The sequence below is a fragment of the Stygiolobus azoricus genome (genome assembly GCF_009729035.1).
GTDB classification, from domain to species: domain Archaea; phylum Thermoproteota; class Thermoprotei_A; order Sulfolobales; family Sulfolobaceae; genus Stygiolobus; species Stygiolobus azoricus.
Genome location: NZ_CP045483.1, coordinates 910306 through 965522 on the forward strand (window position 1 = coordinate 910306; position 55217 = coordinate 965522).

The 55217-nt window shown below is 38.5% G+C and carries 68 protein-coding genes (1 of these 68 running past the window's edge); 37 read left to right on the forward strand and 31 right to left on the reverse strand.

From position 1 onward, the window contains the following. The 4 genes in view from hisH to serS are tightly spaced (at most 39 nt apart) and all read left to right on the forward strand, a layout consistent with a single transcriptional unit that may run on beyond the window. On the forward strand, positions 1-319 hold the 3' portion of the coding sequence (hisH, locus tag D1868_RS05250) for an imidazole glycerol phosphate synthase subunit HisH (protein ID WP_156006241.1). It extends 293 nt beyond the left edge of the window; the window shows 319 of its 612 coding nt (coding positions 294-612); its start codon lies beyond the left edge, outside the window; it ends in the stop codon at positions 317-319. Beyond that, a complete protein-coding gene (gene hisI, locus D1868_RS05255) occupies positions 319-714 on the forward strand; it encodes a phosphoribosyl-AMP cyclohydrolase (RefSeq protein WP_156007961.1) in 396 nt (131 codons plus the stop codon). Before hisH ends, hisI begins: the two co-directional genes overlap by 1 nt. A gap of 33 nt (positions 715-747) precedes the next feature. Further along, on the forward strand, positions 748-1134 hold the full coding sequence (locus D1868_RS05260) for a metal-sulfur cluster assembly factor (protein WP_156006243.1): 387 nt from the start codon (positions 748-750) through the stop codon (positions 1132-1134). Positions 1135-1173: 39 nt separating this feature from the next. Next, positions 1174-2538, forward strand: a complete 1365-nt coding sequence (serS, locus tag D1868_RS05265; protein WP_156006245.1) for a serine--tRNA ligase — start codon at positions 1174-1176, stop codon at positions 2536-2538. Here the strand turns inward: serS and D1868_RS05270 are convergent, their stop codons facing one another. Both D1868_RS05270 and D1868_RS05275 read right to left on the reverse strand, forming a co-directional pair. Further along, complete coding sequence (locus tag D1868_RS05270) at positions 2539-4062, reverse strand: B12-binding domain-containing radical SAM protein (protein ID WP_196770282.1); 1524 nt, start codon at positions 4060-4062, stop codon at positions 2539-2541. 46 nt (positions 4063-4108) lie between these two features. Next, the gene (locus D1868_RS05275; RefSeq protein ID WP_156006247.1) at positions 4109-4345 is read right to left on the reverse strand and encodes a hypothetical protein; all 237 of its coding nucleotides are present in this window, start codon (positions 4343-4345) and stop codon (positions 4109-4111) included. Between the two features lie 57 nt (positions 4346-4402). On the opposite strand from D1868_RS05275, the gene D1868_RS05280 reads away from it, so the two are divergent. Beyond that, positions 4403-4822, forward strand: a complete 420-nt coding sequence (locus D1868_RS05280; protein WP_156006249.1) for an HIT family protein — start codon at positions 4403-4405, stop codon at positions 4820-4822. 4 nt (positions 4823-4826) lie between these two features. Here the strand turns inward: D1868_RS05280 and D1868_RS05285 are convergent, their stop codons facing one another. The 10 genes from D1868_RS05285 to pyrB form a co-directional block, all read right to left on the reverse strand. Next, complete coding sequence (locus D1868_RS05285) at positions 4827-5132, reverse strand: DNA-directed RNA polymerase subunit M (protein WP_156006251.1); 306 nt, start codon at positions 5130-5132, stop codon at positions 4827-4829. Positions 5133-5265: 133 nt separating this feature from the next. Beyond that, positions 5266-5733, reverse strand: coding sequence for an Lrp/AsnC family transcriptional regulator (locus D1868_RS05290; RefSeq protein WP_156006253.1), 468 nt, complete (start codon positions 5731-5733; stop codon positions 5266-5268). Between the two features lie 59 nt (positions 5734-5792). Further along, a complete protein-coding gene (locus D1868_RS05295; protein WP_156006255.1) occupies positions 5793-6395 on the reverse strand; it encodes a MarC family protein in 603 nt (200 codons plus the stop codon). Then, complete coding sequence (locus D1868_RS05300; protein WP_156006257.1) at positions 6392-6694, reverse strand: hypothetical protein; 303 nt, start codon at positions 6692-6694, stop codon at positions 6392-6394. The genes D1868_RS05295 and D1868_RS05300 overlap by 4 nt, the downstream gene beginning before the upstream one ends. Further along, positions 6660-6980, reverse strand: a complete 321-nt coding sequence (locus tag D1868_RS05305; RefSeq protein WP_156006259.1) for a hypothetical protein — start codon at positions 6978-6980, stop codon at positions 6660-6662. The genes D1868_RS05300 and D1868_RS05305 overlap by 35 nt, the downstream gene beginning before the upstream one ends. Then, positions 6977-7885 carry a dihydroorotate dehydrogenase PyrD gene (pyrD, locus tag D1868_RS05310; protein ID WP_156006261.1) on the reverse strand — a complete coding sequence of 303 codons (909 nt, stop codon included), beginning with the start codon at positions 7883-7885 and terminating at the stop codon, positions 6977-6979. Before pyrD ends, D1868_RS05305 begins: the two co-directional genes overlap by 4 nt. Beyond that, positions 7863-9029, reverse strand: a complete 1167-nt coding sequence (gene pyrC / locus D1868_RS05315; RefSeq protein ID WP_156006263.1) for a dihydroorotase — start codon at positions 9027-9029, stop codon at positions 7863-7865. Before pyrC ends, pyrD begins: the two co-directional genes overlap by 23 nt. Then, positions 9013-9654 (reverse strand): ferredoxin reductase domain-containing protein, encoded by a 642-nt coding sequence (locus D1868_RS05320; protein ID WP_231112474.1) that lies wholly within the window; start codon positions 9652-9654, stop codon positions 9013-9015. Before D1868_RS05320 ends, pyrC begins: the two co-directional genes overlap by 17 nt. Before the next feature lie 3 nt (positions 9655-9657). Further along, complete coding sequence (gene pyrI, locus D1868_RS05325) at positions 9658-10158, reverse strand: aspartate carbamoyltransferase regulatory subunit (RefSeq protein ID WP_156006265.1); 501 nt, start codon at positions 10156-10158, stop codon at positions 9658-9660. 1 nt (position 10159) lies between these two features. Next, positions 10160-11053 (reverse strand): aspartate carbamoyltransferase, encoded by an 894-nt coding sequence (gene pyrB, locus D1868_RS05330; RefSeq protein ID WP_156006267.1) that lies wholly within the window; start codon positions 11051-11053, stop codon positions 10160-10162. Positions 11054-11124: 71 nt separating this feature from the next. On the opposite strand from pyrB, the gene pyrE reads away from it, so the two are divergent. The 3 genes from pyrE to D1868_RS05345 are packed head-to-tail and all read left to right on the forward strand — an operon-like array spanning position 11125 to position 12989. After that, on the forward strand, positions 11125-11715 hold the full coding sequence (pyrE, locus tag D1868_RS05335) for an orotate phosphoribosyltransferase (protein ID WP_156006269.1): 591 nt from the start codon (positions 11125-11127) through the stop codon (positions 11713-11715). Continuing rightward, entirely contained in the window at positions 11708-12370 is a 663-nt protein-coding gene (locus D1868_RS05340) for an orotidine 5'-phosphate decarboxylase (RefSeq protein ID WP_231112475.1), read from the forward strand. The genes pyrE and D1868_RS05340 overlap by 8 nt, the downstream gene beginning before the upstream one ends. Next, positions 12336-12989, forward strand: a complete 654-nt coding sequence (locus D1868_RS05345) for a hypothetical protein (protein WP_156006273.1) — start codon at positions 12336-12338, stop codon at positions 12987-12989. The genes D1868_RS05340 and D1868_RS05345 overlap by 35 nt, the downstream gene beginning before the upstream one ends. On the opposite strand, the gene D1868_RS05350 is transcribed toward D1868_RS05345, so the two are convergent. The 5 genes from D1868_RS05350 to D1868_RS05370 are packed head-to-tail and all read right to left on the reverse strand — an operon-like array spanning position 12952 to position 16609. Beyond that, on the reverse strand, positions 12952-13983 hold the full coding sequence (locus tag D1868_RS05350) for a phosphate signaling complex PhoU family protein (RefSeq protein ID WP_156006275.1): 1032 nt from the start codon (positions 13981-13983) through the stop codon (positions 12952-12954). The genes D1868_RS05345 and D1868_RS05350 overlap by 38 nt on opposite strands. Positions 13984-13995: 12 nt before the next feature. Then, positions 13996-14526, reverse strand: coding sequence for a cell division protein CdvB3 (gene cdvB3 / locus D1868_RS05355; protein ID WP_231112476.1), 531 nt, complete (start codon positions 14524-14526; stop codon positions 13996-13998). Between the two features lie 4 nt (positions 14527-14530). Next, positions 14531-14836, reverse strand: coding sequence for a winged helix-turn-helix domain-containing protein (locus tag D1868_RS05360; RefSeq protein WP_156006279.1), 306 nt, complete (start codon positions 14834-14836; stop codon positions 14531-14533). A 26-nt stretch (positions 14837-14862) separates the two neighbouring features. After that, a complete protein-coding gene (locus tag D1868_RS05365) occupies positions 14863-16221 on the reverse strand; it encodes a dihydrolipoyl dehydrogenase family protein (RefSeq protein WP_231112477.1) in 1359 nt (452 codons plus the stop codon). Further along, entirely contained in the window at positions 16211-16609 is a 399-nt protein-coding gene (locus tag D1868_RS05370; protein WP_156006283.1) for a hypothetical protein, read from the reverse strand. The genes D1868_RS05365 and D1868_RS05370 overlap by 11 nt, the downstream gene beginning before the upstream one ends. 35 nt (positions 16610-16644) lie before the next feature. On the opposite strand from D1868_RS05370, the gene D1868_RS05375 reads away from it, so the two are divergent. Then, the gene (locus D1868_RS05375; RefSeq protein WP_156006285.1) at positions 16645-17286 is read left to right on the forward strand and encodes a tRNA(Phe) 7-((3-amino-3-carboxypropyl)-4-demethylwyosine(37)-N(4))-methyltransferase; all 642 of its coding nucleotides are present in this window, start codon (positions 16645-16647) and stop codon (positions 17284-17286) included. Here D1868_RS05375 and D1868_RS05380 read toward each other — a convergent pair. Genes D1868_RS05380 through metG form a run of 3 tightly spaced genes read right to left on the reverse strand, consistent with a single transcriptional unit; the run spans position 17200 to position 19143 of the window. Further along, positions 17200-17838: a 7-carboxy-7-deazaguanine synthase QueE gene (locus D1868_RS05380; protein WP_156007964.1), complete on the reverse strand. Its 639-nt coding sequence runs from the start codon at positions 17836-17838 to the stop codon at positions 17200-17202. The two genes, D1868_RS05375 and D1868_RS05380, sit on opposite strands and share 87 nt — an antisense overlap. After that, positions 17819-18808 (reverse strand): NOG1 family protein, encoded by a 990-nt coding sequence (locus tag D1868_RS05385; RefSeq protein ID WP_156006287.1) that lies wholly within the window; start codon positions 18806-18808, stop codon positions 17819-17821. Before D1868_RS05385 ends, D1868_RS05380 begins: the two co-directional genes overlap by 20 nt. Continuing rightward, complete coding sequence (metG, locus tag D1868_RS05390; RefSeq protein WP_156006289.1) at positions 18802-19143, reverse strand: methionine--tRNA ligase subunit beta; 342 nt, start codon at positions 19141-19143, stop codon at positions 18802-18804. Before metG ends, D1868_RS05385 begins: the two co-directional genes overlap by 7 nt. A 111-nt stretch (positions 19144-19254) precedes the next feature. Between metG and purC the strand changes: the two genes are divergently transcribed. The 15 genes from purC to lysX all read left to right on the forward strand — a co-directional run bounded on the left by purC (position 19255) and on the right by lysX (position 36382). Further along, entirely contained in the window at positions 19255-19959 is a 705-nt protein-coding gene (purC, locus tag D1868_RS05395) for a phosphoribosylaminoimidazolesuccinocarboxamide synthase (protein ID WP_156006291.1), read from the forward strand. A 14-nt stretch (positions 19960-19973) separates the two neighbouring features. Beyond that, positions 19974-20243, forward strand: a complete 270-nt coding sequence (locus D1868_RS05400) for a phosphoribosylformylglycinamidine synthase subunit PurS (protein ID WP_156006293.1) — start codon at positions 19974-19976, stop codon at positions 20241-20243. Further along, entirely contained in the window at positions 20218-20898 is a 681-nt protein-coding gene (purQ, locus tag D1868_RS05405; RefSeq protein ID WP_156006295.1) for a phosphoribosylformylglycinamidine synthase I, read from the forward strand. Before D1868_RS05400 ends, purQ begins: the two co-directional genes overlap by 26 nt. Then, positions 20895-23018, forward strand: a complete 2124-nt coding sequence (gene purL / locus D1868_RS05410) for a phosphoribosylformylglycinamidine synthase subunit PurL (RefSeq protein WP_156007965.1) — start codon at positions 20895-20897, stop codon at positions 23016-23018. The genes purQ and purL overlap by 4 nt, the downstream gene beginning before the upstream one ends. Further along, entirely contained in the window at positions 23005-24339 is a 1335-nt protein-coding gene (purF, locus tag D1868_RS05415; protein WP_420824483.1) for an amidophosphoribosyltransferase, read from the forward strand. The genes purL and purF overlap by 14 nt, the downstream gene beginning before the upstream one ends. Positions 24340-24343: 4 nt before the next feature. Next, the gene (locus D1868_RS05420) at positions 24344-25555 is read left to right on the forward strand and encodes an amidophosphoribosyltransferase (RefSeq protein ID WP_156006299.1); all 1212 of its coding nucleotides are present in this window, start codon (positions 24344-24346) and stop codon (positions 25553-25555) included. Between the two features lie 5 nt (positions 25556-25560). Then, positions 25561-26994: a phosphoribosylamine--glycine ligase gene (purD, locus tag D1868_RS05425; RefSeq protein WP_156006301.1), complete on the forward strand. Its 1434-nt coding sequence runs from the start codon at positions 25561-25563 to the stop codon at positions 26992-26994. Further along, positions 26988-27950, forward strand: a complete 963-nt coding sequence (gene purM, locus D1868_RS05430) for a phosphoribosylformylglycinamidine cyclo-ligase (protein ID WP_156006303.1) — start codon at positions 26988-26990, stop codon at positions 27948-27950. The genes purD and purM overlap by 7 nt, the downstream gene beginning before the upstream one ends. Before the next feature lie 57 nt (positions 27951-28007). After that, positions 28008-28454, forward strand: coding sequence for a hypothetical protein (locus D1868_RS05435; RefSeq protein ID WP_156006305.1), 447 nt, complete (start codon positions 28008-28010; stop codon positions 28452-28454). An 88-nt stretch (positions 28455-28542) separates the two neighbouring features. Continuing rightward, positions 28543-28683: a ribbon-helix-helix domain-containing protein gene (locus tag D1868_RS05440; protein ID WP_156006307.1), complete on the forward strand. Its 141-nt coding sequence runs from the start codon at positions 28543-28545 to the stop codon at positions 28681-28683. An 89-nt stretch (positions 28684-28772) separates the two neighbouring features. Then, positions 28773-29948, forward strand: coding sequence for an argininosuccinate synthase (locus D1868_RS05445; RefSeq protein WP_156006309.1), 1176 nt, complete (start codon positions 28773-28775; stop codon positions 29946-29948). A 1-nt stretch (position 29949) separates the two neighbouring features. Next, positions 29950-31287 (forward strand): argininosuccinate lyase, encoded by a 1338-nt coding sequence (gene argH, locus D1868_RS05450; RefSeq protein ID WP_156006311.1) that lies wholly within the window; start codon positions 29950-29952, stop codon positions 31285-31287. Beyond that, positions 31271-32389 (forward strand): glutamine-hydrolyzing carbamoyl-phosphate synthase small subunit, encoded by a 1119-nt coding sequence (carA, locus tag D1868_RS05455; protein WP_156006313.1) that lies wholly within the window; start codon positions 31271-31273, stop codon positions 32387-32389. Before argH ends, carA begins: the two co-directional genes overlap by 17 nt. Further along, positions 32382-35537, forward strand: coding sequence for a carbamoyl-phosphate synthase (glutamine-hydrolyzing) large subunit (gene carB, locus D1868_RS05460; protein WP_156006315.1), 3156 nt, complete (start codon positions 32382-32384; stop codon positions 35535-35537). Before carA ends, carB begins: the two co-directional genes overlap by 8 nt. Continuing rightward, positions 35534-36382, forward strand: a complete 849-nt coding sequence (gene lysX / locus D1868_RS05465; protein WP_156006317.1) for a lysine biosynthesis protein LysX — start codon at positions 35534-35536, stop codon at positions 36380-36382. The genes carB and lysX overlap by 4 nt, the downstream gene beginning before the upstream one ends. Here the strand turns inward: lysX and D1868_RS05470 are convergent. Beyond that, a complete protein-coding gene (locus tag D1868_RS05470) occupies positions 36370-36960 on the reverse strand; it encodes a translin family protein (protein WP_156006319.1) in 591 nt (196 codons plus the stop codon). The two genes, lysX and D1868_RS05470, sit on opposite strands and share 13 nt — an antisense overlap. Before the next feature lie 98 nt (positions 36961-37058). On the opposite strand from D1868_RS05470, the gene D1868_RS05475 reads away from it, so the two are divergent. Next, positions 37059-38015 carry a 3-hydroxyacyl-CoA dehydrogenase family protein gene (locus D1868_RS05475; protein ID WP_196770283.1) on the forward strand — a complete coding sequence of 319 codons (957 nt, stop codon included), beginning with the start codon at positions 37059-37061 and terminating at the stop codon, positions 38013-38015. 27 nt (positions 38016-38042) lie between these two features. Here D1868_RS05475 and D1868_RS05480 read toward each other — a convergent pair whose 3' ends face one another. Beyond that, positions 38043-38606, reverse strand: coding sequence for a cupin domain-containing protein (locus tag D1868_RS05480; RefSeq protein WP_156006323.1), 564 nt, complete (start codon positions 38604-38606; stop codon positions 38043-38045). 34 nt (positions 38607-38640) lie between these two features. Between D1868_RS05480 and D1868_RS05485 the strand changes: the two genes are divergently transcribed. Further along, positions 38641-38835, forward strand: a complete 195-nt coding sequence (locus D1868_RS05485; protein ID WP_156006325.1) for a hypothetical protein — start codon at positions 38641-38643, stop codon at positions 38833-38835. Here the strand turns inward: D1868_RS05485 and D1868_RS05490 are convergent. After that, entirely contained in the window at positions 38816-39370 is a 555-nt protein-coding gene (locus tag D1868_RS05490) for a VIT1/CCC1 transporter family protein (protein ID WP_156006327.1), read from the reverse strand. The genes D1868_RS05485 and D1868_RS05490 overlap by 20 nt on opposite strands. Before the next feature lie 50 nt (positions 39371-39420). On the opposite strand from D1868_RS05490, the gene D1868_RS05495 reads away from it, so the two are divergent. Continuing rightward, on the forward strand, positions 39421-39816 hold the full coding sequence (locus D1868_RS05495; RefSeq protein ID WP_156006329.1) for a hypothetical protein: 396 nt from the start codon (positions 39421-39423) through the stop codon (positions 39814-39816). Between the two features lie 89 nt (positions 39817-39905). Continuing rightward, on the forward strand, positions 39906-40394 hold the full coding sequence (locus D1868_RS05500) for an adenosine-specific kinase (protein WP_156006331.1): 489 nt from the start codon (positions 39906-39908) through the stop codon (positions 40392-40394). Here the strand turns inward: D1868_RS05500 and D1868_RS05505 are convergent. Further along, the gene (locus D1868_RS05505; protein WP_231112478.1) at positions 40323-40787 is read right to left on the reverse strand and encodes a DUF309 domain-containing protein; all 465 of its coding nucleotides are present in this window, start codon (positions 40785-40787) and stop codon (positions 40323-40325) included. The genes D1868_RS05500 and D1868_RS05505 overlap by 72 nt on opposite strands. Before the next feature lie 55 nt (positions 40788-40842). On the opposite strand from D1868_RS05505, the gene amrS reads away from it, so the two are divergent. From amrS to cyoE, 4 genes are all read left to right on the forward strand, one after another. Next, positions 40843-41898 (forward strand): AmmeMemoRadiSam system radical SAM enzyme, encoded by a 1056-nt coding sequence (gene amrS / locus D1868_RS05510; protein ID WP_156006333.1) that lies wholly within the window; start codon positions 40843-40845, stop codon positions 41896-41898. Positions 41899-41929: 31 nt separating this feature from the next. Next, on the forward strand, positions 41930-42703 hold the full coding sequence (locus D1868_RS05515; protein ID WP_156006335.1) for an enoyl-CoA hydratase/isomerase family protein: 774 nt from the start codon (positions 41930-41932) through the stop codon (positions 42701-42703). Between the two features lie 147 nt (positions 42704-42850). Further along, on the forward strand, positions 42851-43414 hold the full coding sequence (locus D1868_RS05520) for a hypothetical protein (RefSeq protein ID WP_156006337.1): 564 nt from the start codon (positions 42851-42853) through the stop codon (positions 43412-43414). A 131-nt stretch (positions 43415-43545) separates the two neighbouring features. Then, entirely contained in the window at positions 43546-44418 is an 873-nt protein-coding gene (gene cyoE / locus D1868_RS05525; RefSeq protein WP_156006339.1) for a heme o synthase, read from the forward strand. A 28-nt stretch (positions 44419-44446) separates the two neighbouring features. Here the strand turns inward: cyoE and D1868_RS05530 are convergent, their stop codons facing one another. The 3 genes from D1868_RS05530 to D1868_RS05540 are packed head-to-tail and all read right to left on the reverse strand — an operon-like array spanning position 44447 to position 46435. Beyond that, complete coding sequence (locus D1868_RS05530) at positions 44447-45370, reverse strand: homoserine dehydrogenase (protein WP_156006341.1); 924 nt, start codon at positions 45368-45370, stop codon at positions 44447-44449. Beyond that, positions 45367-46041 (reverse strand): B3/B4 domain-containing protein, encoded by a 675-nt coding sequence (locus tag D1868_RS05535; protein ID WP_156006343.1) that lies wholly within the window; start codon positions 46039-46041, stop codon positions 45367-45369. Before D1868_RS05535 ends, D1868_RS05530 begins: the two co-directional genes overlap by 4 nt. After that, the gene (locus D1868_RS05540; protein ID WP_156006345.1) at positions 46022-46435 is read right to left on the reverse strand and encodes a CopG family ribbon-helix-helix protein; all 414 of its coding nucleotides are present in this window, start codon (positions 46433-46435) and stop codon (positions 46022-46024) included. The genes D1868_RS05535 and D1868_RS05540 overlap by 20 nt, the downstream gene beginning before the upstream one ends. A 31-nt stretch (positions 46436-46466) precedes the next feature. On the opposite strand from D1868_RS05540, the gene tldD reads away from it, so the two are divergent. Genes tldD through D1868_RS05555 form a run of 3 tightly spaced genes read left to right on the forward strand, consistent with a single transcriptional unit; the run spans position 46467 to position 49522 of the window. Continuing rightward, the gene (gene tldD / locus D1868_RS05545) at positions 46467-47819 is read left to right on the forward strand and encodes a zinc metalloprotease TldD (protein ID WP_156006347.1); all 1353 of its coding nucleotides are present in this window, start codon (positions 46467-46469) and stop codon (positions 47817-47819) included. Beyond that, positions 47803-49053: a TldD/PmbA family protein gene (locus tag D1868_RS05550; protein ID WP_231112479.1), complete on the forward strand. Its 1251-nt coding sequence runs from the start codon at positions 47803-47805 to the stop codon at positions 49051-49053. The genes tldD and D1868_RS05550 overlap by 17 nt, the downstream gene beginning before the upstream one ends. Before the next feature lie 40 nt (positions 49054-49093). Then, positions 49094-49522, forward strand: a complete 429-nt coding sequence (locus D1868_RS05555) for a universal stress protein (protein ID WP_156006351.1) — start codon at positions 49094-49096, stop codon at positions 49520-49522. 41 nt (positions 49523-49563) lie between these two features. Here D1868_RS05555 and D1868_RS05560 read toward each other — a convergent pair whose 3' ends face one another. Further along, positions 49564-50250, reverse strand: a complete 687-nt coding sequence (locus D1868_RS05560) for a biotin--[acetyl-CoA-carboxylase] ligase (protein ID WP_156006353.1) — start codon at positions 50248-50250, stop codon at positions 49564-49566. Next, positions 50237-51295 carry an L-threonylcarbamoyladenylate synthase gene (locus D1868_RS05565; protein WP_156006355.1) on the reverse strand — a complete coding sequence of 353 codons (1059 nt, stop codon included), beginning with the start codon at positions 51293-51295 and terminating at the stop codon, positions 50237-50239. The genes D1868_RS05560 and D1868_RS05565 overlap by 14 nt, the downstream gene beginning before the upstream one ends. Positions 51296-51553: 258 nt before the next feature. Here D1868_RS05565 and D1868_RS05570 point away from each other — a divergent pair, with 258 nt between their 5' ends. Beyond that, positions 51554-52147 carry an NADH-quinone oxidoreductase subunit B gene (locus D1868_RS05570; RefSeq protein WP_156006357.1) on the forward strand — a complete coding sequence of 198 codons (594 nt, stop codon included), beginning with the start codon at positions 51554-51556 and terminating at the stop codon, positions 52145-52147. Here the strand turns inward: D1868_RS05570 and D1868_RS05575 are convergent. Next, positions 52137-52676 (reverse strand): hypothetical protein, encoded by a 540-nt coding sequence (locus D1868_RS05575; protein ID WP_156006359.1) that lies wholly within the window; start codon positions 52674-52676, stop codon positions 52137-52139. The genes D1868_RS05570 and D1868_RS05575 overlap by 11 nt on opposite strands. A gap of 245 nt (positions 52677-52921) precedes the next feature. Between D1868_RS05575 and D1868_RS05580 the strand changes: the two genes are divergently transcribed. Next, positions 52922-54097, forward strand: coding sequence for a M20 family metallopeptidase (locus D1868_RS05580; protein ID WP_156006361.1), 1176 nt, complete (start codon positions 52922-52924; stop codon positions 54095-54097). On the opposite strand, the gene D1868_RS05585 is transcribed toward D1868_RS05580, so the two are convergent. Next, positions 54077-55114 (reverse strand): VIT1/CCC1 transporter family protein, encoded by a 1038-nt coding sequence (locus tag D1868_RS05585; protein ID WP_156006363.1) that lies wholly within the window; start codon positions 55112-55114, stop codon positions 54077-54079. The genes D1868_RS05580 and D1868_RS05585 overlap by 21 nt on opposite strands. Positions 55115-55217: the final 103 nt, after the last annotated feature.

Below are 55217 nucleotides of genomic sequence, written 5' to 3' on the forward strand. Positions count from 1 at the left end.
TAAGGGCAAAGTAGATAAGATCGAAAACAACGGAAAGGATAAGTTAAAATTACCGCATATAGGATGGGATAAGTTAATTGTAACTGACCTTACTTGTCCGCTCACTGAGGGGTTAAACAACCAGTACGTTTATTACGTCCACAGTTACGTAGCATACCCCGAAGACGAAAGTATCGTTAGAGCTACAACCATTTACGGAATTGCCTACCCCGCTATCATTTGTTCAGATAACATTGTAGGCACACAATTTCACCCAGAAAAAAGTAGTAAAATCGGAAAGATCTTTTTAGGTAACCTATATAGGTGGATGAAAAAGTGATTAGACTAAGCCTAGAGGAGGCTACTAAAATAGCTGAAAAGTTCTGGTTCAGACATACTGATTCTACGATAATAGCCGTCCTCCAAGATGTTGAAACGAAAGAGGTATTAATGGTAGGGCACATGAATAGAGAAGCTTTGATTAGGACTCTAACCGAAGGTTATGCTCATTTTTGGTCTCTGAGCAGAAAGAAGTTGTGGCTTAAAGGGGAGACAAGCGGTCATTATCAGATCGTAGAAGACTTTAAGATAGACTGTGACGGAGACGCAATAGTCTTGTTGGTACGGTCGATAGGGCCTGTCTGCCATACGGGGAATAAGACTTGTTTTTACAGATCCTATAACGATATAGTTATAGAAAAAGATAAAGAAAAAGAATTAAACGCAAAGAGTTAATACTTGTTTTAACATATTTTAACTGGGTTAAAGATGGTTGAAGTCAACAAAGAAGAGTGGAAAAAGAAAATCATGGAAGCATTAACTCAAGTTTATGATCCTGAAATCCCAGTAGACATAGTCAACTTAGGGCTAATATACGAGTTGAAAATTTCAGACGAAGGAGACGTTTACATAAAACTTGGTTTAACTGCACCCGGATGTCCTGTCGTAGATGACCTGATTTATACTGTAGAACAAGTGATAAAGGAGACTGTTCCTGTGAAATCTGTGGAGGTTGATATAGATTTAGAAACGGCGTGGACGCCTTTGAAGATGACACCTGAAGGCAGAGAAAAGTTCAAGAAATTATATGGTTATGACATAGTAGAAATGTGGGTACAAACTTACGGCTTACCTACTGAAGGTACGCAACAATAAGAACAGAAGGCATAAAATCTTTTCACCTATTTCTTACTTGTGTCTTGGAGTATATTGGAACTACTCAGAACGAATCCTGAAAAGTTGAAAGAGAGTATAAGCCGAAGATTCGTAGACGTTTCGTTAGTTGATAAAGCTGTTGAATTAGATAAACAGTGGAGAGCTACGCTACAAGAAGTGGAAAGGCTTAGGCATGAGCATAATGTAATAAGTTCTCAAATCCCTAGAGCGCCAAAAGAACAGAAGCAAGAACTTATAAAAAAGGCTAAAGAATTGTTGAAAATACTAGAGGACAAAGAGAAAGAATTACAGAAAATTGAAGAAGAAAGAGATCAGATTCTTTCCGAGCTACCCAACGTAGTAGATGATTCAGTGCCGATTGGTCCCGATGAAAATTACAGTTTACCGATAAAAGTTTGGGGGAAGTTCAAGGTTTATGAGAAAGACGTTGATGAATTTCTCAAACAAGTTAAGGGATTAAAGGCTGATTACGAGGTAATAAAGTGGAAACCTGTAGGACATGCAGATATGTTAGAAAACGTCCTTAAGTTAGGGGATACAAAAAAGGCTGGAGAGGTGGCAGGGTCGAGGTTTTACTATTTGTTTAACGATATAGTCTGGTTAGATATCGCTCTCTTGAACTATGCTATAGATATAATGACCTCTAAGGGATATACTCTAGTTTTACCACCTTATATGTTGAGGGGTGAAGTCATTAAGAGTGTTATAGACTTAGATACTTTTAGAGATGCTATCTACAAGATAGAGAATGAGGATCTATATCTTATTGCCACAGCAGAGCACCCAATAGCAGCTCTATTCTTTAAAGAAGATATTCCTAAGGAAAAGCTCCCCTTAAAGTTTGTAGGTATTAGCCCTGCTTTTAGGAAGGAAGCTGGAGCAGCTAATAAAGACTTGAAAGGAATATTCAGAGTTCATCAGTTTCATAAAGTGGAACAATTTGTATTTTCTCTTCCTGAAGAAAGTTGGAAATACCACGAGGAATTAATCTCAAATGCTGAACAAATATTCCAAGGGCTTGGGCTTCCTTATAGGGTTATAAATATTGCCTCTGGTGATTTGGGAGCATGCGCAGCAAAGAAGTATGATTTAGAGGTATGGATGCCTGCACAAGCGAAGTTTAGAGAGATGGTGAGTTGTAGCAATTGTTTGGATTGGCAAGCGTTTAGGATGAAAATAAGGTATGTAGATTATAAGACAAACAAGAAGGGATATGTCCACACTCTAAATAGTACAGCAATTGCTAGTACAAGGACTATTACTGCAATTCTGGAAAACAATCAAAGAGAGGATGGTGTGGTGGAGATACCAAAAGTGCTCAGAAAGTACCTAGAGGTATTTGCTGCAGCACCAAAAGACTATATATATCCTAAAAAGGAGTGATTATTTCCTTAAGTAACCTTCCAATTGGGCTTCAACTTTTTTCATTTGCTTCTTTGCAACTCTAAGGAATAGCTTTAATGTCCATTTTACCGGCATATACACGGGTGACTTGAGGTAGAACTTATCTAAAATATCCTCAGCCCAATATACATCGTGCCAGAACACTTTCTTATATAATTCAATATGTGCCTCATTTAGTTTAACCTTAGTGAACCAGTCCTTATTCTTGAAGTAACCCATAGGTACGAAGAACATCGGAACTAATATACTACGGTATGACCTCAGGTTATCAACTAGTTCTATAGTCTTATAGACGTCATCTTCAGTTTCTTCAGGCAATCCTACTATCATGGTACCCGCAGGTATTATGTTGTGATCATGCATTATCTTAAATGCTTCTTCTACAGTCTCTGGATATTCATCTACTTTATAGGGTGCGGATTTAGCGGGCATTATTTCTTTTGCAAGTCTTGAGGATCCGGTCTCAATCCCTACTTCGACACCGAGATAGTTCTGGTGACCGTCTTCATACACGATTTCTGTTATCTTTGAGATAAGACCGTACTTCTCTTCCGAGTAACGAATTGCTGCCAAGCTGGCGTGACTCCATGCTATGCTCTTATAGTATTTCTTAACTAGTTTATGCAGTTTTATAAGCGGTTCAGGCCTAGGATATATTCCTACTGCACCGTAAAACAAAACGTCATCACTGTGTATTACCCCATGTCTTACGCCATTCTTAACGTTTACTTGTAGTTCTCTTTCAATTTTCTCTAGTGGATAATACCTCGTTGGTCTTAACGTTACGGAGCAGAATCTGCAAGATCTCGCACATCCTCTCATTATTTCAATTAGTCCATTAACACTAGCGCCTTTTATTTCAGGAATTTCATCTACTGAAGGGGCTTCCTCCGCGCCAATATACACGTATTTCGGTAACGGTTCGTTATTCATTATCATTTCGGCAATTTTTACAATGTAAGTATCAGCTTCTCCGTCTACTAAGGTATCTAAGCCTACTTCTTCGATCATATCTGTTCTCCAAAGCCATTGCCATACTGATGGTCCTCCGGCTATAATCTTCATACCTCTTTGTTTTGCTTGCTTAATTTCCGGTTTATGAATTAGCTCTTGGAAACTCTTGTAATTGACGGGCTCCTTCTTTGTTATCCCCCACCATGTGGAAGATGGAGGGCCAAAAGCAAAATAATCGTGATGAGAGAACATTAAGGCCTTAGCATGTGGTAAGTATTTGCCAATATAGTCTGGGTCAATAATAGCTGCCTTATAACCTGCATCAATTAGTGCTGCTTCTATTTTCCTCATTCCGTAAGGTGCTTCTTTCGGTCTTCCTAATTCATCTGTCTTCATTTTAGGGCAAGCTAACCACTTCCACGCCTTCTCAGGAATTCCTATTGCAGGTCCAGTACCTAAGAAGCCCAAAAATTCTTTGCCATGATGGTTAGTCATTAGGCAGCGATCAGTTGTTATTATGAAGTCAAATTTCTCTTCCAAAAAACTCACCTTTTATGTCTTTCTAAGTTTATATTTATAAAGACGTTTTTAAAAGTCATTTAAGCACTTTTCTAAGGGTCCTTTTCAAATCATCAGGCAATTTGTCTCTTGAGTCTATAGTTTGTACATTATTTAAGTCTTCATTCCACTCTTCACTTTCTCCCAATTTTATGTTCTTTAAAGTCTGGAATATATATATCTTTTCTCCTCTTTCATTTCTGGCTTGATGTATAATCAATTCATTTCCACCAATCTTTACCAGATATTTTGCCTCGATGGATGATATCTTCATGATTCCTATTTAACACTTATAGGGATTAAAGCTTTAACTTTAATGTCGGGTGACTTAATGGATTCCTGCGTATTTTGTAAAATAATTAAAGGTGAACTTAAATCACAAAAAGTATATGAAGACGATTATGTGCTAGCTTTTCTAGATATTAATCCTATTCATAAAGGACATACACTCGTGGTAAGTAAAAAGCATTATGATAACATATATGATATTCCAGATGATGAATTAAAAAAAGTTATTGTAGTAGTAAAAAAGGTTGCTATAGCAATTAAAAAGATGGGTGCAGATGGTGTTAATGTTGTCCAAAATAATGATGAAGCAGCAGGACAAAGAGTGTTTCACATACACTTTCACGTGGTTCCGAGATATAAAGGCGACCGTATTAAAATAGACACAATAGAGGATAGGACTAGATATAAAGATGAAAATGAAATGAGAGAATATGCAGATAAGATTAGAAGGTTTTTAAGTTAGTACTTTACTCCTCTTCAGATTTTTCACTTTCTTCAAATTCTTCCCTGAGCAGTTCAAGTCCTATTTCCTTATAATATTCTTCCCTCTCCTGCTCTAGTTGTTCTTCCTCTAGTCTTCTTTCTCCTTTATCGCTTACTAAGGAGGTAGTAAGGACTTTGTTGCTTTTATCAGCTTTTTCTTTCACACTGTACTCTTTTTTCTCTTTTTCACTGAGTTCCTTCTCGTAACCACATTTATTGCACTTCAGTATTTCTTTGCCATCCTTCTTGGCAGGTACTAGCACTCCTCCACATTTAGGACAGAATTGCATTAATTGGTCACCATATATTGTAGTAAAGCCTAGAAAATGTATAAAAGGCTTTTGCTTATCTGGCTGATCCTAGGACAACCCCTTTATTAATAGAGATAGTTTATTTATAATAAATTAATCAAAAACGTAAGATTTAAACAATTTTAATCCTAGGATCTTCTTTAACTACGTTAAGAACTATACTCGTGTGAGTTCTCTCCACCTTAGGGTTCTTTAATAAGCTTTTCAGGAAGTTGTCGAGATCTTCTACACTGCGGAACTTTGCTATTACTGCAACATCGTATTCTCCTACAATATCGTAGACTCCAATAACATTATCTAGATTGGCTATTTCTCTTTCAAATTCAACTAAATGTTTTCCATCTACCTTAGCCATTATTATGCTTGTAAGTGTATAGCCTAATTTTGAGTAGTCAATTAATGCTGTAAATCCTTTTATTACTCCCTCTTGGACAAGCCTGAATAATCTATTATGGAGAGTCGCAGGTGATACATTCATTTCTTCCGCTAGTTTTCTTAAACTTACTCTTGAGTCTTTTAGTAGCTCAATTAATAATTTCCTATCGACTGTGTCGATCTCAACCCGTTTTCTATCAGACATGAAGTTCATGATTATTAAATAATTACTCGTTAAAAAATTTTCATTTTAATAAGGATTTGTCATACAAACTTGAGCTGAGATATGCCAGCTAGTATTAATTGTATTCCAAAGGCAGCTATGATTATAGCGGTGAATCTGCCCGCAGCAACTGTTCCAGTTTCACCTAATGCTTTTACCAGTAATGGTCCTACAAGGAGTGAGAAATACACTAAAAATGTAACTACAATACTACTTAAAATTAGTGTTAGAGGGTTATAAGATACAGATAACGTAATTAAAGCTGTCATAGTTCCAGGTCCTACTAGAAGTGGTGTTGCTATCGGAGTTATTAGAGCTTCCTCTAACTTTCTCACGAATCTGAGTTGTTGGAAACCACCCATAGTATCGATACCCAAGTAAACTAGAAGAATTCCACCGGCAATTTCCAGAGCTTGAGGTGATATTCCAAGAAAATCAAGTAAGGGTTTCCCTAATATTGAAAACAAAACTAAAAGTACTCCAATAGCAACTGTTATTTTATTCACAACAAATTTCCATGTTATCTTCTCCTCTTTAGCAGCCTCTTCATAAACTGCTAATAAGTACGGTAGTACAGAAAAAGGGTCTATAATTGCAAACAGTTTTACTGTAATTACTGGTATTGGTGAAAATATATCTGTCATTCTAGTAGGCTTAACACGTCTCTGAGAATTTTAATTCTTTCCTCTTTATTTTCGGTGAAAGAAGCTAAAACCAACTTACTGAGCACTTTGTAGATAGTAGAAATTTCCTTCTTACACTGCTCATTACCTAATTGGAGTTCATTTACTTTACTTTCTAAACTTTGTAAAGAATAAAGTAATTGTGTTATGATGTCTTCTTCTCCGTGTTCATGATGATGATGTTCTTCTCGCTCTACTTCTCTTTGTATTTCAGCTATATCATCCTCATTCTTTGGAATCTTGTCTATCCTGAACTTCATTTTCCTCTCCACCCTCAGTATCTACGTTTCTCACTTCTTTCATATCTATATCTTGAATTATTAATTTATCTACGCCCATCTTGAGATATTGTTTAATGACAATACTTATCTTACCTGCTGCCCTAACTGGGATGCACTCAGTCTCTACCTCCTCTCCCGTCACCAGCTTAGCTATTACCTTAGCCTCTTTTTTAGCCTCGTCACAATATTCAACGTTTACCGATTGTATCTTGCCCATATACAGTAGTGATTCTATGTCTCTTCCTTTCATAGGTATTCTGTTCACTTTCTCACACCTATACCGATCACTTTTTCAATCTTTAATCCTTTCTCCTTTAAATAAGTGTTAAAACCCTCACGTATCTCCAAAATTACTTCGTAACCTCTGTCAATAATCGCCGTTCCTAAACCTACTAATCTCGCTCCAACAGCGATTAGTTCTAACGCATCTTCCCATGTAAATACTCCTCCCATCCCGATTATTTCTGTATTGTATTCCTTATACACGTCATGGATGACCCTCACAGCTAACTGATGTATGCACTTCCCTGATATACCACCTGTACCGTAGCTTAGGATAGGCTTAAACTCCTCTCTATCTAAAGCTAACCCCTTAAGTGTATTTATCAGGGTAATTCCTTTAGCTCCCCCTTCAAGGGCTTTTCCTGCCAGTTCTACGGTATTATCCCAAGGACCTAATTTTACGAACACGGGGAGTGAAGTTACACTGCTCACTTCCTTAGTGATGTCCAATGTAAACTTTGAGGTGGATTCACCGTAACCTTTTCTGTTAGGGCTACTTAGGTTCAGTTCAATTATCTTCACTTTCTCTCTTAAAGCCTTGTTAGTAGTTCTCAACTCTTCGAATCTCTCTACCACTTTCTTTATTTCACCTACACTGTTTCCTCCTATACTTAGAATTAAATTACAGTCAGCTTTAACCTGAAAACCCTCCAGTGAGTCTATCCCCGGGTTACCCAAACCTATTGCGTTCATGTAACAGCCATCTCTTAATTTAATCACTGTAGGAGGTTTGTGGGGTTCTAATGCGTTTAATGTCAGCGTCTTCATCGTTATTGCTGAAGGCAAATATTTTTCGCAAATTTTATTCATAAATTTATCCACGAGAGGGACTATGCCAGAGCTTATTATAAAAGGGTCTTTAAATTCAATTCCTGCTACTTTCAGCAATTACGTTCACTCCCCTAATAGGATATGCAGTTTCTCCGTCATATGCTAGTTTACCTTCTACAATAACGTTAGTTACCTTAGCTTCTAAAGGAAACTGGTCTAGAGGGGTTTGTGTTACTTTACTGAATTTAGTAGAGTATCTCCAACTCTCCCTTTTGATTATTGTAAATGTAGCTGAGTAGCCCTCCTTTATCTCTCCAGCTTTAATACCCGTGATCTTAGCAGGGTTCTCGGCTAGTAATTTAACAGCCCTATCTAAGTCTAAGAGTCCCTTAAACACTAACGTATAAATAAACGGAGTTGTGAAAGATACAGCTGCTATTCCAGGTGGGCATAGGTCGAATGGCAGAGACTTCTCTCTTTCGGTATGTGGTGCGTGATCACTTGCCAATGCGTCCGTCTCATGTAATCCTAGAAGGAATAATTCCAGTCTAGTCTTATAATCCCTAATTGGGGGGTTTACCTTACTTAGACAATCCTTTTCTCCTTCTACTAACATGTGGTGTGGTGTTATATCAGTCGAATATCCTAAGCTTTTTGCGCGCCTCAACGTCTCTAAATTTGTTATATGTGTTATGTGTATCTTTCCCTTTACCATGTAAAGTGACGCAAGTTCCATCCACTTGTCTCTGAGTCTTCTGTCAACCGTTAGAGCAAAGGGCATTTCAGGATGAAGTACTTTAAGCTTTTTACTCTTTTCAAGGATTAATTTAGTTTCCTCTTTTTCTAGATCCTCCGGGAATATTTTATACCCCGCTATAGGTAGTTTATCTATCTCCTCAAATTCCTTTGTAACACCGCTATATATTCCGTAGTTTGTTCTAGCATATAGATCGAATTCCCTTAATCTCTCTATAACACTTTCTTTTGTATTTACTGGTGGTATTGTATTTGGCATGTCAAATATAGTACCGACTCCACCGTAAACAGCTTCACTAGTCGCAGATGTTACCGTCTCCTTATATGACAACTTGGCCCCCCTAACGTGGACGTGAATATCGACAGAGCTGGGTAAAATAAGCTCGTCGGGTCTGAATTCAATATCTGGTTTACAATTCTTTCTAATCTCCCTTATGTTTCTATCTATGTTTATACACAGCTCGGTAATTTCCCCATAATAGTAAGTTTTACCTCTGATCCACAAGTTCTCTCACTTCCACAAAGGGTCCTTCAACACAAGGTAGTATTCCGTTATAATTACACTCACCACAGACTCCTAAATTACAGTTCATTTTTACCCATCTCACGTACACCAGAGCATTTAAAGGGAGATTTTTTACATCAGATTCAGGAACGGATGCTAGAATTAAATCATATTCTTTACTATCATTTACGTTCTCTACTGTTTTGAATTCTCCAACATCACATTTTTCTAAGCAATATATATTGACTTTAGACCCTCTTTCACTAAGTACTTTTAACGCGTACCTTAAATCAAGATAATTTTTTCTATTTCTGATAATTCCTAGCACATTTCCGGTTCTATCTAAGTTAATCGGTTTACCGAGAGGTCCCTTTATTAGTAATTTCTTTTTACCTTGAATCATGGCAATAAGTTTCTGGCTTTCAATAAAGAGTGTCAAAACTTTATTTTCCTCATCGTAATCACCTACTGTTAAAGGGATTTCTAATTCTTTTGGAAAAATTATGCTGATGTATTGTCCGGCTCTAGGTTTGAAAGGGTATTTAACCGAAACTCTGTTTATCTCAAACATCTTATCATAAGAAACAGAAATTATATCACCATATATCAGCTCATTAAACACCATTAGTTACACCGGTTTTGTTTGAGGGTTGCCCAGTATCTGTCTAATTACGTCGTTTTCATCTATTTCTGTCTCGCAATACTCACATCTCATTTTCAACGGTTTTACTTTAACGGTCTTAAAAACGGATGTTGCCTCTACATCGTTATTGGTTATACAATGAGGGTTAGGACACCTCAGAATTCCCTTTACCACCTCAGGCACTTTTAACTGCTTTTTCTCAACGACCTCATAATCCCTTATGATGTTAATTGTGGCAGTTGGAGCTATTAGCGTGATTAAGTTGGCCTCGTTTTCACTGACTTCCTTGTCTTCGATCTTGACTATATCCTTCTTTCCTATTCTTTTACTTTCTACGTTAAGTACCACAGCTACTCTTAATCCTTCCGAGCCCGTTATCTTTAGTACTTTCAATACCGCGAGTGCCCTTCCAGCAGGTATGTGGTCTATAACCGTTCCGTTCTTAATTTTACTTACTAAGAGTTCTTTTTTTGTAGGTACTTCCATTTTACTCACCTAAAATTTTTGTGAGTAAAGCCATTCTGACGGGAACTCCGTAGGAAGCTTGTTCAAAATACTTTGCATGTGGTGTCTTGTCCACTCTTCTGTCGATCTCATTAACTCTTGGCAATGGGTGAAGAATGATACTATCTTTCTTCATTTTACTTACTAAATTTAAGTCTATTACATAGCTCTCCTTGATCCTCTCGTATTCAAGTTCATCTAAGAACCTTTCTTTCTGTATTCTCGTAACGTAGAGCACGTCTATATCCTCAATTACATCGTTGACATTTGAGGCAATTTTGTAGGGATAATTCAACTCTTCTAAGAATTCATTTCTCGGTCTAAGTTGGGGAGGAGAGATTAAATACACGCTTTTTGGATTAAATCTTGTTAGCATTCTTAAGAAGCTATTTACTGTTCTAGCGTATTTAAGGTCACCAAGCAGTCCGTAAGTTAGACCATCGATTTTATCGAAGTGTTTAAACACGGTGAATAGGTCTATTAGAGTTTGTGTAGGATGTTCATGTTTACCGTCCCCTGCATTAATTACCGGTTTATTCGTAACCTCAGATGCAAACTTCGCTGCACCATCAAATTTGTGTCTTATTATTATTGCGTCAGAATAATTATCTAACATCCTTATTGTATCTGCTAAGTTTTCTCCCTTAGCAACTGAAGTTCCTTCAGCTCCAGAGAAACCGATTACATTTCCTCCCAGGTTTATAACCGCCTTATTAAAGCTCAAGTAAGTCCTTGTACTAGGCTCGAAAAAGGCTAGAGCTACGGTTTTTCCTTTTAATGAATCACCTTTTTGTTCCTTCATGAACTTAGAAGCTAACTGGAAGATCTCTTCTACCTCTTCCCTTGTTAAGTCATATGAAGAGATTATACTTTTCACAAAAGCCCTTGTTTTAGCTTTGTTGGAAGATTATTTAAAGTCTTTTACGATAAGTATAAAGCCGATAAGGTATGGAATTCGCTAAGGGTATTCTTGAAAAAAGACTATTATTAATAGGTAATTTTATACTCACCTCTGGTAAGGTCAGTCCATATTATTTAGACCTCAGGAGACTACCTAATTACCCAGAGATATTTAACGAAGTAGTGAATAAAGCTACTGAGATAATAAAAGGTTTGGACTTCGACATCATAATAGGAATAGCTACTGGAGGGATTCCATTCGCGTCATTTCTAGCATGCAAGCTTCAGAAACCTTTAGGTTATATAAGAAGTGAGAAAAAGGGATATGGTACTGATCGTTTGGTTGAGGCGGAAGTACAAGGAAAAAAAGTTATCATAGTTGATGACGTGGTAACTACTGGGGGATCTATATTAAGGGCCGTTGATGAGGTGAGGAAAAACGGCGGATTAGTTAATTATGCACTCGCTATAGTAGATAGGCAGGAAGGTGCTTCTAAAAAGCTAAAGAATATAGATGTAAATTTAATCTCAGTCTATAAAATAAGTGATATCCTAAACTATCTTCTTTCCTCGGACTTAATAAACGACACTGATAAGAAAGCTATAAAGGAATATTTGGTGAATAATCTTGTTGAGTAAAACTATACTAGCCTTGGACAAAGTCCTACCAATTAAGACACTGAAAGGTATCAGGGATTATATTCCCAAGGTGAAATTTAGCTATATCACTTTACTTGATGGAGGGTTAGAATATCTAAAGGAAGTTTATAAGTTGGGTTGGGAAGAAGTGATTTTTGATTTAAAACTCGCCGATATTGACTCTACTATGGTTGGTATAGTCAGTAGACTGACTAGTTTTTCAGATTCCTTTATCTCTCATTCCTTTATAGGGTTCGAAGGAGCTCTTGACGATCTCTCATCATATTTATTAAAGGAAGGTAAGGGACTATATTTAGTTCTTTCTATGTCTCATAAGGGTTGGAACGATTCTTTCTACCCTTATTTGAAGGATGTTGCTAAACGCGTAAATCCTAAGGGATTTGTTGTCGGAGCTACTAAACCAGAGATGATTAAGGTAGTAAGGAACGACTTCCCTGAAAAAATTATTATATCACCAGGTGTGGGAGTTCAGGGAGCTCTGTTTGGGGACGCGTTATGTAATGGTGCCGATTACGAAATCGTAGGTAGGAGTATATATTCCTCCACAGACCCTGTCAAAACAGCCCGTGAGTTAGTTGCTAAGCAAGAGGTAAGGATTAATGAGTGCAAGGAAGTTTCAGAAAATAGAAAGTAATGAGCTAAGTTTAAAACTTGCAAAGATCGCAGAGCTGATTTACAAAGCTGAAGAAATACATGAAGATACGGGGGAAGAGCCTACAACGGACTTTCAGAAATTATACACACAAGCAGGTATTGAAGGAACAGAAATTGGTAAAGGAAAATTCAGTTACTTTGCGTTATATGAGGAATTTGCTAAAATCTACATAGAGTTTATCAGTAAGGTAATGAGGACTTACGCATTAAAGACGAGAGAGACAGAGATAGAGTTCATTAATATACTTCTTGATGATGGCAATTATCTCGTGTTAGAGGGAGAAGAGGATAGAGTAGTGATTCCTCATCCCTCAGCTATTGCCTCTACTCATACTCATCCTAACGTCTGCGTTTTCTCGCACAAGGATCTCGAAACAGCTTCTTACCTATTTATAAAGAATTATCTAGCGGTGGGGGTAACCACGGACGAATGTTTGTTACTGATTTTCAGAAAAGGTGCTTACACGTTAGAGGATAAGAACGAGCTGGAGAAACTGGCAAGGATAACTAAAAAGAGTAAAACATTACAAGACGTTCTAAATGGTTATAAAAACTCAAGGTTTAATCAGTTAGCTCTTCAAATGGTTCGGATTGTTTAGCAAGGAGATCTATTGTTGCTTCCGCTATGTCGATGGAATATCTTATAGCTCTTCTAAGGGAGTCCATGATTATTAGTAGAGATCCTGTTTTCTTGGGATCAAGTTGAGAAGAGAGGATAGATTGAGATATAAGAGTATTAGAATTCAACAAGTCATACTCTTTCTTAATTACGTCGTGGGCTATATTCCCGTCTTTGTTGAAGAATGAATTTACCGAAGTCTTATAGAAGTCTGCAATAGTTTTGCCGTGGTCATATACTCTTTTGTCATCAAGTCTCTCTAAGGTCCGAAGTTGTTGTAATATCCTTACTGAGTGATCTGAAATCCTCTCTATAGATTTCACGACTGAGAATATATTTATTATCTGAGTTAAGTTATATCCTTCGTTCTCGAGAATATCCGAGTATTCAACCGACAAAGAAAGTTGTCTTACAGTGTAAAAGTAAAACCTATCTACGTCATCATCTCTATCAGAGATTTCTTTGCTGAGCTTTTCATCCCCTTCCCACAAGGCATCCATCGAGTCCCTCAACATATTATAGGAGATGTTGAATGCTCTACTAATGGACTTAGTCAGAGACAGATCCTTCTCATTAACTAGAAATTGGATCATTAAACTACTAGCATTCTCATCAATAACTTCAGCCCCAAGAAGTCTTTTTCTTACTACGTCCTTTATCATCTCTCTATCGTCTGCAGTAAATTTGTTACATGATACTGTAACTAATGAATATCCTGCCATATAATATGCGATTATCTCTCTTATAACAAAGGAGATATCAGGCTTATTACAGTTGAGACCTATAGTTTTCTCTCTTTTCTCGTCTCCCTCTCTATTTTTTGGGGTAAGTATTAATCGTAGTTGTTTGTCCTGCCTTATCTCTATCTCATCACCAGGTTTTAAGGAATGTTCCTTCACCCAACTTTTTGGTAGGGATACTATATATGTGGAACCGCCAGTTAATTGTATTTTTCTCACTATAGGCTTTATCATAGTCTATTTTCACTATATACTTGCCTCGGAGACTTTATATTTTTTATTTATCTCTTGTTTAGCAATACTTTCAGACTCAGAGAGTATTTTGTTCGCTTCTTCCGATATATTCTGTATAAAGGGGGTTTCAGTAGTTTCAATCGGTATTAATGAATCTAAAATCTCGTCTATTATGGGAGAAAATTCAATTGAAGAACCTATTTCCTTCTTAAGTACCTTTACAGCTTCTACTACTGGAGCTAGATAACCACGAACCTCTCCAAGAATTAACACAGTCTCCAGTCTAATCTCAAGGATTTCCAAAATGATTTTCAACTGGATAAGCCTAGATATTATATTCTTGTTCATATCCGCCTCTTTTATATATTCCCTACTTAGATAGGGGAACCTACCTACATTAGATAAGGAGAGCCTTTCCAAATTTTTAACTCTACTATCGATTCTACTTACCCAGAAATCGATCTTATTAATTGCGATTTTAACGTCTGCAAGTAACTCTGGTAGTGTCTTTTTCCTTCTCACAAATACCACATTTGAGCCCAAACATTTAAGAGGATTTAGTCTCCTTAAGAACCTCATTCAAAACGTTTGCATACATGCGGTAGAAAGAAGTAAGCTTATATAATGCCCCATATCCGTCTCCTTCTCTATATACTATTTGATTATCCATTAAGACCTCGAGATGATGAGTTACGGTTTTATAATCTATAGAGAGTTGCTTAGCTATCTGGTTGGCATTCATTGGAGAGCTCTCAAGTAATTTCACAATTTTAAGCCTAGTATTTCCCCCTCTGGAGGTCAAAAAGAGAAATTTGAAAAGCTTTTTGATTTGCCTGATCTCTTTATCACTCACTATGGTTTAGAAAAGGGTTTACAGTATTAATAAATCTCTCCGTAAATTCCGCGTTGAGAGATCTCGGTTATCACTTCTGAAATAGTAGGATGAGAGAACTGTACTTTATAGAGATCACTTAACTTCAGGGATAACTCCATAGCTAAAGCTAATGTGTTTATAACTTCTGTTGCCCCCTCACCTACCATATTAGCACCCAGAATCTTTCCTTCAGAGTCCACGTAAACTTTCAGGAATCCCTCAGGTTCATTAAGTGTCCACGCTCTCGGTATATCCCTCATAAGGACTTTTATCTCTCGAGCATCTATTCCAGCCTTCTTCAACTCTTCAGCAGTTTGCCCAACTACTCCTATTTCGAGATCTGCGAAAATTGAAGACGGAATATATTTGGGCATTTCTGTATTTTTACCACCTATATTATCTCCAGCGATAATTCCTTGTCTCCATGCCTTTGTTGCGGAGAGGGGTACTCCAGCTACATCACCTACAGCGTAAACTTTTGGATTACTAGTTCTCGCCTTATTGTCTACCTTAATGTAGCCTCTTTGGTCACTGTCTACTTTTATAGCCTTTAGATCAATGCCGTTAGTTACTGGTTTCCTCCCTATAGTAATAACAGCTAAATCTCCCTTGACTTCCTCTGTAGATGAAGGCGTTTGTGCAGTAAATACAACTTTATCGTCACTCTTTACTATCTTTGACTTGGTGTTAAGATAGATCTTAACACCTTTTTCTTCCAATCTTTTCTTTACTTCATTTGCAACTTCAATATCTATTCCTGGAACGGGCAATAGTCTTGGCATTAACTCTATAATAGTAACGTTCTTATTCATAGCCCTGAACAAGGTCGCTAGCTCCACGCCAGCAACTCCTCCACCTACTATAATTATATTATTAGGTAAGGATGGTAAGTTCATTGCAGTCCATGGATCTACTACGTTCCTCCCGTTCAGTGGGAAGTCTGCTAAAGAAAGAGGCTCTGAACCAGTCGCGATTACCATCATATCTGTGGTTATCACTTTTCCGTTAACCTCTACCTCCCCTTCCCTTTTTACACTGGCTTGTCCTTTTATGACGTCAACGTTATACTTCTTGAGGACTGAAGTGAAAGAATTCTTGACGTTCTTTATTATTTCATTTTTGAATACTCCAAGTCTATCGTAATCTATCTCTACCTTTCCCGAAATCCAGTTCGATTTTGCAGTTTTACTAACCAGCTTTAAGGCATCTATTAGGGTCTTTGACGGAATACAAGCTCTGTTTAAACACTCTCCCCCGAGTTCATCTTTTTCAATTATAGCGACTTTTTTACCTAATTCCGAACTTCTTATTGCTGCAGTTAAACCTCCTATTCCTCCGCCGATTACCACTACATCATAATTCATTATTTTTCTTAATTCTCCTAGTAAGATAGGTTTTAAGCTTTTGCAAAACGCTTTGTAAGTCCTTATCCAACATCTTTATTTTATCATCGGGACAAAGAGCAAGGTACTCCAGCTCCGTAAAGACTTTAAACTCCTCTTCAATGTCGTCTAAAGATCTAGTAAGGTCTAAATATCTCTCAACAAAATATCTCCCGTTTTCACAATTCTTCAATATAAAGCTTAGTAAGCCTAAATCCATTATTCTCTTTCTACCATTCTTATTGTTCATAAGAACTACTCTGACTCCTATAGGGATATCGTCGTATAGGTCGTTTAAGGAGATTTCATCCGTGGAGAGAAAAATGACGGATTCCTCAGCCCTTAGAAATTTTTCAACTACCCTATTCATTAATACTTTTTAGGTCATTAAGAGTAAAAAGTGTCGTGGAAAACTGGGAAGATTATAAAAAGAAAGCATGGGAAAGAATTCTAAGAGACAAGGAGATCGGGTATTTAGACCCAGACATATTCGAAGTATTAGAGGTGTTCTTTAAAAGGCAAAAGGCATATACACAGAGTAGCTGTAGCGGTAGGGTTTCCATTGTAGACTCGTATTTACCGTGGGAGAGAAAAGATTCCACTGTAGTTTATAAGAATCATATTACCTTCAGTATGGAAGATTTAAAAGACACAATATCTAAGGGTTACGTGAGAAGGCTCTGGTTGATCGTGCAAGGTCCAATCCTACACGTGTATACTAAAGATATGGAAGAAGCGTGGGAGTTATTGAAGATAGCTAGAGGTGCTGGCTTCAAGCACAGTGGTATTCTAACCTCAAATAATAAAGGAGTTCTGATCGAGTTAAGAACCGGAGTAAAAATGGTTCATTACCTCTCACCTTCTTTAGACCAGAAAGAGCTGGAAGAGTTAGTATCTATTTCACTAGAGGTTTTACGTAAGGGTAAGGATAAGCTTAGGAAATTAAAGGAAAGTGTTGAGTCATCTATATCCAATGAGTCTATGGAGCTGAGGGAGAACTCTAAAAGGGAGACCGAACTCCATTACGGCATCAACCAGCCTCCTTAAGGCTTCCTCATAATTATTCACCCTACCGTCGGGTTGTAGGATGACTTTTTCGGGGTTTATGTTATTCCTCCTGACGAATTCAGCTACTTCCTTGAGGTCTTTTTCTGGGTTAACTATCACGAATTTGTAATAGGTCGGCCATTTCTCGTAAATAAAATTATAGTTAAACTTGTAACCTGCGTTACTGAGTTTAGGTGATACAGAGAAGATGTCCACGAGTTCCACAAGTTTTTTCGGTGGTCTAATAGTTCCGCTGGTTTCAATCAAGACTTTCTGCTTTAGCTCTAGTTTAATCGCAGCAACAAGAGGTGTAATGTTCTGAAGAAGCGGTTCTCCCCCCGTTATTGTAGTTAACGGTAAATTTCTGTTTAGCTGGGACAAGATGTCATCCAGTGTCATCTCCTTTCCTTCATATTTAAACCAAGAGTACTTCGTATCACACCATATACATCTTAAGTGACAACCAGCAAGCCTGATAAAGTTTGAGGGGGTACCAATTACTTCTCCTTCTCCCTGAATGGACTGAAAAATCTCAGTTATCCAGTACTTTATCTCCGATCTCATGTTTCATTAAGGGTATTACATAATTTAAAAGTTCATTTATGCCTTCCCCTTTTTCAGCACTAATCTCGAATTCTGGATTGACTTTAGTTTTTATCTCTTTGTATAATTTTTCGTCTTTATCATCGATCTTATTCAGTATGGGTATTACCCTCTTTCCTAACCCTTTTACCTCTTCGTACAAGTCTAACTGTTCTTTCGCGCTGTATAATGAGGTTTTAGATACATCGAAGATGAAAAGAATTATACCATCCAGATTTTTGATCGCATTAATTGCTTGTAACTCGATCTTGTTCCTTTTAGCCATAGGTCTGTCTAATATCCCTGGTGTATCTATAACCTGGGCTTTAAAAAACCCTAAGTCTATATGTCCTACGTGTATTTCCTTAGTAGTAAAAGGATATGATGCGACTTCCGGTTTAGCACTTGATATTTTCCCTACTAACGTGCTCTTACCCACGTTAGGGGCTCCAGCTATGACAATTGTAGGTAATGAAGGATCTATTGCTTTGAGTTTCCTCAATGATTTTGCCACTTGTATAGTCCAGCTAACACATTCACTTCTCTTCCTCAGAATCGAGTTTACCCTTCCTACACACTGTCTCATAAGCTTATTTGCTTCTTCATCTTGGCTCTTCCTTATTAATCCCATGTACTGTCTCGTTATCTTTCTAGACAGAATTACTGCTCTATTTATTGCGCTTAAACACATCTTAAGTTTATCGACGTCTCCAGCTACTATTCTCACCATTTCTTGATAGAAAGGGTGGAGTTCATCTACTTTTGGGAACGTGCTCACAAATTCGCTGTATCTCGATAAAGAATCCTCTAACGATTTCACTCTCCTTAATTCTCTATCTTTAGGAGTATTCCCACCAATAGAAGGTATCTTGTTTAGGTAAGACTTTATAAAGTCCTCAACTTCTGGAGGTATTTTTATTTTCTCGAAGGGGTTCAACATACTTTTGTTCCTGCGGGTACTTCCCCATCTACTGTTATAATTCTCGGTTTTATTCCTTTCTCCTCATCTTCTTTGCATCCGGCAGCTAGGATCATTCCCTGACTTTCAAATCCCCTTATTTTTCTTGGTTTTAAATTAGCAATTAAGATTACTCTTTTCCCCACTAATTCTTCTGGTTTATAAAATTCTGCAATTCCACTTATTATCTGTCTAGTTTCCGTCCCCAAATCTATCATGAGTTTCAGGAGCTTTGTCCCCTCTATATGCTCAGCGCTTTTTACAATCCCTACTCTTAAGTCTAACTTTGCGAAATCGTCGATAGTTATCTCGCTCATGGCCAGTATTTAGCTGTAGGCTTAAAATAAAATACTGTCTTTTACTTGGTTAAGTAAATGCTTTTCCTTCATTTACAATAGTTTTTTATACCGCGCGTGTAAATCACGATTATGGATTTTGCAAAGGTCGCAGAAGGTAAAACGAAAATAGTATATGATTACGATAAAGAACATTACCTTCTTTACTTCAAGGACTCCATAACGGCTGGAGACGGAGCTAGAAAGGATGAAATGCCGGGAAAAGGAGTATTAAACGCTCAGACATCAGCTTTCCTCTTCAGAATTCTAGAGTCTAAGGGGATAGAGACCCACTATGTAGGAATGTATGATGAAAGGACTATGATAGTGAAAAAGTTAAGCATGGTTCCAGTAGAAGTCGTCTTGAGGAATATAGCTACCGGAAGTATTGTGAAAAGGCTTCCAATAAAAGAGGGCGAAAAGTTCAATCCTCCAATAGTGGAGTTCTTCCTAAAAGACGATGAAAGGCACGATCCTTTACTTAACTACTCTCACATGGAATACTTTAAGCTGTTTACGAGAAAGGAGGCTGAACAAGTAGAGGAAGTAATGAAGCAAGTAAATAACGTGCTGTATAATTTCTTCCTCGAAAAGGGGCTACTACTTTACGACTTTAAACTGGAATTCGGAAGGCTTGGTGACAAGCTCATTATAGGAGACGAAATTACATTAGACTCTATGAGAATCAGGGAAAAAGACACTCTAAGAATTCTCGATAAGGATCTATATAGGAAAGGAGCCGATCTGGAGACCGTAAAGAGGAGTTACGAGGAGTTCTTCAAGAGAATAACGTCGTGAAGAGGTGGAAATGAGTGATCTACAAGGTTGAGCTAATAATACTTAATAAGGATGGGATAAGAGATCCGGAAGGAGAAACAATACAGAAATATGTCGTAGAAAAGATCAGTAAAAACGTAAATAGTACTAGAGCTGGTAAATACATTCTTTTCAACGTTGAATCTTCCACTCCAGAAGATGCTGAAAAGACGGTAAAGAGAATTGCAGAGGAAGGTAGATTGTACAATCCTATAGTCCACAAGATAATTGTAAGGGTGAATAGGGACGAAGACGGCGATTATTAAATTCCCCGGGACTACTTGTGAAGTTGATGTTTATAAAGCACTTCTCGAGGCTTCAGTTGATGCAGAAATAGTGAAATTTAAGGATTTCGATCCCGATAAATATAAGGCTGTAGTTCTACCAGGAGGATTTAGCTTCGGTGATTATCTTAGGGCGGGTAGTATAGCGGCTAGCACGGAGACAATGAAAAAAGTCAAGCAAATGGCCGATGAGGGAAAAGTCGTCATAGGAATTTGTAATGGCTTCCAAATTTTGGTAGAAAGTGGATTACTTGAAGGTGCTTTGTTGCCTAACCTGAATTTGAGGTTCATTAGCAAATGGGTTTATTTGAAGGTAGGAAGGAAAGATACTGTCCTGACTAAAGGTTTAGAGAAAGATATCATTAAAATGCCCATAGCCCATGCTGAGGGAAGGTACTATCACACCGACCCGGAAAGGGCTAAAAGACTTGCAGTACTCTATTATACAAGTCAAGACGGTACCGTAGACGAGAAGTACAATCCTAACGGTTCTCTTTTTAATATAGCCTCAGTAGCTAATGAGGAAGGAAATGTAATCGGGATGATGCCCCATCCTGAGAGGGCTTCTTTCAAGTTAACTTCCCCTGATGGTGCTACGGACGGGTTATTATTGTTTAGGGGGTTGAGAAAATGGTGAGGTTGAGTCTTTCAGCTTACGAGATGGAATTAGTGAGGAAAAAGTTGGGCAGGGAACCTACTGAAGCTGAATGGGCTACAATAGACGCATTGTGGTCTGAGCATTGCTCTTACAAGTCGTCTAAGGTTTATCTGAGGAGCTTTCCGAGTACTGGGGAGAGAGTAGTGATGGGAATAGAGGACTGGCAAGACGCTGGAGCATTGGATGTAGGTGATGGCTGGGCAATCGTATTAAAACTGGAGAGTCACAATCACCCTTCAGCAATTGACCCCTTTAATGGTGCTGCTACCGGAGTAGGGGGCATTATTAGGGATATTATAAGTAAGGGTGCTGTTCCTATAGCCTTATTGGATATGATTAGAGTCGGTAACCTAAATAAAGACAAGAACAGATGGCTCCTGAAGAACATTATTAAGGGTATAGGATTTTACGGTAATAGTATTGGAGTTCCAGTAGTAGGTGGTGAATTATCTTTTGACGAAACTTATGACGATAACCCGCTAGTAGATGTTGCAGGTATAGGTATCGTAAGAAAGGACAGAATAGTTCCCAGTATAGTAAAACAACCTGGGCTCAGGATTGTTATAGTCGGTCTTACTGGCCTGGACGGTTTAGGAGGAGCATCTTTTGCGTCTAGGAAGTTGAGCGGAGAGAACGAGATAGGTGCTGTTCAAATTGCTGACCCCTTTGCGGGCAAGATAGTACTAGACGTTACTCTGGCTGTAGCAGATAAGGTTGACGCCATTAAGGATTTAGGAGGTGGAGGGCTGGTGGTCGGGGTCACTGAAATGGCTAACGGACTCGGTGCCGTAGTAGATCTTGACAAAGTCCCGTTAAGAGTTTCTGATTTAACTCCTGAAGAAATTCTCATATCTGAGACTCAGGAAAGAATGCTGTTTGCGGTCAAGGAAGAAAAGGTAAAGGAGGTATGTAAAGAGTTTGAGTATTATGAATATCCATGCGCAGAAATAGGCTACTTTACAGAAGACAGTATAGTTAGGTTTCGGTATAAGGGTAAAGACGTCGTAAGGTTGCCTTCTGATTTACTTCTTTCCCCACCTCTTTTCATGTGGGATGTAAAGAGACCTATAAAACAAGTTAAGGAGAGACCAGAAATTAACATAGAAGAAGCTATAAGAAAGACGCTGATTCATCCCGATTTCGTAAGTAAGGAATGGGCTTACTCCCAGTTCGACTACGAAGTAGGTACCTCGACAGTAATAAAGCCTGGGGAAGCTGATGCGTCAGTAATAGTCTTACCGAACCAGAAATTGTTGGCTGTGAAGGGAGACGCGAATCCAGATTTATGTGAAGAGGATGCTTATGAGTGCGGTAAATACATAGTAGCAGAAGCTTATAGGAACTTAGCCACAGTAGGTGCTAAAGGGATAGGTATTGTAGATCACCTTCAATTCGGTGACCCCAGAAAGCCGGAGGTTTACTACACATTCGTAGAAGCTTTAAGAGGTATTGCAGAGGCTGCTAAGTTCTTTAATACACCAGTAGTCGGCGGTAAAGTTTCTTTCCACAATGAAAACAAAGAGGGTAAACCGATAAAGCCTACACCACTCATTGTAATGGCTGGGCTAGTTGAAAACAAATTCCTTAGACCCTCAGTAGAGAATGGTTTAAGTGTCGTGATGTTGGGATTAACGAGAAACGAATTACGCGGTACCTTCTTGACTAAACTTTACGGTAGTTTTGGTGATGTTCCTAAGGTAAGGCTAAACGAGGATCTATTAGCAAGTGAGTTGATCATCCAAGGGATAAACGAGGGTAAAGTTAAGTTCTCGAAAGATGTGGGTAGAGGAGGGTTAGTAACAGCCTTATTTCCTATCCTTGTGAAGAACTGTGGGTTAGAGGTTCAAACCAGTCAGATAAAGACTGATGCAGGAGACGATTTGCTTGTAAAACTCTTCTCTGAATCTAGTGGTAGATTCGTGGTGTTAACTGATGACCCTGAATGGTTCATCAGGAATAAGAAGGGGGTTATGGCGTCAGTAATCGGTAAAGTCAATTCCGATTCTGGTATACTTAAGATAGACGGAAAGTCCTTAGATCTATCGCGGGAGATTGAAAATTATTATAATTACCTCTATAAGGTGATTGAGAATGATTAAGGAGCATTGCGGAATAGTTGGAGTGTGGAGTAAGGATAACAAGGCTACGTTTATTGCATACGAAGTGCTCAAGTTATTACAACATAGGGGTCAGGAATCAGCCGGGATTTCCTATATTGACGGAGGCATTAAGACCTTAAAAGGCATGGGTTTAGTTGAGGATGCAATAGATCCCATATTTCTTAAATCCTCTAACTTGTCCATAGGTCATGTAAGGTATTCTACCACCGGAAAGGGGACTATAGACGAGGCACAACCTCTCAGTAACGGAAAAATATCCTTAGCATTTAACGGTACTATTCCTAATTATTACAAGTTTGGCACTAATACAGATACGGAATTCATCCTTAAGGTACTAAGTGAGAGTGAAGATATTAAGGCAGGGATAAGGAAACTTGCAGACATTGCCGATGGTGCTTACTCCATTGTTATATTAACTTCAGACGGGGAGTTAATAGGCTTCAGAGACCCCAAGGGCTTTAGGCCTCTAGTCTTAGGTAAGATAGGAGAAAATTATGTGATTGCCTCTGAGGACTCTGCCATCAGACAATTAGGAGGGAGTATAATAAGAGATGTTAAACCAGGAGAGATGATTTATGTTGATAAGAACGGGAATATCGAAAGCGAAATCATAGCTTCTAGCCCGGTATCTTTCTGCTCCTTTGAGTACATTTACTTTGCCAGATCTGACTCTGTGATTGACGGAGTTTCCGTTTACTCAGCAAGAGTCAGGCTTGGTGAAATCCTTGCCGAGAAACACTACGTGGATGCTGACATAGTTGTCCCAGTACCGGAATCCTCTATCCCAATAGCCGTAGGGTATTCAAGAAAGTCTAAGATTCCTTTAGAGTTGGCGTTAGTAAGGAGTATGATCGCTAAGAGGTCTTTCATAATGCCTACACAAGATAAGAGGGAAAGCGTTCTTGAGGATAAGTTTGGGGTAGTCAAGGACGCCATTCAAGGCAAAAGGATTGTGTTAATCGATGACTCGATTGTGAGAGGGAATACGATGAAGCGTATCGTTAAATTGATGAGGGATAACGGGGCTAGGCAAGTTCACGTAAGAGTCGGCTCCCCTAAAATACGTTATCCTTGCTATATGGGGATCGATTTTCCAACATCACGTGAGCTAATAGCTTATGGCAAGACGGAAAAAGAAATAGCAAGTGAAATAGGTGCAGATAGTGTAGAGTACCTCACTATTGAGGAGATGATAAGTGCGATAGGTAGAAAAGACTTATGTCATGCATGTTTTTCTGGGGTATATCCCCTTAAATTCTCGTACGATATGTCCCAACTGGAATCCGTGTTTAAGAGGTGAAAAAATGGGAGGTATATTAGGTATATATGCATTTGATAAAATATGGAATGTAAGTAAGTTCCTATACTACGGTTCAATAGGGCTTCAGCATAGGGGTTATTCCTATAGCGGTATATCGACTCTTAACGACAATGGCTTTTCAACCATTACCAGTAACGTGGCTCCGGAGGATCTAGATGTTAAAGGTCTAGAAGGGTGGGCCGGAGTAGCTTATAATGGGACTAAACAAGGATATCCCTTAGCGACAGATTACGGTGTTGCTGTCATAGACGGCATTGTGAAAGATGTAGAGGGTTTGTTAAAAAGCGTTTACAAAGACCCGGAGAAGGGGTTACAAGAAAGTAAAGGAGTTTTTTCAATGATATTTCTTACTAAGGATGGCAGGATGATTGGTTACAGAGACGAGAGTGGTGTGAAACCCTTGGAAATAGGGGGTTTTGGTTTCGATTTGGCAATACTATCTTCAGAGACCTCTGGAATTTCCGTGATAGGAGGAGAGTTCAAAAGAGAGATCCAGCCAGGCGAAATGGTTTACATAGACACTTATAATGTATCATATTCTAGAATAAAAGATCCTAAACCTAGGTATTGTTCGATTGACATAATATACCAGAGCAGGATAGATAGCCACGTATTTGGGTTAGATATATACGACGTTAGAGTTAAAATAGGAGAGCAATTAGCCGAGGAAAAAAGGATAGATGCTGATGTAGTAATAGGAGTTCCAGACACTGCAATTCCTTATGCAATAGGTTATTCTAGAAAGACTGGAATTCCTTTCACTCTCGGCTTTACGAGGACCGGTAGCCCTATAAGGACTATGCTTGCCTCAGACGACTTCCTTAAAGTAATTGGAGTTCAGTTAAAGCTTAATCCAATAAAGGCTTCTATAAAGGGGAAGAGAGTAATCCTTGTTGACGATTCAATGGTGACTGGAAGAACACTAAAGAACACTATCTTTAGCTTGAGATCTTTGGGTGCTAAAGAAGTTCACGTGCTGATCGGTAGCCCTAAGTTAATTTCTTACTGTCCTTACGGAATGGAAGTTCCCGAAGAAAAAGACTTGATCGCCGCTAACCTATCAGATGAGGAAATATCAAAAGTGATAGGAGCTGACTCCATTTACTGGTTGAGCTTAGAAGGCTTGTATAAGGTCATCGGTCATAAGTCCTTATGTGTAGGGTGTATGACTAAGTCTTATCCAAAGGAGGTGTGAAAATCATGAAAGTACTACTAATAGGGGACGGAGCTAGGGAGAACGCATTAGCCGAAGCATTGGGCAAATCTAATAGAGGTTATAGAGTATATGCAATGTCCAGTTATGTAAACCCGGGTATAAAAGAAGTTGTAGACAAAACCGGAGGTAAGTATTATATTGGGAATATTCTATCCATTGAGAATGTTAGGAGAGTAATAAAGGAAGTCAACCCGGACTTTGGAGTTATAGGTCCAGAAGACCCTCTCTTTGAAGGTGTGGCAAACGCTTTTAGAGAGGAAGGGATCCCAGTAGTTGGTCCTAATAAAGAAGGTGCAATGATAGAGAAATCTAAAGTATGGATGAGGCAGTTGATGTGGAAATATAATATCCCAGGTAGGCTTAGGTTTAAGGCGTTTAATAACCTCGCTGAAGCGTCTAAGTTTATCTTAGAATTTGGAGGCTCGATAGCAATAAAACCGTCGGAGCAAGTAGGGGGAAAAGGAGTGAAGGTCGTTGCGGATCTTCAAGCTTATCTGAGCGAGGAAAAGAGAAATGCCTTGAGCAAAGGTGTGAATAATATAGCTGGTTTAGTAAAGGATGAGGTTAAACTAATCATTGAAGAGAAAGTTGACGGACCTGAGTACACCCTCCACGTATTAACCGATGGATACTCATACTTGCCTCTGCCTCTAGCTCAGGATTATAAGAACGCATACGAAGACGGAATAGGTCCAGAGACGGGTGGAATGGGATCTATATCAGGCCCAGACCACCTATTACCATTCATAAACGAGGAAGAGTACGAGAAATCTTTAGAGATAGTAAAGCTAACTGCAGAAGCCATAAGGAAGGAAACCGGAATGGATTATATAGGCGTATTATCTGGTCAGATGATGTTGACAGGTTTGTGGGGACCAACTATAATTGAGTATTATTCGAGATTAGGAGACCCAGAGGCTTCAGCAATAATCCCTAGAATTAGATCTGATTTCGCTGAGATCCTCGAGTTAACTGCTACAAGGCACTTGAGCAAAGCAAAGCTAGAGGTTGAAGAGAAGCCTTCAATAGTTAGGGCTGTAGCTCCCTTAGGCTATCCTTTAGACAAGAAAATGGCTTCGGGCCACAAGATCTCCTTAGATCTACCTAAGATGAGAGAATTGGGCTGTAATGTTTACTTTGGTTCTGTAGCTTTAGAGGGAATGTCCCTAGTGACCAAGGGTTCAAGAGCGATAGAGATAGTTGTTATAGATGATTTTATTAATGCAAGTAATAAATTAGATCAGTGCTTCTCTCTAGTTAGTTCCGATACGAAGCTGATTTATAGGCACGACATAGGGAATACTTTAGAAGTTCAAGTGGAGAAGGCTGAGATAGTGAGGTATACTTACAAATCGAGGGAAAAGAACGGTATGCTGGGAATATCTGCGGATTGGTCTCCTAACGGTGGTCTTTGGTGAGCGAATACTCTAAATCTGGTGTGGATTTGAACAAGTTACGAAGTTATCATTCTTTTATTTCCTCTTACCTCTCTTCTTCTGATCTTCCCATAAAAATAGGACATTACGCTGGAGCTATTAAATTAGGAGATAAGTATATTGTAATGCATGTTGACGGAGTAGGTACTAAGACACTGTTAGCCTTAAAGACCGGAATTATTGAACCCACTGGTATAGATTGCGTGGCAATGAACGTTAATGATATTGCTTGTGTAGGGGCTAAGCCAATCGCTTTGGTTGATTACCTAGCGCTAGAGAAACCTATGGACGATGTAGTGGAGAAGGTTTTGAGAGGCCTAAAACATGGAGCTGAGGAGTCACAAGCTATTATTGTTGGCGGTGAGACTGCTATTATGCCTGGGGTTATAACTGGCTATGATTTGTCTTGCTCTGTGGTGGGGGTTGCAGATAAACTCAAGACCGGTCAGGATGTCAAGCCCGGTGACGTAATTTTGGGTCTTGCAAGTAACGGAATTCATTCTAACGGTTACTCCTTAGTGAGAAAACTTATAGACGAAGGTAAAATTAGTTTAGAAAAATGGGCTGATGAGCTATTAAAACCTACAAAGATTTACTCAAACTCTGTTTTGTCTATCTTAGACAAAATTAAAGCTGCTGCCCATATCACTGGTGGTTCCTTCACTAAACTTAGGAGGATAACAAATTACCGCATTTCTATCCGACTTCCAGATCCACCTGAAGTGTTTAAAGTTATAGAAAATGGTGGAGTTTCACATGAAGAGATGCATAAAGTATTCAATATGGGAATCGGTATGGTTCTATTTGTATCTAAGGAAAATGTAGAGGAAATAATAAAGACTTTAGAAGGGAAAGAGAAAGTAATGGAATTGGGAAAAGTAGAAGAAGGAGAAGGTATTAAAATAACTACTTATAGGGGTCAAGTTCTAAATCTATGAAAAGCAACAGTAGTCCTTTTAAACTCTGGCGATAATAAAGGTGTCTAGTGACTATATATGAAACAGATGGATACAAAATCTCTAATTAATTATATAGCATTAAAAATACTAGGAGGTAGTGAATACATAATAGATGCTCTAGAGAAATACCTAGTGAAGGGGGAAGGTCCAGCGTCAGTTGCCTATGAATATCAGATATCAAAACATCAGCTTAGGGGTTACGCTCAGAGGATTATTGAAAAGAGTGGTAGTGAAGCAAGGGCTAAAAAGATTATTCCGATTATTAAGGAAATCTCAAAGGATATTAAACCGATAATTAAGAAGGGAGAGGATGAACTTTATACGTGTACTATATGTGACATCTCAGTTCCTAAGGAAGACGCTGAGGAACATGTTAGAAAATATCATAAAGATATACTTACAGCTACCATTAAAACTATGACAGAGAGGCTAGAGGAATACAAGAAAGCAAAGAACGCCGTAATACTTACTTCAGTAAGTTAAAACTTTTTACTCTGATTAATCGCTTTTTATGTCATGTTTTTTAGTCACTACTCTTATAAGATGGTATGACCATTTTTTATAGGAGATCATGAAGAAAGTTGTAAGTGTTAGACTTAGAGAGGAAATAGTTTCAAAGATTGATAAGTACACTGAAGAGCTGGGATTAGAAAGTAGAACTGATTTTCTTAGGCAAGCACTTGATTATTATGTACACAAAAAGAAGGGCTAAAGGACTCCTTCAACATTCCCTACCTAGAGAATTCGTTTTTCTGATGATGACCATATCTTAAATATTAAATTTTCTTTGTAAACACGGAAATGAAAATAGTCCTTGCATACTCAGGAGGTCTTGACACAACAGTTGCCATAAAATGGTTAAAGGAAACCTTCAACGCCACCGTTATAACAGTCACAGTAGATGTAGGGCAAAAAGATAATTTTGAAGATATAGAAAAAAGGGCATATATAGCTGGAGCAGAGAAGCACTATACAATTGACGCGAAAAAGGAGTTTGCTGATAAGTTTCTTTCTTACGCCGTAAAGATGAACGGACTTTATGAGGACGTTTACCCCTTAGCGACAGCATTAGCCAGACCGCTCATCGCTCAAAAGGTTGTTGAGATAGCTAAAAAAGAAGGAGCAGACGCTGTAGCTCACGGTTCCACTTCAAAGGGCAACGATCAGGTTAGGTTTGATTTAGCAGTTAAAGCCCTTTATCCAGAAGCCAAGGTTATTGCTCCTGCAAGGATATGGAAAATGACTAGGGAGACTGAATTACAGTACGCTAAAGAGAAGGGAATTCCGGTTAAATCAGAGAGTAGTAAATACAGTATTGATGAAAACTTGTGGGGGAGAAGTATAGAAGGAGATATAATTTCAGACCCATCCATAGAAGTACCTGAAGATGCTTTTGAATGGACGAAAAGAAAAACTAACGAAAAGCTGAAACTCGTTATCGAGTTCGATAAAGGTATACCGGTATCAGTTAATAACGAGAAAATGGATTTCGTAAAATTAGTTCAGATACTTAACGAACTAGCAGGTTCAAGAGGCTTCGGGAGGATTGAACACCTCGAGAATAGGGTTGTAGGCTTTAAGTCTAGAGAAGTTTACGAAGCTCCAGCTGCATTAGTGTTAATATACTCACATAAAGACTTGGAGAAGTCAACATACTCCCCCCTAGAGCTGAGATTTAAGAAGGTAATCGACTCTCAATGGTCGGACTTGGTATATCAAGGTCTCTGGTACGAGCCTCTGAGGGAAACCCTAGAGTTAGCTGGAGATAACTTAAACAAGTGGATTACGGGTGAAGTCCAAGTAGAGATTGACGGTAATGGAATGAGGATACTCGGAAGGAAGCCTAAATATTCGCCGTTCTCGGAGAAGGTAGCAAGTTATAATAAAGGATGGTACCCCACGGATGAGATGGCAAGAGGTTTCATTGAGATATTCGGTATGCATTCACTTCTCACGAGAGAAGTAAGGAGTGATTAACGTGTTATATAGAAAGTGGGGGACGGATAAGGACTTCGTTGCTTCTTATACCTCCTCTAACGAGAGTGACAGAGAGATAATAGAAGAAGTAAAGACGGTAATGAAGGCTCATGTAATTGAGCTTTACCTTTCTGGATATATTAAAAAGGACACGGCAAAGAAAATCCTTCAAGCAATAAACTCCTTTAGGGAGTACACTGGAAATTATGAGGATATTCACGAAGCAATGGAAGACTATATAATTAAATTAGTAGGTGAGGAAGGGGGTTGGGTTGGCTTAGGAAGAAGCAGAAACGATCACGTATCCACGGCATTAAGGCTTAAAATGAGGGACTACTTGGTGAACGTTTTTGAGGTGTTGTACTCACTTCGTATCTCTATTTTAGAAAGAGCTGAGAAAACTACTGAGGTAATTATCCCAGTTTACACCCACTTTCAACCGGCTCAACCCACTTCTCTGGCCCACTATTTGCTTTACGTAGATGAGGAGTTGGACTCTGTTTGGGATCAACTTTTTACCTCGTTAAGACTTGTTAACAGAAGTCCCTTAGGAAGTGGTGCAATAGTTGGTACTAATGTGAAACTCAATAGAAAAAGAGAGGCTGAAATGCTAGGTTTTGAAGGTCTAGTTTATAACACTATCTCAGCTACCGCCTCGAGGCTTGATTTAATCTCTACAATCTCGTCTTTGACTCTTTTAATGTTGATATTTAGCAGAATCGCAGAGGACTTAATATTACTCTCCTCCTCCTTTGTTGGAATAATAAAATTACCAGATTCTCATGTGAGCACCAGTAGCCTAATGCCCCAGAAGAGGAACGCAGTAACCATGGAAATTCTGAGGACTAAGGCTGGGGAATGTTTCGGACATCTATCCTCACTTGTTACAATATATAAAGCCTTGCCTTCAGGATACAATTTGGACTTACAAGAACTTAACAGACACTATTGGGAGTGCGTAAAGCACGTGATTCCGAGTATCTACGTCATTAAAGACGTCTTAGAAAAAATGGAAGTTACAGGGAGATTTGACGATAAAAGTATTACGGCGACAGATGTAGCGGAGGACTTAGCTCTTACTGGAATACCTTACAGAAAAGCTTATATGGAGGTTGCTAACAAGATTAGAGCGGGCACTTTTAAGTCCGAAATTTCATTTAAAAGTTCTATAGAAAAAAAGGCTGTAATAGGTTCTCCGAATCCAGAATTAATAAAAACAGAGATAGAGTTGAAAAAAGAGAACATAGAGCTAAAATGGAAAAATTTTAGAGAATATAAATCACAATTTATAGATAAAATTTCGGAATTAAAGGTGATAGAGGATGACATTTTACAATGAAGAAATAGGTTTTCTATACCTAGAGGATGGAACATTAATTAAAGGGAAGGGATTCGGTGCTAAGGGAATCAGAGCTGGAGAAATAGTTTTCACTACAGCTATGAATGGTTATCCAGACAGTCTCACAGATCCTTCCTACAGAGGGCAAATCCTAGTCTTTACCCATCCGTTAATAGGAAATTACGGAATTCCAGAGATACGAACCGTAAATGGTATTTTGACTAATTTTGAGTCTGAGGTAATTCAGGTAGAAGGAGTGGTAGTTGCGGAGCATACGGAACCTTTCAAATGGAACTCAGCTATGACCTTAGATTCGTGGCTAAAAAAAGAAGGAGTACCAGGATTACAAGATGTTGATACTAGAGCTTTAGTGAAAAAAGTGAGGACGTTTGGTGTAATGATGGGGGTATTAGCTTCTGGGATTGACTTTGATGATGTCAACGTTAAAAAGTACCTTGAGAAAAAGTACGATGAAATAGACTTCACACAATATACTTCACCTAAAGCCCCTATTATACACCAAGGGAATTCGGAAGATACTATAGTGGTAGTTGATTGCGGCATAAAACATGGCATATTGTACCAACTATATCAGAGAGGGTTTACCATTGTAAGAGTTCCTTGTAATTATTCCATTAATAAAATAATGGACTTTGACCCTAAGGGAATAGTGTTCGGGAATGGGCCAGGTAATCCGAATTTACTTAAAGACCTAGCCCAAAATTTTAAAGAAGTAACAGAATATAAACTTCCTATATTAGGTATATGTCTTGGTCATCAGATAGCCACTATAGCCCTAGGCGGAAAAGTTAAGAAAATGAAGTTCGGTCATAGGGCAGTGAACAAGCCTGTTATTGATACTACGTCAAATAGATGTTATATTACAACCCACAATCACGGATATGGAATCTTGTCAAAAGAGGACTTACCTCCCAATACAAAACTCTGGTTCTATAACCCAGATGACGGCACAGTTGAAGGTTGGATTCACGAGAAATTACCCATAATCACTACCCAATTCCACCCCGAAGCTAGGCCAGGACCTTGGGATGTAACGTGGGTATTTGATAAATTCAAGAAGATGGTGGTTAAAAATGCATGAGTCACTAAAGAAAGTTCTGGTAGTAGGTTCAGGTCCTATTAAAATAGCGGAAGCGGCAGAGTTTGACTACTCGGGTAGTCAGGCGTTAAAGGCATTGAAAGAGGAAGGAATAACTACAATCCTAGTAAATTCCAACGTGGCAACAGTCCAAACGAGCTATAAGTTTGCAGACAAGCTTTACTTGTTACCGGTGACGTGGTGGGCTGTAGAAAAGGTAATTGAGAAGGAAAGGCCTGACGGTATATTGATAGGCTTTGGAGGGCAGACTGCTCTCAACGTTGGCGTAGACCTCTATAGGAAAGGAGTTCTTCATAAATACGGTGTTAAAGTACTTGGAACTCCCATTGAAGGAATAGAGAGGGCTCTGAGCAGAGAAAAGTTCAGGGAAACAATGATAAAAGTAGGGCTACCGGTTCCTCCAAGTTTTTCAGCTAGAAGTGAAGAAGAGGCACTTGAAAAGGCTAGACAAATAGGTTATCCAGTAATGGTAAGAGTTAGCTTCAATTTAGGAGGTAGAGGTTCAACAGTAGCATGGAATGAAGAGGATTTAAAGAGAGATATAGGTAGAGCGTTAAGTCAAAGTTACATTCACGAAGTCTTAATCGAGAAATACCTCCACCACTGGATAGAGCTAGAATACGAGGTCATGAGGGATAAACACGGTAACTCAGCCGTAATTGCTTGTATAGAGAACCTTGATCCAATGGGTATTCATACTGGAGAGTCTATGGTAATTGCCCCTTGTCAGACGTTAGACAACAAAGAGTTTCAAGATATGAGGAGCATGGCAATAGACGTAGCTAAGTCAATAGATCTAGTAGGAGAGTGTAACGTACAGTTCGCCCTTGATCCTAAAGGTTACAATTATTATGTAATTGAAACAAATCCAAGAATGTCAAGGTCGAGTGCCTTAGCAAGTAAAGCTACCGGATACCCGTTAGCTTATGTCTCAGCTAAATTAGCATTGGGATACGACTTATACGAGGTTCTTAACAAAGTATCCGGGTCTACTTGTGCTTGTTTTGAGCCCAGTTTGGATTACCTAGTAATAAAGATACCCAGATGGGATTTGGATAAGTTTGAGAATGTGGAACAATCTCTGGCGTCAGAGATGAAAAGTGTAGGAGAAGTAATGAGCATAGGGAGGTCGTTTGAGGAAACTTTACAGAAGGCCATAAGAATGTTAGATATAGGTGAACCGGGTCTTGTGGGCGGTAAAATTTATGAGTCAAGAATGAAGAAGACTGAAGCTTTAGAGAACTTAAAGAATAGAAGACCATACTGGTTCTTATATGCAGCGAAGGCTTTTAAAGAGGGGGCTACTATAGATGAAGTATACGAAGCTACTGGAATAGGGAAATTCTTTCTCAATAAGATTAAGAATGTAGTGGAGTTCTATGAGGAGTTGAAGAAGACTAAACAGCTCGACAAAAACACGTTACTAAAGGCTAAGAAGCTCGGATTTAGCGATTACCAGTTAGCAAAGGCTTTGAACATAAGCGAAAGGGAAATCAGAGCTGTGAGACAGAAACTAGGAATTGAACCGAAAGTCAAACAAATAGATACTTTGGCAGGTGAATGGCCTGCAGTTACTAACTATCTTTACTTAACTTATAACGGGACAGAAGATGATATAGAGTTTTCCGAGACTGGTTCAAAGCTCCTGATCATAGGTGCAGGTGGCTTTAGAATAGGTGTATCAGTGGAATTTGACTGGAGCGTGGTTTCGCTCCTTGACGCGGCAAAGGATTACTTTGATGAGGTATCAATTCTTAACTATAATCCTGAAACAGTATCCACTGACTGGGATATAACTAGGAAATTGTACTTTGACGAGATTAACGTAGAGAGGGTATTAGATATTGTAAAGAAAGAGAGGTTTACATATGTAGCTACTTTTACGGGTGGACAGATAGGTAACAGTATCTCTAAAAAGCTAGAAGATGAAGGTATTAGATTATTGGGAACTTCCGGAAAAAGTGTTGATAATGCAGAAGATAGGGAAAAGTTCTCTAAGCTCTTAGATAAGCTCGGCATTAAACAACCTGAATGGGTTTCTGCTAAATCACTCGGGGAAGTAAAACAATTCGTATCTCGTGTTGGCTACCCAGTCTTAGTAAGACCTAGCTACGTACTCAGTGGTTCGGCAATGAAGATAGTTTATGATGATGACGAGTTAATGGTTTATTTAAGGAAGGCTACAGAGCTATCCTCAGAACATCCAGTAGTTGTATCAAAGTACATAGAAAACGCTATAGAAGCAGAGATAGATGGTGCATCTGATGGCAAGGCCGTTTACGGAATAGTAATGGAACATGTAGAAGAGGCAGGAGTCCACAGCGGAGATGCGACTATGTCTATACCGTATAGGAAGTTAAGTGAAGTTACAGTTGAAAAAATGAAGAACAGTGTTTATGACATTATGAGAGAGTTGGAGATTAAGGGTCCGTTTAATGTACAATTTGTAGTAAAAGACGGAGAACCCTATATTATTGAACTTAACCTAAGAGCTAGTAGGTCGATGCCCTTCAGTAGTAAGGTAGTAGGAAATAATATAATATCGTTAGCCCTAGAGGGTATTCTGAAGGGATTTGATTTCGATGGATTTAAGGAACTAAAGCCCAAAGTATGGGGAGTAAAGTCTGCTCAGTTCTCATGGGCACAATTGAAAGGTGCATATCCATATTTAGGGCCCGAAATGAAGAGTACTGGAGAGGCAGCGGCTTTAGGCGTAGATTTTTATGATGCATTGCTTAAGAGTTGGTTAGCCGTAGCTCCTAACAGAATTCCTTCAAGAGGTTCAGTTGCACTGGTTTATGGAAGGACTAACAAGGAGTATTTAGCACTTTCAGCCAAGAATCTAAGTGAGTTTGGTTTAACTACTTATACGATACAAGGAGCTGAGATAGAAGGTATCGAAAGTGTCGATGTTAAGGAAGCAATTTCCCTCATTAAGGATAGAAAAGTTGATATTGTGGTAACTGATGGATATCTTAAGAAGTTAGATTATGAGGTGAGGCGTATTGCCGTCGATTATAATATACCTTTAATTTTAAACGGTAGATTAGGGAATGAGGTAACTAGGTCTTTTTCTATACAAGATAAGTTAACATTTAATGAAGTAAAGGAGTATGGTGCTGGGATATGAGAGCGGCGTTAATAGTGGATATAATAAGACAAGAAGAGAAGTTAATAGCAAAAGCACTAGATGAAAAACAAGTTCCCTACGATATAATAAACGTAGGCCAAGAACCTATACCATTCAATAAGGGATTAGGAAGATATGATGTTGCAATAATAAGGCCTGTTAGTATGTACAGAGCGTTATATGCATCTGCGGTATTAGAAGCAGCTGGTGTGCATACAATAAATTCCGTTGATGCCATCAATATCTGTGGAGACAAGATATTAACATACTCAAGGTTATACAAACATGGAATACCTATACCAGACTCCATAATTGCAATGTCTCCAGATGCTGCTCTGAAAGCTTATGAGCAAAAAGGTTTCCCTCTAATAGACAAACCTCCAATAGGTAGCTGGGGAAGACTTGTTTCTCTAGTAAGAGATAACTTCGAGGGAAAGACTATTGTAGAACATAGAGAACTTATGGGTAATTCGGCATTAAAGGTTCACATTGTTCAAGAGTATATACAATACAAAGGGAGAGATATAAGATGTATAGTGATGGGCAAAACCTTATTAGGTTGTTATGCCAGAAACATACCTCCCAATGAATGGAGGGCAAATATAGCCTTAGGCGGTTATCCTTCTAAAATCGACGTGGATAGTAAATTGGAAGAAACTGTATTAAAGGCAGTTGGGGTAGTAGGAGGAGAGTTTGTGTCTATAGATATTCTAGAACATCCAACAAAGGGATACGTAGTAAACGAGTTAAACGACGTACCAGAATTTAAAGGGTTTATGGTGGCAACTAACATTAATGTAGCTGAAAAATTAGTGGACTACATAAAAGAAACCTATTCTAAGTGAGCTAGAAATAAATCATGATTAGTCTCCTCTAAAAGTCTTCTAAGGGAGTCTATTTTCTGCCTTAGATTAGGAACAAGAGCTTTAGGATATTCAAGCTCCCAAAGTATTTCGTATAGCTCCTCCATTATAGTGTAAGTTTGCTCAGCTTTTTCAACCTCTCTTTTCCTTAGCAATTCTAAAACTCTTCTTCTCAGTTCCCCTATAGCATCAGCTATTCCGAGGATGTAGTATATATCTGGAATACCGAGCTCCTCTCCCGTAGGTACTCTCTGGTCGAAATAAATGGAGTAAACTACGCTAGCTTCAGCTACTTCTTGGAAAGCAGTTCCTACATCCCCATAAAGTAGTTCAGGGTAGTTATATACTACTTCCTTTAGCTCCTTTAACTTTTGTAGTGTCATTTCGTATCTCTTAGTCGCTTCCTCCTTTTTCATTTTATGAGATAACGATATTGTCTCTCCTGCATATCTTATTACTTCTCTTGAAAGTAGAAGAAGCTTTTCCCTACTATCGAACCTCTCTTGTAGCTTGGGGGTTATCTTTTCTACGTAATCCTTAATTTGGTTTACTAAGTCCATTGCATTAGTCAATTACTCATAGCATAAATAAAAGCAACCGTATGGTTGTAAAGTTCTCGGACAAAAAATACTTATACTCTCTAAACTTTTTAAAAGGTATGAGACAAATACGTAAAGTCTCTGTGATTGGTGCGGGTGTAATAGGTGCAGGTTGGAGCACCCTTTTAGCACTAAAGGGATATGAAAACTATTTCTACACAGAGAAGAAAGAGACATTAGATAAGGGTCTTGTAAAAATCAAAGGTTACTTAAACGTATTATACGACAACAAGCTAGTCGACAAAGAGCCAGATTATTACATGAAATTTATCCATCCAACTATAAGCTTTGACGAGGCAATAAAAGATACAGATCTAGTGTTAGAGGCAGTTATTGAGGACTATGACGTTAAGAAAAAACTATTCAGGGAATTAGACGAAAGGCTAGATAAGGATGTAATACTCGGGAGTAGCACTTCGGGTTTATTAATGACCGAAATTCAGAAAGCAATGCCGAAATACCCTGAAAGAGGTGTTATAATTCACCCCTGGAACCCTCCGCACTTATTACCATTGGTAGAAATAGTCCCAGGTGAGAAAACCTCTAAAGAAGTTTTAGATGCATCTAAAGACTTTATGGAGAACAAATTAGAAAGAGTAGTGGTGGTGCTGAAAAAAGAGGTTCCAGGCTTTATAGGTAACAGGCTTGCGTTCGCTCTATTTAGGGAAGCGGTTTACCTCGTTGATGAGGGTATCGCTACAGTGGAGGATATTGATAAAGTAATGACAGCTGCAATTGGTTTAAGGTGGGCATTCATGGGGCCTTTCTTAACTTATCATTTAGGAGGAGGAGAAGGAGGATTAGAGTACTTCTTCAGTAGAGGTTTCGGATATGGTGCTAACGAATGGATGCACACACTGGCAAAGTACGATAAGTTCCCGTATACGGGAGTTATTAAGTCTGTTCAGCAAATGAAGGAGTATGAGTTCCTTAAGGGCAAAACCTTCCAAGAACTCTCTAAATGGAGAGATGAGAAGTTAATATCTCTAATTAAGCTACTAAGAGGAAAAGTGTAAAAAAATAAGTTAAAAAGATTTCTCATTTTATTCTTCCTCTCTAAATTCTAGAATACCTAAGTTCTCTAACAAGCCCGAGTCTGTTACGTCGAATAAGATTGCATCTTCGTCCTTAGAAGTGTTTACGTGATAGTGCACCATGTTAGCTGGAACTACGAACACATCTCCTTCTTCCCACTCTAACTTCTTTCCTCCTACCACGCTATATCCCTTCCCTCTAACGACTAGGTATATGGAAGCCATGTTGTGTGAATGAGGTTTAGTCTGCATCCCAGCCTTTATATACTGGAAACCTGGCATCATTGTTGGTGTTAATCCTCTAGATCTGCCAGTAGATGGTGAATAGAGCATTATCTTAGCTACTCCTTTCTCTATTGGGTTATCTTCAGCTAAGAGTTTAAGTAGTTTTATTACTTGTTGAAACTTTATTACTTTTGGCTTTACGGTTTCTGGTGGTGTTGTGTACTCCATAAAGGCTACTATTTTCAGGTCTTCAGTTCCGTCTTCAATCTCTTTAATTATTTCTTTAATTTGTTCTCTCCTTTCTACTATTTCTCCTTGTTTATCGAGTCTTCGAAGAACTTTAGACATATGTTCATATTGCTTAAAAAGTTTAAAAAGTAGTATGAAAGTGAGTGATTGTTATATTAAGATAGAACTGAGAAAATGCGTAGAAATCTGCGGTAATATTGTATGTGACGATGATACGGTGAATGATTACATGCCGTTGGGCGAGAAATGTAAAAAGGGAGACAAGAAGAGTTGCATCGAGTTATATAGTAAGTTTGGTTGTTGGAGTATCACGGGTTGGTGGATATAAGGAGTGAAAGCAAAGAGGCTATAATTCCCGCAATAAACATCATTATCGCAGTGCCTATTTTTTCCTTTATGTCTCCTTCATAAACTATTCCCAACCCCGATAAAGTAATAGCGGAAAAGATGATCGTTAGGGTAACGCTTCTTGTAGCTTGATAAATCAAGAGGCTGATCAGTCCTAGGAACGGAGATAAGGAATGGGAGAGAGTTGTGAGTATTATAGACAATTTGAAAGAATAGTCATAGATCGTTCCCTTTAATTTTCTCATCATTTGAAGCTCTAGCTGTCTTAGTTCTTCTCTCTTTTCCTTTATCTCCACTACCATGGTATTCCACATAGAGGAAATAGTGACCCCCGTGATCCCTGATAAAACTATAGGTGTAATCTTTTCAATGTTTTCTCCTGCAATGACTGAGGTTATTAAAACGCTTACAGCTACCAGAATTCCGTCAAACGCTCCAAGTATGAGATAACGTCTTATTAATTGTTTATCATTTCTTAAAGATACTTTGAAAGCTTCTAACAGCTTATCAAGCACACATTATTGATGAACGAACTTATATATTAGGTTTTAAACAATCATTAGCGATGAATCATAATATATACCTCGTGCTAGCGTTAATAGTGATAATATTAACTGCCGTAGGTGTTTATGTTACTAATAGTTCCTATAAAACAGTTATTTATGTTAATAATCTAGGTGGAAATGCATTACCTAATGGGGATTATAAACTAGTAGTCAAAATTTTAGTTAATTATGGTCCTTTAGGAGGGGGTTCGAAGCCTTTAGGCTCAGCTAATATATGGCTATATTATAACGGGAAGTACCTAAATCAAACCTTGACTAACAGCAGTGGAATTGCTGTCTTTTACGTAAAGCCCGGGAATTATACTATATTGTTCACAGTTTTCCACATAGACAGAGACGTACAAGTTAACGGTAATACTGAAGTTGTGTTAGATTATGCCTACTTGAAGACATGATGAGCGTGGAGTACGTCTGAACAGTGATGTAGTGGTCCTCGTCTGAATAATAGGTAGATTTTATTTTTCTCTAGTGTTTACAAATCATGATGAGTGTAAAAATTGATGTTGTGAGGGTAGATATCCCCGAAGGTACTAACGTAATCATAGGACAATCTCATTTCATTAAGACCGTGGAGGATTTATACGAGACTCTAGCCTCATCCAGTCCAACTCTGAAATTTGGTATAGCGTTCTGTGAGGCTAGCGGCAAAAGGTTAATAAGATGGGACGGAAACGATGAGGACTTAATTAAGAAAGCTCAAGAAACTGCTATGAAAATAGGTGCAGGACATACCTTCGTAATATACATAAAGAACGGATACCCAATAAACGTATTAAATAGGATTAAAAATGTTGAAGAAGTAGTTAGGATATTTGCGGCTACAGCTAATCCCCTGCAAGTTTTAGTCGCTGAGACAGACCAAGGAAGAGGAGTAATAGGTGTTGTAGACGGTTATACGCCGCTAGGTATCGAAGGCGATGCTGAGATAAAGGAGAGGAAGGAACTCCTCAGGAAGTTCGGATATAAGAGATAACGCTTTAGAAAGAAGTTGATCTGAAACATTTACTTGCCCTTTACAGTACTTTATAAGAGAAGCTGAAATTAGGATTAAAGCTTGTATGTACTTCTTTTTTTGGGTATCTTTTTCTTCCTTCCACTTCTTTTCCAATACTTCGTGGGACTCCCAAAATCTAAAATCGAAGAAGAGTTCCTCAAACGAGCAAGTGCTACAGTCTGTAAATAATTGTTCCCCTAAAATGCTTTTAATCGTCTTCTCACTTTCTTCGCTATAAGCGAAATCTACCTCAACGTATTTACAAGTCCTAACATCTATTACTTCCACACCGTATGACCTCAGTTTGCTCTTTAAGTCCTCTACTGTAAGAGAAATCCTATCTTTATCATAATAGTATATTCTCCTCTTCACGTTCTTGATGATAGATTGTAAGTATTTAAAAGTCTCGTTCACGATATAATACTTAATGAGTAAAGAAGCAGTGCTATATAAGACTGAAGGTAACAAAGTAAGATGTCTGGCTTGTGCTAGGAGGTGCCTTATCGGCGAAGGTCAAGTAGGCTTTTGCGGGGTGAGAAGTGTTAGGAATGGAAAACTCTATTTGGATGTTTACGGTAAAGTAGCAGCAGCCCATGTTGACCCCATTGAGAAGAAGCCTCTAGTTCACTTTTACCCTGGTTCTAAAGTATTCTCGTTTTCCACATTCGGCTGTAACTGGATGTGTATGTATTGCCAGAACTTCGATATAAGCCAAAGGAGGAGAGCAGAGGGCGTTGAGTTATCACCAGAAGAACTGGTTGATATGGCGAGGGCTTATGAAGCAGAGGGGATTACGTATACATACAATGAACCTGCAATATTTGCAGAATTCGCACACGATACTGGAGTCATAGCAAGAAAATTCGGTCTTTTCAACACCATGGTAAGTAACGGATACTGGAGTGACGAATTGGTCGATTATGTAAGAGATTTTCTAGATGCTGTTACAATAGACTTTAAGGGGAACGGTGAAGAAAAGTTTATGAAAAGATACACCAGTGCTTCGGGTCCAGAACCGATTATTGAGACTATCAGGAGTCTATTGGCCTACGGTATTCATGTGGAGATAACTGATCTGGTTATCCCTAAAATCGGAGATGATCTAAATGCCGCGAAAAACCTCCTTTCGAAAATAATGGACATAGCTGGTCCTGATATCCCGATACACTTCCTAAGGTTTCATCCCGATTATAAGTTAGACTACTTACCTTGGACTCCAGTAGAGACGCTGGAAAAACATTATCGTTTAGCTAAGGACTTAGGTTTCCGTTTTGTGTATATCGGTAACGTACCTGGCCATCCATACGAAAACACCTATTGTCCAAACTGTGGTAAGATGGTTATCAGGCGTGATGGTTTCAGAATATTAGAGTGGCATTTGACTGAGGATATGAGATGCCAATATTGCGGATATAAACTACCCATCAAAGGGAAGTTATCTAAGCATGCTTTTGAGGACAGGTTTGAGCCAGTGTTTATCTAACTTTTTTATGTTCATCTCTATTTAGATTATGATGGAGACTGTTCAATTAAAAAAGGAGCCTCCACTGGGTTGGATATATCTTAACAGACCAGATAAATTAAACGCTATAAACGAACAACTCATGAAAGATTTAAGGCAAGCAGTAGACGAGTTAGTCGCAGATGATCAGATTAGGGTAATAATTATAACTGGTCAAGGAAAGGCTTTTTCTGCAGGTGCAGACATTTCTCAGTTCAAGACTTTAAACGGGCTTACGGCATGGGAGTTTGCTAAAAAAGGCAGAGAACTTATGGACTATATAGAAAATCTTCCAAAACCCACGATTGCGATGATAAACGGATATGCACTAGGTGGAGGTCTAGAGCTAGCGATGGCTTGCGATATAAGGATAGCTGCTGAGGAAGCTCAAGTGGGATTACCAGAGATCACTTTAGGAATATATCCGGGTTTCGGTGGTACTCAGAGGTTAATTAGGCTGATAGGGAAAGGAAAAGCTATGGAGATGATGATGACTGGTGATAGAATACCAGCAAGAGAGGCGGAAAGGTTAGGATTAGTTAATAAAGTTGTGCCTCTAACAGAGCTCGAGAAGGAAACAAGAAACTTCGCCATAAAACTTGCTGAGAAACCTCCCGTAGCTTTAAAGTTAATAAAATTGCTAGTCAATCAAGGTCTAGATATACCTATTCTTGCAGGGCTTAATATGGAGAGTTTAGGATGGGGTGTGGTCTTCAGCACTGAAGATGCTAAAGAGGGAGTAAATGCATTCTTCGAAAAGAGGAAACCAAATTTTAAAGGTTCTTAAGTTTCTCTTTCAATTTTTTCATGAGTTCAAAATTCAGAAGCGTAATTTACTATTAGTTTGCCTGATTTTTAGTGAACTTTTCTATTCTACCCTTATTAAAGGTTATTTGAATAAGGCTTTTAAGGTCTTTTTTTCTCAATATTACTTATGGAAAAAGACAAAAAACCGATTTATTATGCTTTTTTAGGCGTTATTCCATATGTAGGTAGTAGTGTTGCTTCCTTCTCTATTTCAGAATATCTTAAAGACTTCTTTGAAACTTTAAGATATATACCCTTCACCGTTGGGTTGTCTCTACTTTCCAGTTTTCTACTCACTTATTATTACTTTAAGAGTTTTCTTATCGAGGCATTAGCCATAGTTAGTGTCGCTCCTATCTTAATCGCATATTTGAATACTCGAAGGTTTGAGGCTCTATCGGTTAATGTTAATGAGTACTATATAGAAATAATATTCAAAGTACCTTTAAAGGCTCTTAACTTCGAAAGTCCTACTGAACTCTTTGACTACGTTTATACCAAGGCTTTAAAGCGAATTAAGCCCCCATACTTGTTCAAGCTAAAGGCTTTGAATAATTGCGGGAATCTTAGGGTTACGGTTAGGGAAGGAGAAGGTTATATTATACTGAGGAAAAGGTGCGGGGATATAAGTGTGGAAATAAAGATTTACAAGGACAAAGATGCTGACCTGAAAGTAGTAATGAGCTATTAGTCTTGAACTTAAATTTTCTATTTCCTTATGTAGGTATTGTTTATCTCATTATTTTAAAATTTTATAGATTTAAAATGTTAGCTATTATTTGTAATAAATTTTTTAATGTCAGTTACTGAATACATCTTAAGATGTCAATTGCTTTTTCGAGGAAATTAAATGATTACATTAAACTCGCTAAACCGAGAGTTATAAGCTTACTAGATATCGCAGCTCTAGCAGGTTTCGTACTTGGCTTGGGAAAGAGCGTGAACATATTCTCGTGGATTCATCTGCTTCCAGTGCTGATAGGAGGAAGCTTAGCTGCAGGAGGAGGTATGATAATAAACGGTGGTCTTGAAATAGAGAAAGATAAATTAATGAAGAGAAACTCATGGAGACCAACTGTTAAGGGAGAGGTAAGTAAAGGTGAAGCTTACACTGTTGGGATAGTGGCTGCAATTATCGGTACAGTAGTTGGTTTATTAGATAATTTACTTACCTCATTCTTTATTGCTTTTGGTTTTTTAGTGTATGTCTTAGTATATTCCATTTGGTTAAAACCCAGAACTTGGTGGAATATAGTTATAGGCGGTTTAGCTGGGAGTGCGGCGGCTTGGGCGGGTTATGCAGCTTCATCAGGTGTGTTCAATTTTGAGTCTTTATTGCTAGGACTTTTAGTGTTCATGTGGACGCCAGGGCACTTCTGGTCATTGGCACTAAGGTTTAAGGATGACTATGTTAAAGCCGAAATACCTATGTTACCAGTTTTGGTAGATGAGAGGACCTCGGCAAAGGCTATAGCAGTTTCAAACATCCTAATGATTCCGTTCGCCCTCTCTCTAACATTGTATTTAGGTGTAATTTACGGCATATTAGTCTCAATATTGTCAATGATTCTTCTTTATTATAACTTCAGGCTAATTAAGAACCCCAATAAAGATGAGGCGTGGAGATCATTTAAGTTCTCATCTCCTTACCTAGCTATCATTCTAATCATAGCTATTATTCTAAGGTTAGTTTAAGATGAATAGTTGAGAAAAGCTATTTAGACTAAATAAATCCTCTCTTTAATAAAATTAGGTCAGAGAAAGCGCCATAAGCCGCGTTTATTGGTCCTGCACCAGGTCCTCTAATTACAATAGTTTGTATATCTGTCATAATTTCCAATGCGTTTTCTACACCGTCGACATGGTATAAGGGGTCTTCTGGCGTTAACTCTGTTGGAGACACTTCTATTTTACTATTGTCAGCATATGCGATCAGTTTAACTTTTCTATTTCCTTTTATTGCTTCTTTTACATTCTGTATCCCTTCAAACTTTATGTCCCTTATGCTCACGTTTTTCTTCATTGCAAAATTCGCCAAGATCGTCAGCTTAGCAGCAGCGTCAAACCCGTTTATGTCTAGAGTAGGGTCTTCTTCTGCATACCCTAACCTCTGTGCCTCTTTTAGAGCTTCCTCAAATGATTGTCCCTTATACATATTAGTCAGTATGAAATTAGTTGTCCCATTTAGGATACCTCTGATTCTTTTGACCTCAACACCTGGTAGGATCCTTAAAAGGTTAATTGAGGGTGTTCCGCTCATAACAGTCCCTTGAAAGCCTAGTCTACCCTTTCCCACTAAGCTCATGACTTCTCTGTAGGCTAACGCTAGCGGAGCCTTGTTGGTAGTGATTACACTTACCCCGTCCTTTAGAGCGGTCTTGTATAACGTGAGGGAAGGATTTCCGTCCTTGTAATTTGCAGACATCATATCAATAATGACGTCAGGTTTAACTTTCTCGTAGGCTGTAAAGACGTCACCTTTTAAGCTCACCTCGAACTCGTCTCTATAACCTAACATAATCCCCCTTCTGTTTACAATACCACCGATTTCCACGTCTTTTAGTTCTGGCACACTTTCCTTTTTCTCGAGGACTAGTTTTACAAAAGACTTTCCTACATTCCCGTATCCTAATATCAGTATTTTCATAATATTGTCACCTCTCCATTCCATTTACCACTAGCATATTTAACTAATAATTCTGCGACTCTTGTGGTTGCCCTTCTTACTAATTCCTCAGGAACACCCATAACACCAGCACCAACTATTAGAACATTCTCAGTAGTGTTAATGACGTTTGTTAATTGGGAGTCCCTATGTGGGTAAATGTGCATTACCTTTCCTTCATCGTCGACTAGGATAGGTATCCCCTCATCGAGTTTTTCTGACTCTTTCTTCCCGATACCAAGAAACTCTTCATTCCCTTTACTCAGTCTGAGTACTATTGGATATTTGAAACGAGCTGTGTCGTATAAACCTATAGGAACCAAAGTGTCCGCGCTCACTAAATTTCCGATGTCCACCACGTTATTTATCCTCGGGAGTTTTCCGTTTCTGGCTATTCTCCTTCTCAGTGCTTCCCCGCTAGGTCTTGTCTTTGTAGGGTCTATTTTGATTTTCCAATAAAAGTCCCTATAAGCCCTAACTACTGGGTCGTCCTTCAGGGAATCAATATCTATCCCTTTGTATTTCTCTTCTATCTTTTTCATCTCATCTTCGAGTCCGTTATCGGTCTCCCTCACAATAACACCCGACACTTCAGTATAAGCTATAAATATTCCTAACCTCTTTGCTTCATCGCTAATGCTTATCTTGGACATGGAAATTATCTTGAACCTCTGAGACTATTAATTTTACTTTACTAACGCCTTTCACAGCTGTTAATTTACTAACTAAATCTACTAACTCTGATTTCATCCCCTTTACAGCTATGGCTTCCACACATTTTTCCCCTTTATGGATGTGTAATACAGAGATTATCTTGTCCTCATATTCGTGTTGTATTACCGTTACCTTGTCTGTACTTGCGTAGTCATAAACTAGGTTAACTATCCCTATAACATAGGTCTGGTCTTTCTCGTTTTCATCCAAGAAATCCCTCAAAGCAGCTTGTAGTATTTTGCTTCGGTCACTGATCCCGTTACTTTGCATGTACTTCTCGAGCCTTTCGTACAATTCCTTAGGTATAGATACGCTGATCTTTTCCACATTCATTAATTTATACTCTTTTTGTGTGATTAAAAGTATGAACTATTCATTACTAGACTATGCTCAGCAACTGGGGGCGAGTTTTGCCGACTTAAGGAGGATAAGGACTAAGGAATTATCCCTCCTTGTAACTGAAGATAGAGAGATAGTTTCCACAAATGGGGTAGACGACGGTTATTCGTTAAGAGTTTTATACAAAGGAAATTGGGGGTACTATTCCTCGTCTGAGGAAATCACAAAAGAGAACGTAAAGGGTGCGATAGAAAGTGCAATAGGCAATGAAACAGTAAATATAGTATATTTACATCCTAAACACGATAAGGTCGAAATCAAACCCAGGTTGCAAGTTAACAAAAGCATTGAAGAGAAGATGAATGACTTAAAGAAACTAAGAGAACAAATACTAAGGCTTGACAACAGGATTAAGAGTGTGTCTATAAGGTATTACGAGGGAGAGGTTCACAGGGAGTATTTAAGTACGGACGATAGGGATATTACGGTAGATTATACACTTTCTGGTCTCTCTATAGTGGTTACAGGTAGGGAGGGAGATAACGTTGTCTCGTCTGCTTATTCTAAATATACTTATAATGGTTATCCTTTGGAAGTATTGGGAGAAGAACACATATTGGAGACAATAAGAAGAAGGATTCAGAATCAGTTCATTGGTGAGAGCGTTAAAGCAGATAATTATGAAGTGATCTTAGCTCCAGAAGTAGTAGGAGTATTTGCTCATGAGGCTGTAGGTCACTTAGCTGAAGCCGATTTAGCCATAAATGGTATTCTTCATCCCTTAAGGGGCAAACCAATAGCCCCGGATTTTGTGAATATTGTCGATTCCCCCCTACAATATTACAATTCGGCGATTGGTGTTGTACCTTATGACGATGAAGGCGTAGAAGGAAGGGACGTATACATAGTGAAAAACGGAGTGGTAAACGAATATTTAACAGACAGATTTTATTCGGCCTATCTAGGTCAAAAACCCACGGGCAATGCTAGGGCTGAGGACTTTAGAAATTCCGTTATAGTTAGGATGAGGAATACTTTTTTAGCCCCTGGGGAGCACTCATACGAAGAAATGGTAAGGGAGATAAAATACGGAATCTTACTCGTTTCTCCTCGAGGTGGTCAAACAAGCCCTGACGGCACTTTCCAGTTCGGAATTCAGGAAGGTTATATAATACAAAATGGTGAGGTAACAAAACCCATAAAGATGGCTGGAATTTCCGGTTATACATTAGAAACACTTAGGAACATAACAGCAGTCTCGAAGCAATTAGATTTTTCCTCAGGTTTCTGTGGAAAGGAAGGTCAATCAGTGCCCGTAGGAACAGGGGGTGCTTACGTAAAGGTTAAGAGCATGAAGGTGGGTGGTCTTGTTGGTTGACGAGTACTCTATAGTTCAGAGGGCTAAAAGCCTGGGATATCAGGCTGAAGTTTTCTCAGTAAAAGCGAAAAGTTTGCAAATTAAAAGAGGGGAACAGTTCTATTCTTTCAACCTCACCGATTACGGTTACGGCGTAAGGGTCTGCAAAGACGGCAAAACGGGCTTTGCATACTCTACTGCTCTTGATGATAAGGTGTTAGACCTAGCTATAGAAAGTGCAAAAGTGTCTAAAGAGGACAAGTTTAACGTTCTACCATCTCCCGAAAAAGTCGAAAAGATCAGACTGAACTACTTCGAACTTGACGAGGCTAAAGAAAAAGCCAAAGAGTACGCTGAGGCTTTAGGCGAAGTGAGGAGCTTTGCAAACGTTATCGGGGAGTATTATGACTTCACCGTGTCACAGATAAAAGTCGTTAATACTGAAGGAATAGACGTTACTGAGGAGAGAAGCCTCGGCAGTGTGTCTCTCGTTTTTAACTTTAAGAGGGACGCTTTCATAACGCCGGAGTTTTATGAGGGAGTCACGGTAAGGGACTTGTCAAAATTAAACGTAGAGAAAATAAAAGATGAAGTAGCTAAAAAGAACGAAATATATAATAGAAGAGTGGTTCTCGACAGGAAATTTAAGGAGGCTATATTCACACCCAAGGCTGTCGCATCGTTTTTGTCTCCTCTTTTGTCTTATGCGGTATCTCTCGAAAATGCCTATAGGGGTAAAAGCACGTTGAAGGAGGGCGAGCTACTTGGCGATAAGCTTGATATTTACGATAATCCACTAATTGAATGGGCTCCTTATAGTAGGTCATTTGACGGTGAAGGTCTACCTTCTAAAAAGGTTTGTATTATAGACAAAGGAAAAGTTACCACATTCCTGTCAAATACTTATTGGTCAAGGAAGGCTGGTAAAGAAAACACACACTCTTCCTCGAGGTCCTATTCCTCACCACCGGTAATCTCGTCTTCTATCCTTGATATTAATGTTGCTGCTAATGCAGAGGATGACGTAATAGTCGTGGATCAAGTACAAGGAGTTCATACTAGTAATTTCGACACTGGAGAGTTTTCGGTAGTAGGTTCAGTAGCGTGGTATGATGGTGTTGCCGTAAGGGAAGTTGTAATAACTGGGACATTAAAAGAAATGTTGAAAGGGATAATTGGAGGTATTGGAGTGAAGGATTTAAAAGGGAATGTCTATACACGTTCACTAAAAATATCTGGTATTAATATAGCGTGAGTTTTTTAAATGAATTCTAAGAAATAGAAAGTGATCAAGTATGTTTAAAAAGATTCTCGTAGCGTATGATGGTTCAGACCACGCGATTAGAGCATTAGATGTAGCCATCGACCTGGCAAGTAAATACAATGCAAAATTAGACGTGGTTGAGGTCGTAGACACAGCAGCATTGTTGGGAATGGGATTAGCTCCGATCCCTGGAGAAGTAATTCAACAAGTGTATAACAAGGCTAAAACTGATGTGGAGAACGCTAAGTCCAAAGCCCAGCAACACGGTGTAAAAGAGGTCGATGCTGTAGTATTAGAAGGAGATCCAGCAACAGCGATCCTTGAATATGCAGCTAAGAACGGAAGTGATCTAATAGTTACGGGTAGTAGAGGATTGTCGACTTTCAAGAGGATAATATTGGGTAGTGTTTCAACAAAAATAGTTGAAGATGCTAAAGTACCGGTACTTGTAGTAAAGTAATGGAAAGACTGATTTAATTTTTCTACAAGTCTTTTTACTTGTCATAATTCTTCTACTCTTAATACTTCCTCTACTTCGAAGATACCACATTCAGTTACCAGTCTTCCCATAAAGTCAACGAATAGAGCTTTGCATTGTTTTTCCCAACCTTTTCCCAGCAGTTTAACAGTCCTATTCTTAATTGACAAGTATTTGTTGATCCCTTCGATGACCTTATCGTCTTCAAGGAACAGATGGTAGTCGATTCTGTCTATCACGTCCTTTAGTAGTTCATCGTTATTTATCAACTTACCAGTTTCTAGTTTTATAGACGTGGCCTTAACTCCTTGAGGAAAGGAATCCACGTTAGTATCTATCCCCGCCCCTATGAAGACTGTAGCTTCACTTCCTTCAACTATTCCTTCAACTAATATTCCCCCTACCTTACCGTTACGGGTTACTATGTCGTTAGGCCATCTTATATAGGCATCTACGTACTTTCCTACAACCTCTCTAATAGCTAAAGACACTGTGAGAGTTGTAAATGGTATCTTCTCTGGGTTAAAACCCTTTATTACATAAGTGAACCATAGTCCCCCTTTTGGAGAATACCATTCTCTTTTGTACCTACCTCTTGCCTTAGTCTGTTCCTCAGCGACTACTACAAATTTGTCTGCATTGATCATGGTATAAATTGCTTCACTTAGGTCTTGTGTTGAAGTCACGCTGGGGAACTTAAAGACTAACATATTTATACACGTCCTCTATTTTTTTCACAATTGAAAAAGCTGAGGCTTTCCTAGCTCTGTTCATAATAGCAAAACCTATTCCTTTTTCGGGAAAACCAACCATTACTCCTATGTCTACATTCAGCTTATCTAATTCCCTAAGCGAGTCAAACAAATTCCTAGCTACCTCGTACAAGTTTCCATCACTACCTAGTACTAGAGTTGGATAATCCTTATATTTTCCAGCTAACTCCTTACTCAGAAGTAACCCTACCTTGTATTTCTGGCTAACCAGTTTAATTACTTGGTCAAGGATCTCTCTGTTCTCTACAACTATTAACTTGGTTGAAGGTGCGTAATGTTTGTATTTCATGCCGGGGGCTAGAGCTATTTCTGCTTCTCTCTTACCCTCAGCAAATTCTGGAACTATTAAATCTGGGAAGAACTTTTTCAGTTCTTCAACTGTGAAGGGACCCGGTCTCAGGAGCACTGGTGGATTAACCGTGACGTTAATAATAGTTGACTCCACACCGAAGAAAGTATGACCACCATCTATTATTACGTCAACCCTCCCATTCATATCAGCTATGACGTCCTCAGCCTTTGTGGGACTCGGTTTTGTGGCTAAATTCGCACTTGGAGCCGCAATAGGGACTCCGCTCTCTCTAATTAACTGTAGTGCTATGGGATGAGCTGGCATTCTAACCGCTACGGTATCTAAGTTAGCTGTTACCTCTTTAGGTACTTTCTCAGTCTTCTTCAGTATAAATGTTAAGGGTCCTGGCCAAACAGTTTGTGCTAGCTCTAGTACTTTATCCGGGATCTCTAAGGCTACTTCGTATAGTTGTTCAATATCTGATATGTGGACTATTAGGGGATTATCTACTGGTCTATTCTTAGCTTGAAAGATCTTAAGGCAAGCATTGCCGTCGAATGTGTTCGCTCCTAAACCGTAGACTGTCTCTGTAGGGAATGCTACGGTACCTCCTTTCTTTATGACTTCAGCTGCTTGTCTAATTTTGTCGATCTCAGGATTTAAGGGATCAATTTTAAGGATCAAAGTCATACATTTTAAACTGACATTGTGAATAAAAAAGTGGTGATGAGGAACCAACGAGAAGCGATTGATGGCTGGGGCGCTCTATGCTGATTGTCCTGAACGGTGATTGATGAGGTGATCTCGGATTGATGAAGAAGGGCTTAAAAAGCCCTACAATGTTTAAATTTCAAAGAAATTTTCATATAACAAAAATATTGCCATATATATATTTATGAAGGAAGTATTAACTAAAGGTTTTTAAGAGATGGCGAGAAATATGGTTTGATGTCAGACCAATTATTACTTACTGGAAATGTTCAGGAAGCTGCAAAGAAGGCTATTCAATGGTTAATAAACAGAAGGCCTATCAAAGAATTAAGAGATTGGGGATTAGCTTTCTCCTTATGGCCACCACACTTTACTACCAGTTGTTGTGGAACCGAATTCGGTGCATTTGCGGCTGGAAGATTTGACTCAGAGAGATTTGGAGTTTTACCTTTCTCATCAGCGAGGCAGACAAACTTGTTAGTTATAGAGGGGACATTGACTAGAAAAATGGCTAGGGCTGCTAAGATCGTTTATGACCAGATGCCCGAACCTAAGTTTGTAATTGCTATGGGAGCATGTTCGTTAGAAGGTGGAATATTCTGGAACTCTTATAATACGGTATTACCTTCAGAAATTGGAATTCCGGTAGATATTTACACTCCAGGTTGTCCAACAAGGCCAGAAGCCCTAGCTAGAGCTATAATTCAATTGCAAAAGAGGATTATGGGAGATAAGAGTAAAAATGGTGAAGATAAAATAAAACCTATGGAAAGCTACGAGACTAAGAAAGAGAAGAGTACTAAAAAAGAAGAGAAAGCCGTTATAAGTTGAATAGGCTAAACGCATAGTCAACGTCAGTTAGTTTTGCCTTAACTAGATGTTTGTGATCTACCTTAAACTTAGCTGGAATGTGATCAATTTCGATTCCGTGAAAAGTTCTTAGATACCCTTTTATTTGATCAATTAAGTCATTCTTATTTTTGGCTAAAACAGGAACGTCGTGCAAGATTAGAGCTTTTTCGGGGCTCCCTTTTTTCAGACCTATAAAAATTAAAGCCGTAGTCATAAACTCATTATATTTTTTAGCTTTCATAGTGAGGATTGTTTGGTCAACGTCATATAGAGACGTTAATCCTCCGTCACCTTCCTTAACTTCTAGATCGTATTTATAACCGGTGATGATCTTATTCCTCATCTTTTCTGAGAGTATTATTAGTTCTCTTAACTTTACTTTCTCTCCATTATATGACGTGAAAACGGGCACTTCGTCAGCTAAATTTGGCAGAAATTTTGAAGTAACGGTAACGTATCTTGCTTCTGGTGATAATATTGAGGAAATTTCAATGTTTTGAAGTTTCATAAGATTACATCGGATTCCTACCTTTTCACTTTTTCATTTATACAGACTTTAATTGATTTAAAAATTAAATGAACAATATTTCACATTATTAATTACTGTACATTTTCTCCTTAATTAATATCTTGTATTTGACGTTTATTCATACGTAGTGAACATTTATCTAATTAATAATTATCGATTACGTTGATTTTATGAATACTATTTAGAACAATTATTTATGATTATAAAACACCAAAAATCTCAATATGAACAGTAAAGTTGAAGAAGTGGTAGACCTAACATCAAAGTTAATTAAAATACCAACACTTAATCCGCCTGGAAATAGCCTAAAAGAAGGCGCAGAGTTTATTAAGGACTATCTTAGTCAGAAAGGGTTTTCCGCTTCAATTTTAGAATTCGATAAAGGATGGCCAGTAGTAATTTCTCAAAGCAATCCGAGGGATAAAAATCACGTCATGTTGAACGGACATTACGACGTAGTGCCGGTGGGAGATGAAAAAAGGTGGAAGAATAATCCTTTTTCTGGCTTAATATTAGAAAATTTAGTCTATGGTAGAGGGGCAACTGACATGAAAGGTGGTTTAGCCGTACTTATGAAGGTTTTCTCTGACTTGGCCGATAAACTGGAATACGATTTGGTTTTCACTGCCGTTCCTGACGAAGAGACAGGTGGGTTTCACGGGTCTATGAAATTGGCTGAGATGTTTAAACCGGACTTAGTACTGATCAGTGAACCCTCGGGTTCAAATTCGATTTGCCTTGGTGAAAAAGGACTTCTTCAAGTTAAATTAGTCGGTGTAGGTAAATCTGCTCACGGAAGTTTACCCTCACTAGGTGAAAATGCTATTATGAAGCTTATTCGTTCATTAACGTCTCTACAGAAGATATCCGATTACAATATAGGCAGTCCTAAAGAAGTTGTGGAACTGTTAAGAGCTAAGGCTGATAAGAATACTGAGAAAGATTACCTCTCCATATCATTCAACCCTGGTGTCATTAAGGGTGGTGTTAAGGTGAATGTTGTTCCAGATTACGCTGAGGCTGAAGTGGACATGAGGATTCCTCCGGGTATTACTGTAAATGATGCCATAGCTCTTGTAGAGAAACTAGCGGAAGGAGTTAAGGTTGAACCTTTTAATATCTCTGAGCCAAATTATACTTCACCAGATAATACTTATGTCAAGCTTTTGGAAAACGTGATTATAAGGAAGTTAAATGTCAACCCTATTAAATACATCATGACTGGGGCTACTGACGGGAGGTTTTTCAGATATAAAGGAATTCCCACCATAATTTATGGTCCTGGGGAACTTAACTTAGCCCACTCTTATGATGAATATGTAACATTTCAGGAGCTAGAAAAAACCTACGAAGTAATAAGTTCATTCCTTCTTGATATCTCAAATTACCAGCGAAGCTAGTAGCCCTATTAAATGCGTTACGATTGCAGCACCTATACCTAACCCCATCATTTCTAAGCCTTTTTTCTTGGGATTTACGTCGCTGAGTAACCCTATCATAAATCCTACAAAGAATATCGATATCCCGGATATAACATAAGAGGTAATCAGTCCTAACATCCCGCCAAGTCTCAGAAAATAGGGTATTAAAGGTATTATTGCTCCTACGATATAAGAGAGTCCGGTTACTGCTGAACTTTTCAGAGGACTTTCCTCAATCTTTGGTGCAATTATATCTTCAGCCACATCTACCAGTTGTGGAGAGATGTTTTGTGCTATTTTATCCTTAATTCCGAGTTCTGACAAGATCTGGGATAATTTTTTCGAGACTTCTCCTCTGTCTACTAATTTCTGTATCTTTACTTTTTCCCTCTTATGCTCATTGATTTCTTTCTCGGATTTAGTAGATAGATAAGCTCCTATGCTCATAGAGAATGTACCAGAAATTCCTACAATGAGCCCAGATAATGCAACAATTAACGGGTTACTTACTGCTCCTGCTATCCCTGATGTAGCTGCCAATACCTCAATTAGACCATCACTAATCCCATAAACGAAGTCGCTCACATCCTTGGCTTTTATTGTAGTTAACATTTCCTCGTGAACGGCTTCGTCGATGCTTATTTCTCTCATTTTTTCTCTCTCATTCTCGTCTAGTTCCTCACTTTTCGCCAATTCGTTGTATTTCTCTATGTCGTTTTCCTCGTTACTTTCCAATAGTCTGAGTGTGAGTTCCAATCCTAGAACTTTTCTTATAATTCCGTAAAGTTTTATCATTAACTTATCCTTAATTCCTAGTTTTCCAATCCTAATTCCTCTTTTTTCACTGATCTCCTTCCAGATTGAGGCATGCTTTTTCTCCATTTCTGCCATTCTGAAGAGAAAAGCTTTAACTATTGGATCGGATTCTTTTTTGCCGAGCTCTAAGTAAACTTCTGAGTCAAATAATTCCTCTTTATACTGCTTGTTAAAGTCCATTAAGTAAATTAGAATCATTCTAAATTAAAAGCTTTTCTAATTTGTGTTTAGCGATTAAGATACTCACATTCAGTTAGTTTTATCTTAATTAGTCTAATAAAAA

What these genes read in the sequence shown, in the direction of transcription:
- D1868_RS05260 (WP_156006243.1), top strand. Translation starts at nt 748, where the DNA reads ATGGTTGAAGTCAACAAAGAAGAGTGGAAAAAGAAAATCATGGAAGCA.
- D1868_RS05275 (WP_156006247.1), bottom strand. Translation starts at nt 4,345, where the DNA reads ATGAAGATATCATCCATCGAGGCAAAATATCTGGTAAAGATTGGTGGA.
- D1868_RS05280 (WP_156006249.1), top strand. Translation starts at nt 4,403, where the DNA reads ATGGATTCCTGCGTATTTTGTAAAATAATTAAAGGTGAACTTAAATCA.
- D1868_RS05285 (WP_156006251.1), bottom strand. Translation starts at nt 5,132, where the DNA reads ATGCAATTCTGTCCTAAATGTGGAGGAGTGCTAGTACCTGCCAAGAAG.
- D1868_RS05290 (WP_156006253.1), bottom strand. Translation starts at nt 5,733, where the DNA reads ATGTCTGATAGAAAACGGGTTGAGATCGACACAGTCGATAGGAAATTA.
- D1868_RS05295 (WP_156006255.1), bottom strand. Translation starts at nt 6,395, where the DNA reads ATGACAGATATATTTTCACCAATACCAGTAATTACAGTAAAACTGTTT.
- D1868_RS05300 (WP_156006257.1), bottom strand. Translation starts at nt 6,694, where the DNA reads ATGAAGTTCAGGATAGACAAGATTCCAAAGAATGAGGATGATATAGCT.
- D1868_RS05320 (WP_231112474.1), bottom strand. Translation starts at nt 9,654, where the DNA reads ATGGTGTTTAATGAGCTGATATATGGTGATATAATTTCTGTTTCTTAT.
- pyrI (WP_156006265.1), bottom strand. Translation starts at nt 10,158, where the DNA reads ATGGAAGTACCTACAAAAAAAGAACTCTTAGTAAGTAAAATTAAGAAC.
- pyrE (WP_156006269.1), top strand. Translation starts at nt 11,125, where the DNA reads ATGGAATTCGCTAAGGGTATTCTTGAAAAAAGACTATTATTAATAGGT.
- D1868_RS05345 (WP_156006273.1), top strand. Translation starts at nt 12,336, where the DNA reads ATGAGTGCAAGGAAGTTTCAGAAAATAGAAAGTAATGAGCTAAGTTTA.
- D1868_RS05350 (WP_156006275.1), bottom strand. Translation starts at nt 13,983, where the DNA reads ATGATAAAGCCTATAGTGAGAAAAATACAATTAACTGGCGGTTCCACA.
- D1868_RS05365 (WP_231112477.1), bottom strand. Translation starts at nt 16,221, where the DNA reads ATGAATTATGATGTAGTGGTAATCGGCGGAGGAATAGGAGGTTTAACT.
- D1868_RS05370 (WP_156006283.1), bottom strand. Translation starts at nt 16,609, where the DNA reads ATGAATAGGGTAGTTGAAAAATTTCTAAGGGCTGAGGAATCCGTCATT.
- D1868_RS05385 (WP_156006287.1), bottom strand. Translation starts at nt 18,808, where the DNA reads ATGTTGAACCCCTTCGAGAAAATAAAAATACCTCCAGAAGTTGAGGAC.
- metG (WP_156006289.1), bottom strand. Translation starts at nt 19,143, where the DNA reads ATGAGCGAGATAACTATCGACGATTTCGCAAAGTTAGACTTAAGAGTA.
- purC (WP_156006291.1), top strand. Translation starts at nt 19,255, where the DNA reads ATGGATTTTGCAAAGGTCGCAGAAGGTAAAACGAAAATAGTATATGAT.
- D1868_RS05420 (WP_156006299.1), top strand. Translation starts at nt 24,344, where the DNA reads ATGGGAGGTATATTAGGTATATATGCATTTGATAAAATATGGAATGTA.
- purD (WP_156006301.1), top strand. Translation starts at nt 25,561, where the DNA reads ATGAAAGTACTACTAATAGGGGACGGAGCTAGGGAGAACGCATTAGCC.
- D1868_RS05435 (WP_156006305.1), top strand. Translation starts at nt 28,008, where the DNA reads ATGAAACAGATGGATACAAAATCTCTAATTAATTATATAGCATTAAAA.
- D1868_RS05440 (WP_156006307.1), top strand. Translation starts at nt 28,543, where the DNA reads ATGAAGAAAGTTGTAAGTGTTAGACTTAGAGAGGAAATAGTTTCAAAG.
- D1868_RS05445 (WP_156006309.1), top strand. Translation starts at nt 28,773, where the DNA reads ATGAAAATAGTCCTTGCATACTCAGGAGGTCTTGACACAACAGTTGCC.
- carA (WP_156006313.1), top strand. Translation starts at nt 31,271, where the DNA reads ATGACATTTTACAATGAAGAAATAGGTTTTCTATACCTAGAGGATGGA.
- carB (WP_156006315.1), top strand. Translation starts at nt 32,382, where the DNA reads ATGCATGAGTCACTAAAGAAAGTTCTGGTAGTAGGTTCAGGTCCTATT.
- lysX (WP_156006317.1), top strand. Translation starts at nt 35,534, where the DNA reads ATGAGAGCGGCGTTAATAGTGGATATAATAAGACAAGAAGAGAAGTTA.
- D1868_RS05470 (WP_156006319.1), bottom strand. Translation starts at nt 36,960, where the DNA reads ATGGACTTAGTAAACCAAATTAAGGATTACGTAGAAAAGATAACCCCC.
- D1868_RS05475 (WP_196770283.1), top strand. Translation starts at nt 37,059, where the DNA reads ATGAGACAAATACGTAAAGTCTCTGTGATTGGTGCGGGTGTAATAGGT.
- D1868_RS05480 (WP_156006323.1), bottom strand. Translation starts at nt 38,606, where the DNA reads ATGTCTAAAGTTCTTCGAAGACTCGATAAACAAGGAGAAATAGTAGAA.
- D1868_RS05485 (WP_156006325.1), top strand. Translation starts at nt 38,641, where the DNA reads ATGAAAGTGAGTGATTGTTATATTAAGATAGAACTGAGAAAATGCGTA.
- D1868_RS05495 (WP_156006329.1), top strand. Translation starts at nt 39,421, where the DNA reads ATGAATCATAATATATACCTCGTGCTAGCGTTAATAGTGATAATATTA.
- D1868_RS05500 (WP_156006331.1), top strand. Translation starts at nt 39,906, where the DNA reads ATGAGTGTAAAAATTGATGTTGTGAGGGTAGATATCCCCGAAGGTACT.
- amrS (WP_156006333.1), top strand. Translation starts at nt 40,843, where the DNA reads ATGAGTAAAGAAGCAGTGCTATATAAGACTGAAGGTAACAAAGTAAGA.
- D1868_RS05515 (WP_156006335.1), top strand. Translation starts at nt 41,930, where the DNA reads ATGGAGACTGTTCAATTAAAAAAGGAGCCTCCACTGGGTTGGATATAT.
- D1868_RS05520 (WP_156006337.1), top strand. Translation starts at nt 42,851, where the DNA reads ATGGAAAAAGACAAAAAACCGATTTATTATGCTTTTTTAGGCGTTATT.
- cyoE (WP_156006339.1), top strand. Translation starts at nt 43,546, where the DNA reads ATGTCAATTGCTTTTTCGAGGAAATTAAATGATTACATTAAACTCGCT.
- D1868_RS05530 (WP_156006341.1), bottom strand. Translation starts at nt 45,370, where the DNA reads ATGAAAATACTGATATTAGGATACGGGAATGTAGGAAAGTCTTTTGTA.
- D1868_RS05535 (WP_156006343.1), bottom strand. Translation starts at nt 46,041, where the DNA reads ATGTCCAAGATAAGCATTAGCGATGAAGCAAAGAGGTTAGGAATATTT.
- D1868_RS05540 (WP_156006345.1), bottom strand. Translation starts at nt 46,435, where the DNA reads ATGAATGTGGAAAAGATCAGCGTATCTATACCTAAGGAATTGTACGAA.
- tldD (WP_156006347.1), top strand. Translation starts at nt 46,467, where the DNA reads ATGAACTATTCATTACTAGACTATGCTCAGCAACTGGGGGCGAGTTTT.
- D1868_RS05555 (WP_156006351.1), top strand. Translation starts at nt 49,094, where the DNA reads ATGTTTAAAAAGATTCTCGTAGCGTATGATGGTTCAGACCACGCGATT.
- D1868_RS05560 (WP_156006353.1), bottom strand. Translation starts at nt 50,250, where the DNA reads ATGTTAGTCTTTAAGTTCCCCAGCGTGACTTCAACACAAGACCTAAGT.
- D1868_RS05565 (WP_156006355.1), bottom strand. Translation starts at nt 51,295, where the DNA reads ATGACTTTGATCCTTAAAATTGATCCCTTAAATCCTGAGATCGACAAA.
- D1868_RS05570 (WP_156006357.1), top strand. Translation starts at nt 51,554, where the DNA reads ATGTCAGACCAATTATTACTTACTGGAAATGTTCAGGAAGCTGCAAAG.
- D1868_RS05575 (WP_156006359.1), bottom strand. Translation starts at nt 52,676, where the DNA reads ATGAAACTTCAAAACATTGAAATTTCCTCAATATTATCACCAGAAGCA.
- D1868_RS05580 (WP_156006361.1), top strand. Translation starts at nt 52,922, where the DNA reads ATGAACAGTAAAGTTGAAGAAGTGGTAGACCTAACATCAAAGTTAATT.
- D1868_RS05585 (WP_156006363.1), bottom strand. Translation starts at nt 55,114, where the DNA reads ATGGACTTTAACAAGCAGTATAAAGAGGAATTATTTGACTCAGAAGTT.